Origin of the sequence: Seongchinamella unica (assembly GCF_004354085.1) — a bacterium.
In the GTDB taxonomy this organism is placed as follows: Bacteria; Pseudomonadota; Gammaproteobacteria; order Pseudomonadales; family Halieaceae; genus Halioglobus; species Halioglobus unicus.
Window position 1 is genome coordinate 1538947 of sequence record NZ_SMSE01000001.1, and the last position, 57149, is coordinate 1596095.

General features: G+C 60.4%; 49 protein-coding genes (2 of these 49 only partly in view). 16 read left to right on the forward strand and 33 right to left on the reverse strand.

Translation table 11 applies throughout. The annotated features are described in order from the left end of the window. From nirB to E2F43_RS06835, 8 genes are all read right to left on the reverse strand, one after another. A protein-coding gene (gene nirB, locus E2F43_RS06800) for a nitrite reductase large subunit NirB (protein ID WP_133210862.1) crosses the window boundary here: on the reverse strand, positions 1 to 970 show its beginning. It extends 1553 nt beyond the left edge of the window; only the first 970 of its 2523 coding nucleotides appear in the window; it begins with the start codon at positions 968 to 970; its stop codon lies off the left edge, out of view. A 12-nt stretch (positions 971 to 982) separates the two neighbouring features. Beyond that, positions 983 to 2200 carry an NAD(P)/FAD-dependent oxidoreductase gene (locus E2F43_RS06805; RefSeq protein ID WP_133210864.1) on the reverse strand — a complete coding sequence of 406 codons (1218 nt, stop codon included), beginning with the start codon at positions 2198 to 2200 and terminating at the stop codon, positions 983 to 985. A gap of 5 nt (positions 2201 to 2205) precedes the next feature. Further along, on the reverse strand, positions 2206 to 3111 hold the full coding sequence (locus E2F43_RS06810; RefSeq protein ID WP_133210866.1) for an ABC transporter ATP-binding protein: 906 nt from the start codon (positions 3109 to 3111) through the stop codon (positions 2206 to 2208). A gap of 18 nt (positions 3112 to 3129) precedes the next feature. Next, complete coding sequence (locus E2F43_RS06815) at positions 3130 to 4119, reverse strand: ABC transporter permease (protein WP_238946767.1); 990 nt, start codon at positions 4117 to 4119, stop codon at positions 3130 to 3132. Positions 4120 to 4247: 128 nt separating this feature from the next. After that, positions 4248 to 5639 carry a CmpA/NrtA family ABC transporter substrate-binding protein gene (locus tag E2F43_RS06820; RefSeq protein WP_133210870.1) on the reverse strand — a complete coding sequence of 464 codons (1392 nt, stop codon included), beginning with the start codon at positions 5637 to 5639 and terminating at the stop codon, positions 4248 to 4250. Positions 5640 to 5916: 277 nt separating this feature from the next. Further along, positions 5917 to 7098: a CmpA/NrtA family ABC transporter substrate-binding protein gene (locus E2F43_RS06825; protein WP_133210872.1), complete on the reverse strand. Its 1182-nt coding sequence runs from the start codon at positions 7096 to 7098 to the stop codon at positions 5917 to 5919. Further along, positions 7095 to 7715: an ANTAR domain-containing response regulator gene (locus tag E2F43_RS06830; RefSeq protein ID WP_238946768.1), complete on the reverse strand. Its 621-nt coding sequence runs from the start codon at positions 7713 to 7715 to the stop codon at positions 7095 to 7097. The genes E2F43_RS06825 and E2F43_RS06830 overlap by 4 nt, the downstream gene beginning before the upstream one ends. A 54-nt stretch (positions 7716 to 7769) precedes the next feature. After that, positions 7770 to 9008 carry an alginate export family protein gene (locus E2F43_RS06835; RefSeq protein WP_165954211.1) on the reverse strand — a complete coding sequence of 413 codons (1239 nt, stop codon included), beginning with the start codon at positions 9006 to 9008 and terminating at the stop codon, positions 7770 to 7772. Positions 9009 to 9297: 289 nt separating this feature from the next. On the opposite strand from E2F43_RS06835, the gene E2F43_RS06840 reads away from it, so the two are divergent. Then, positions 9298 to 10506: an NnrS family protein gene (locus tag E2F43_RS06840; protein ID WP_133210876.1), complete on the forward strand. Its 1209-nt coding sequence runs from the start codon at positions 9298 to 9300 to the stop codon at positions 10504 to 10506. Here the strand turns inward: E2F43_RS06840 and E2F43_RS06845 are convergent. The 6 genes from E2F43_RS06845 to E2F43_RS06870 all read right to left on the reverse strand — a co-directional run bounded on the left by E2F43_RS06845 (position 10503) and on the right by E2F43_RS06870 (position 14106). Next, on the reverse strand, positions 10503 to 11048 hold the full coding sequence (locus E2F43_RS06845) for a DUF4252 domain-containing protein (protein ID WP_133210878.1): 546 nt from the start codon (positions 11046 to 11048) through the stop codon (positions 10503 to 10505). The two genes, E2F43_RS06840 and E2F43_RS06845, sit on opposite strands and share 4 nt — an antisense overlap. Positions 11049 to 11052: 4 nt before the next feature. Then, positions 11053 to 11580: a DUF4252 domain-containing protein gene (locus tag E2F43_RS06850; RefSeq protein WP_133210880.1), complete on the reverse strand. Its 528-nt coding sequence runs from the start codon at positions 11578 to 11580 to the stop codon at positions 11053 to 11055. Next, positions 11577 to 12104, reverse strand: a complete 528-nt coding sequence (locus tag E2F43_RS06855; protein ID WP_133210882.1) for an anti-sigma factor — start codon at positions 12102 to 12104, stop codon at positions 11577 to 11579. The genes E2F43_RS06850 and E2F43_RS06855 overlap by 4 nt, the downstream gene beginning before the upstream one ends. Next, positions 12097 to 12585: an RNA polymerase sigma factor gene (locus E2F43_RS06860; RefSeq protein ID WP_133210884.1), complete on the reverse strand. Its 489-nt coding sequence runs from the start codon at positions 12583 to 12585 to the stop codon at positions 12097 to 12099. The genes E2F43_RS06855 and E2F43_RS06860 overlap by 8 nt, the downstream gene beginning before the upstream one ends. A gap of 130 nt (positions 12586 to 12715) precedes the next feature. Then, positions 12716 to 13327 carry a hypothetical protein gene (locus E2F43_RS06865; RefSeq protein WP_133210886.1) on the reverse strand — a complete coding sequence of 204 codons (612 nt, stop codon included), beginning with the start codon at positions 13325 to 13327 and terminating at the stop codon, positions 12716 to 12718. A gap of 116 nt (positions 13328 to 13443) precedes the next feature. Continuing rightward, positions 13444 to 14106 (reverse strand): class II aldolase/adducin family protein, encoded by a 663-nt coding sequence (locus E2F43_RS06870; RefSeq protein ID WP_133210888.1) that lies wholly within the window; start codon positions 14104 to 14106, stop codon positions 13444 to 13446. A 166-nt stretch (positions 14107 to 14272) separates the two neighbouring features. Here E2F43_RS06870 and E2F43_RS06875 point away from each other — a divergent pair, with 166 nt between their 5' ends. Then, positions 14273 to 15322 carry a hypothetical protein gene (locus E2F43_RS06875; RefSeq protein ID WP_133210890.1) on the forward strand — a complete coding sequence of 350 codons (1050 nt, stop codon included), beginning with the start codon at positions 14273 to 14275 and terminating at the stop codon, positions 15320 to 15322. Here the strand turns inward: E2F43_RS06875 and E2F43_RS06880 are convergent. After that, complete coding sequence (locus E2F43_RS06880) at positions 15309 to 16067, reverse strand: DUF4956 domain-containing protein (RefSeq protein WP_133210892.1); 759 nt, start codon at positions 16065 to 16067, stop codon at positions 15309 to 15311. The genes E2F43_RS06875 and E2F43_RS06880 overlap by 14 nt on opposite strands. A gap of 278 nt (positions 16068 to 16345) precedes the next feature. Between E2F43_RS06880 and E2F43_RS06885 the strand changes: the two genes are divergently transcribed. Both E2F43_RS06885 and E2F43_RS06890 read left to right on the forward strand, forming a co-directional pair. Further along, positions 16346 to 17383: a CNNM domain-containing protein gene (locus E2F43_RS06885; RefSeq protein ID WP_133210894.1), complete on the forward strand. Its 1038-nt coding sequence runs from the start codon at positions 16346 to 16348 to the stop codon at positions 17381 to 17383. A gap of 155 nt (positions 17384 to 17538) precedes the next feature. Beyond that, positions 17539 to 19209, forward strand: coding sequence for an ATP-binding protein (locus E2F43_RS06890; RefSeq protein WP_133210896.1), 1671 nt, complete (start codon positions 17539 to 17541; stop codon positions 19207 to 19209). A 67-nt stretch (positions 19210 to 19276) separates the two neighbouring features. Here E2F43_RS06890 and E2F43_RS06895 read toward each other — a convergent pair whose 3' ends face one another. From E2F43_RS06895 to E2F43_RS06905, 3 genes are all read right to left on the reverse strand, one after another. Beyond that, on the reverse strand, positions 19277 to 19507 hold the full coding sequence (locus E2F43_RS06895; RefSeq protein ID WP_133210898.1) for a DUF2789 domain-containing protein: 231 nt from the start codon (positions 19505 to 19507) through the stop codon (positions 19277 to 19279). A gap of 139 nt (positions 19508 to 19646) precedes the next feature. Next, entirely contained in the window at positions 19647 to 20468 is an 822-nt protein-coding gene (locus E2F43_RS06900) for a formylglycine-generating enzyme family protein (protein WP_165954213.1), read from the reverse strand. A gap of 126 nt (positions 20469 to 20594) precedes the next feature. Continuing rightward, positions 20595 to 22040, reverse strand: a complete 1446-nt coding sequence (locus E2F43_RS06905; RefSeq protein WP_133210902.1) for a pyridoxal phosphate-dependent decarboxylase family protein — start codon at positions 22038 to 22040, stop codon at positions 20595 to 20597. Between the two features lie 478 nt (positions 22041 to 22518). Between E2F43_RS06905 and katG the strand changes: the two genes are divergently transcribed. Together katG and E2F43_RS06915 are read left to right on the forward strand one after the other, a co-directional pair. Beyond that, a complete protein-coding gene (katG, locus tag E2F43_RS06910; RefSeq protein ID WP_133210904.1) occupies positions 22519 to 24798 on the forward strand; it encodes a catalase/peroxidase HPI in 2280 nt (759 codons plus the stop codon). A gap of 173 nt (positions 24799 to 24971) precedes the next feature. Beyond that, complete coding sequence (locus tag E2F43_RS06915) at positions 24972 to 25214, forward strand: HP1242/YdcH family protein (RefSeq protein ID WP_133210906.1); 243 nt, start codon at positions 24972 to 24974, stop codon at positions 25212 to 25214. Between the two features lie 40 nt (positions 25215 to 25254). Here E2F43_RS06915 and E2F43_RS06920 read toward each other — a convergent pair whose 3' ends face one another. Then, positions 25255 to 25563, reverse strand: a complete 309-nt coding sequence (locus E2F43_RS06920; protein WP_133210908.1) for a hypothetical protein — start codon at positions 25561 to 25563, stop codon at positions 25255 to 25257. Positions 25564 to 25918: 355 nt separating this feature from the next. On the opposite strand from E2F43_RS06920, the gene E2F43_RS06925 reads away from it, so the two are divergent. After that, positions 25919 to 26278, forward strand: coding sequence for a YMGG-like glycine zipper-containing protein (locus tag E2F43_RS06925; protein WP_133210910.1), 360 nt, complete (start codon positions 25919 to 25921; stop codon positions 26276 to 26278). A gap of 5 nt (positions 26279 to 26283) precedes the next feature. Here E2F43_RS06925 and nei read toward each other — a convergent pair whose 3' ends face one another. Next, a complete protein-coding gene (nei, locus tag E2F43_RS06930) occupies positions 26284 to 27108 on the reverse strand; it encodes an endonuclease VIII (RefSeq protein WP_133210912.1) in 825 nt (274 codons plus the stop codon). A gap of 136 nt (positions 27109 to 27244) precedes the next feature. On the opposite strand from nei, the gene E2F43_RS06935 reads away from it, so the two are divergent. Next, positions 27245 to 28126, forward strand: a complete 882-nt coding sequence (locus tag E2F43_RS06935) for a TIGR03619 family F420-dependent LLM class oxidoreductase (protein ID WP_133210914.1) — start codon at positions 27245 to 27247, stop codon at positions 28124 to 28126. Between the two features lie 5 nt (positions 28127 to 28131). Here the strand turns inward: E2F43_RS06935 and E2F43_RS06940 are convergent, their stop codons facing one another. Further along, complete coding sequence (locus E2F43_RS06940) at positions 28132 to 29208, reverse strand: endonuclease/exonuclease/phosphatase family protein (RefSeq protein ID WP_133210916.1); 1077 nt, start codon at positions 29206 to 29208, stop codon at positions 28132 to 28134. Positions 29209 to 29347: 139 nt separating this feature from the next. Here E2F43_RS06940 and E2F43_RS06945 point away from each other — a divergent pair, with 139 nt between their 5' ends. Then, on the forward strand, positions 29348 to 30667 hold the full coding sequence (locus E2F43_RS06945; RefSeq protein ID WP_133210918.1) for an MFS transporter: 1320 nt from the start codon (positions 29348 to 29350) through the stop codon (positions 30665 to 30667). Between the two features lie 23 nt (positions 30668 to 30690). On the opposite strand, the gene gdhA is transcribed toward E2F43_RS06945, so the two are convergent. Both gdhA and E2F43_RS06955 read right to left on the reverse strand, forming a co-directional pair. Continuing rightward, on the reverse strand, positions 30691 to 32034 hold the full coding sequence (gdhA, locus tag E2F43_RS06950) for an NADP-specific glutamate dehydrogenase (protein WP_133210920.1): 1344 nt from the start codon (positions 32032 to 32034) through the stop codon (positions 30691 to 30693). A 42-nt stretch (positions 32035 to 32076) separates the two neighbouring features. Further along, a complete protein-coding gene (locus E2F43_RS06955; RefSeq protein WP_133210922.1) occupies positions 32077 to 33717 on the reverse strand; it encodes an acetolactate synthase large subunit in 1641 nt (546 codons plus the stop codon). 225 nt (positions 33718 to 33942) lie between these two features. On the opposite strand from E2F43_RS06955, the gene E2F43_RS06960 reads away from it, so the two are divergent. Continuing rightward, positions 33943 to 35475: a cryptochrome/photolyase family protein gene (locus tag E2F43_RS06960; RefSeq protein ID WP_133210924.1), complete on the forward strand. Its 1533-nt coding sequence runs from the start codon at positions 33943 to 33945 to the stop codon at positions 35473 to 35475. A gap of 12 nt (positions 35476 to 35487) precedes the next feature. Here E2F43_RS06960 and E2F43_RS06965 read toward each other — a convergent pair whose 3' ends face one another. Continuing rightward, positions 35488 to 36786 (reverse strand): DASH family cryptochrome, encoded by a 1299-nt coding sequence (locus E2F43_RS06965; protein ID WP_133210926.1) that lies wholly within the window; start codon positions 36784 to 36786, stop codon positions 35488 to 35490. 227 nt (positions 36787 to 37013) lie between these two features. On the opposite strand from E2F43_RS06965, the gene E2F43_RS06970 reads away from it, so the two are divergent. Beyond that, positions 37014 to 39248: a TonB-dependent receptor gene (locus E2F43_RS06970; protein ID WP_133210928.1), complete on the forward strand. Its 2235-nt coding sequence runs from the start codon at positions 37014 to 37016 to the stop codon at positions 39246 to 39248. Positions 39249 to 39267: 19 nt separating this feature from the next. On the opposite strand, the gene E2F43_RS06975 is transcribed toward E2F43_RS06970, so the two are convergent. The 4 genes from E2F43_RS06975 to E2F43_RS06990 all read right to left on the reverse strand — a co-directional run bounded on the left by E2F43_RS06975 (position 39268) and on the right by E2F43_RS06990 (position 45089). Continuing rightward, positions 39268 to 42390 carry a TIR domain-containing protein gene (locus E2F43_RS06975; protein ID WP_133210930.1) on the reverse strand — a complete coding sequence of 1041 codons (3123 nt, stop codon included), beginning with the start codon at positions 42388 to 42390 and terminating at the stop codon, positions 39268 to 39270. Between the two features lie 89 nt (positions 42391 to 42479). Next, positions 42480 to 43634 (reverse strand): TfuA-like protein, encoded by a 1155-nt coding sequence (locus E2F43_RS06980; protein WP_238946769.1) that lies wholly within the window; start codon positions 43632 to 43634, stop codon positions 42480 to 42482. Next, a complete protein-coding gene (locus tag E2F43_RS06985) occupies positions 43631 to 44860 on the reverse strand; it encodes a YcaO-like family protein (protein WP_133210934.1) in 1230 nt (409 codons plus the stop codon). Before E2F43_RS06985 ends, E2F43_RS06980 begins: the two co-directional genes overlap by 4 nt. 19 nt (positions 44861 to 44879) lie before the next feature. Beyond that, complete coding sequence (locus E2F43_RS06990) at positions 44880 to 45089, reverse strand: hypothetical protein (RefSeq protein WP_133210936.1); 210 nt, start codon at positions 45087 to 45089, stop codon at positions 44880 to 44882. Between the two features lie 178 nt (positions 45090 to 45267). On the opposite strand from E2F43_RS06990, the gene E2F43_RS06995 reads away from it, so the two are divergent. Together E2F43_RS06995 and E2F43_RS07000 are read left to right on the forward strand one after the other, a co-directional pair. Continuing rightward, positions 45268 to 45957: an iron-containing redox enzyme family protein gene (locus E2F43_RS06995; RefSeq protein ID WP_165954215.1), complete on the forward strand. Its 690-nt coding sequence runs from the start codon at positions 45268 to 45270 to the stop codon at positions 45955 to 45957. Between the two features lie 5 nt (positions 45958 to 45962). Continuing rightward, entirely contained in the window at positions 45963 to 48323 is a 2361-nt protein-coding gene (locus tag E2F43_RS07000) for a DUF4332 domain-containing protein (RefSeq protein ID WP_133210940.1), read from the forward strand. A gap of 27 nt (positions 48324 to 48350) precedes the next feature. Here the strand turns inward: E2F43_RS07000 and E2F43_RS07005 are convergent, their stop codons facing one another. After that, positions 48351 to 49151 carry a GNAT family N-acetyltransferase gene (locus tag E2F43_RS07005; RefSeq protein WP_133210942.1) on the reverse strand — a complete coding sequence of 267 codons (801 nt, stop codon included), beginning with the start codon at positions 49149 to 49151 and terminating at the stop codon, positions 48351 to 48353. Positions 49152 to 49376: 225 nt separating this feature from the next. Here E2F43_RS07005 and E2F43_RS07010 point away from each other — a divergent pair, with 225 nt between their 5' ends. Beyond that, positions 49377 to 50372 carry an amidoligase family protein gene (locus E2F43_RS07010; RefSeq protein WP_165954216.1) on the forward strand — a complete coding sequence of 332 codons (996 nt, stop codon included), beginning with the start codon at positions 49377 to 49379 and terminating at the stop codon, positions 50370 to 50372. Beyond that, positions 50324 to 51007, forward strand: coding sequence for a gamma-glutamyl-gamma-aminobutyrate hydrolase family protein (locus tag E2F43_RS07015; protein ID WP_133210946.1), 684 nt, complete (start codon positions 50324 to 50326; stop codon positions 51005 to 51007). The genes E2F43_RS07010 and E2F43_RS07015 overlap by 49 nt, the downstream gene beginning before the upstream one ends. Before the next feature lie 18 nt (positions 51008 to 51025). Here E2F43_RS07015 and E2F43_RS19200 read toward each other — a convergent pair whose 3' ends face one another. Both E2F43_RS19200 and acnA read right to left on the reverse strand, forming a co-directional pair. Then, positions 51026 to 51787 carry a GNAT family N-acetyltransferase gene (locus tag E2F43_RS19200; RefSeq protein WP_238946771.1) on the reverse strand — a complete coding sequence of 254 codons (762 nt, stop codon included), beginning with the start codon at positions 51785 to 51787 and terminating at the stop codon, positions 51026 to 51028. Positions 51788 to 51813: 26 nt separating this feature from the next. Next, positions 51814 to 54537: an aconitate hydratase AcnA gene (gene acnA / locus E2F43_RS07025; RefSeq protein WP_133210948.1), complete on the reverse strand. Its 2724-nt coding sequence runs from the start codon at positions 54535 to 54537 to the stop codon at positions 51814 to 51816. A gap of 86 nt (positions 54538 to 54623) precedes the next feature. On the opposite strand from acnA, the gene E2F43_RS07030 reads away from it, so the two are divergent. Next, positions 54624 to 56000 (forward strand): class II fumarate hydratase, encoded by a 1377-nt coding sequence (locus E2F43_RS07030; RefSeq protein WP_133210950.1) that lies wholly within the window; start codon positions 54624 to 54626, stop codon positions 55998 to 56000. A gap of 16 nt (positions 56001 to 56016) precedes the next feature. Here the strand turns inward: E2F43_RS07030 and E2F43_RS07035 are convergent, their stop codons facing one another. After that, on the reverse strand, positions 56017 to 56466 hold the full coding sequence (locus tag E2F43_RS07035) for a DUF3429 domain-containing protein (protein ID WP_133210952.1): 450 nt from the start codon (positions 56464 to 56466) through the stop codon (positions 56017 to 56019). Further along, positions 56435 to 57149 carry the 3' portion of an SDR family NAD(P)-dependent oxidoreductase gene (locus tag E2F43_RS07040; RefSeq protein ID WP_133210954.1) on the reverse strand. The gene runs 80 nt beyond the window's last position, so only the last 715 of its 795 coding nucleotides appear in the window; its start codon lies off the right edge, out of view; its stop codon occupies positions 56435 to 56437. The genes E2F43_RS07035 and E2F43_RS07040 overlap by 32 nt, the downstream gene beginning before the upstream one ends.

Genomic DNA, 57149 nt, shown 5'->3' on the forward strand with positions numbered 1-57149 from the left:
CCAGCAACTTGAGCTTGGTACTCATATCGGCGCCGGTAAACGAGGCAACGCCGCCGGCAATCTGGCTGGCCACGGCCTCCGCCATCCGGTAACCGGGAGCTACCAGGCCGTAAATGCGGCCCTCGTAAAGTGCGCTTTCACCGATACAGTAGATGTTCTGGTCTGTGGTCAGTAGCCGGGAGTCGACCACGATACCGCCGCGCTCTCCCACCGCCAGGTCAAAATCCCTGGCGAGATTGTCCCTGGGGCGAATACCCGCGGAAAATACAATCATGTCGGTTTCAAGCTCGCTGTCGTCCGCAAACTCCATCTTCAGGGCGCAGTTGTCGCCCTTGCCGATGTTTTTCGTATTCTTGCTGGTGTGGATCGTTACGCCCAGGGCTTCAATCTTGCGCCGCAGCATGCGCGATCCGCCCTCGTCCAGCTGCACGCCCATAAGACCCGGGGCAAATTCCACCACATGGGTTTCCAGGCCAAGGTTTTGCAGGGCATTGGCGCATTCCAGTCCCAGCAGGCCGCCGCCTACCACCACGCCAATGTTGCTGTCTTTTGCCCGGGCCTTGATTTCCCCCAGGTCGTCGATGGTTCGATAGGTGAGGCAGCGTTTGTGTTCGTGGCCTGGTACCGGCGGCACAAACGGATAGGAACCGGTGGCCAGTACCAGCTTGTCGTAGGCAAAGCGACGACCGAGTCCGGTCACGACTTCCTGCTTGTTGCGTTCGATAGTGACGACGGGGTCGCCGAAATGTGCTTCCACTCCCCAGCTCTTGTAGGTGTCCCGATCGGCCAGCGCCAACGCCTCCGGCGCGCGGCCGGCGAACACGTCCGAGAGGTGTACCCGGTCATAGGCGGGACGGGGCTCTTCGCCGATAACGGTGATATCGACCGCTGCCCCGCTGTTGGCCAGGGCCTCCACGAAGTGATGACCGACCATGCCGTTACCGACGACTACGATTTTCTGCCTGCTCATGACTACTCTCCTCTAGGCCGCTGTTGCGGGCGCCAGTGTTTGCGCCATCTCGGGGCCGAACATCAGCCCGTGGCGCAGTGCGGCGATGTTTCGCCTGTTATGAATCAGTTCGGCGTACCAGGTACCGCCGCGTTTATCCCCGACCAGTACAGCGCCGATCAGCTGGTCATCGCGAATGACCAGCCGGCGGTAGACGCCATGGTCCGGGTCGCGTAAAACCAGGTGTTCGGCATCGGTATCAAGGACACCGGCACGGTAGAGATCGATGCCGGAAATTTTCAGCTGGGTTGGCCAGTCATCGATCTCGAAATCGGTACCGGGTCGGTTTGTGAGCTGGCCCGCCAGCACCTTTGCCTGTTTGCGGATAGGCGCCACCAGGCCAAAACAGTGTTCACCCAGCTGGCTGCATTCCCCGAGGGCAAATACGTTGTTGATCGAGCAGCGCAGTTGACCGTCCACGACAATGCCCCGGTCCGTGGCGAGGCCGGCTGCGGCGGCCAACTGCCGGTTGGGCGCGATGCCCGTGGCTACCAGCAGCAACTGACAGTCCAGGTAATCGCCGTTGTCCAGCTCGACACCGATGATGTGGTTGTTCTCGCTGTGCACCCGGCTGGCGGAAGCGCCCAGTTGTATGTTCATCCCCTGGGACTCCAGCTCGCGCTGCAGCACCCTGCCTCCTTCTTCGTCCAGCTGACGGTTCATCAGCCACTGGTTGCGGTGCAGCACGGTTGTCCGGTGACCGCGCTGGTTGAGGCCGTGGGCAGCTTCCAGCCCCAGAAGTCCGCCGCCGATTACCACCACTTGCCGGTTTTCTCCCGGCACCTCCAGCAGCTTGCGGGTATCGTCCAGGGTCCTGAAAACACCGACACCGGCTACGTCAGCGCCGGCTATCTCCGGTTTCGCGACGGACGAGCCTGTGGCGAATACCAGCTGGTCATAGTGTTGCTCGTGGCCGTTGTCACAGCGCACCAGGCGGTTTTGGGTGTCCACTTTCTCTACACGGGTGCCGGCAATAAACCTGGTGGCCCTGCCCTGGTCTGCCGGCAACAGGCGCAGCGCCTCCTCGGCTGTCTCCCCGGCCAGCAGGCTGGAGAGCAGTACCCGGTTGTAGCAACAGTCCCGTTCATCACCAATCACGGTGATGTCACCGTCATGACCGCGATTTTCCAGTTCCTGCAACAGGTAGGCGGTGGCCATGCCGGCGCCGATTATCAGGGTTTCAGGGCTCACGGCGTTCAGGCAGCCTCTGAGTCCGGGCCACCGGTCTTTGCGCCGGAGTCTTCTTCGGCACTGAGGGCCTCAACCACTGCGGCAGATTCCCGCTCTGGCTGTGGCGTTTCCTGTGCCGCCTTTGCCGGCTGGCTGTGCTTGGCGTAAAGGAATTCGAGCACTTGCTGGCGCAGGTGGACAAATTCAGGATTTTCAGCCAGGTCCAGTCGATCTCTGGGTCTTGCCAGATTGACGTCAAGTATCTCGCCGATACTCGCCGCGGGGCCATTGGTCATCATCACGATACGGTCTGACAACAGCACCGCCTCGTCCACGTCGTGGGTAATCATGATCACTGTGTTGCCCAGTTCAGCCTGGATCTCCATCAGCGAGTCCTGCAACTGGGCGCGGGTCAGTGCGTCCAGGGCGCCAAAGGGCTCGTCCATCAGCAGCACCTTTGGTTGCATGGCGAGACAGCGGGCAATACCCACGCGCTGCTTCATTCCCCCGGAAATCTCGCCGGGTAGCTTGTCCAGGGCGTGATCCATGTTCACCAGTTGCAGGTTGTGTTCGATCCACTCCCGGCGTTCGGCCCTCGATTTGGTTTTGCGGAATACCTGGTTGACCGCCAGTTCCACATTTTCATACACCGACAGCCAGGGCATCAGCGAGTGATTCTGGAAAACGACTGCGCGGTCGGGGCCAGGTTCGGTAACCTCTTTGCCCTCCAGTACCACACCACCCTCGGTGGCTCGATGCAGGCCGGCGACAATGTTCAGTACCGTGGATTTACCGCAGCCAGAGTGTCCGATCAGCGAGACAAACTCGCCTTTTTTCATGCGCAGGTTGACGTTCTGCAGGGCGCGGAACTTGCTGCCGTTGGTGTCAAATTCAATGCCAACGCCGGTAATATCGAGATACTTGATGCCCATAAAACTGTTCTCCCTTGCCTAGCGCAGAACCGCGCTCTTGTCCCAGCTCACTCGCTTCTGCAGGGTGAGCATGAGTTTGTCCAACATGAATCCGATAAGGCCGATAGCAATCACGGCGACCATGATGCGGCCCAGAGAATTGGAGCTGCCATTCTGGAACTCGTCCCAGACAAACTTCCCCAGTCCCGGGTTCTGGGCCAGCATTTCCGCAGCGATGAGCACCATCCAGCCGGTGGCCAGCGACAGGCGCAGGCCGGTGAAAATCATCGGGATGGCCGCCGGAATAACGATCTTGCGTACGTGCACCATGGGCGACAGCGCCATTACCCGACTGACGTTGACCAGGTCGCGATCGATGCCGGTCACGCCCACGGTGGTGTTGATCAGGGTGGGCCAGAGGCAGCACAGGGCGACGGTAATCGCGGAATTGAGGAAGGCCTTGTCGAAGACCGGGTCCTCTGCGGTATAGGTTGCCGACACCACCATGGTCACCAACGGTAGCCACGCCAGCGGCGATACCGGCTTGAACACCTGGATTATGGGATTCATCGCCTTGTAGGTCGCGGCGCTCAGTCCGCAGACGATGCCCAAGGGTATGGCGATCAGGTTGGCGATAAAAAAGCCCGCCGCCACGGTAAGCAGGCTGGTAATAATCTGGTCGAAGAACGTGGGCTTGCCGGTGTAATTACGGATCTTGATAACGGCGTCCGGGTCCCTGGCCAGTTTCCTGGCATTGCGCTCTTCCTGGCGCTGGTAAAAGGCAGCTTCCTTGGCACGTTCCCGTTTGTGCTCTGCCCCCAGGTTTTCGATCTGCTCCCATACCTGCGTCGGCCCGGGAAACTTGCCCAGAGAGGTTTCAATGCGATTGGCAGAAAATTGCCAGGCCAGCAGGAATACGAGAATACCCAACGCCGGGAGGATGAGTCCTTCGATAAAGGACCTGGAGCCCAGGCGCGCGAGAAGCTGCTGGTAGCGGTCGTCGGGCTTGAGTGTTGCTGTGTCTGACATGTTGCTAACTCTCGTGTCGGTCATTCCGCCGAAAGGCGGAAGCGATTGGCTTTCTGCAGTGAATGGACCCCGGCCTTACCCGGGGTTGACGGTCGTGGCCACGTCCGTTGCTGGCGCGGGTGGTGATATCACTCCACCACCTCACTCCCTTTCAGGCCAATGGGGAACTGTTCCAGATAGGCATTGGGTTGGCTGCCATCAAACACCATGCCGTCGATGAACTCGGTCTGTGGAGGGCGGAAGCCTGATTCCTCGGCGAAGGCCGGAAATTCCTCTGTCTCCATTTCACCCTCATCGATCAGGGCCTCTGCCGCCGCCTGGTAGATATCCGGGCGATAGACGCTTTTGGCCACCTCGAGATACCAGTCATCGGACTTGGGTTCGGCAATCTGGCCCCAGCGACGCATCTGGGTCAGGTACCAGATGGCATCCGAGTAGTAGGGGTAGGTGGCGAAGTAGCGGAAGAACACGTTGAAGTCTGGGATGTCGCGCTTGTCACCCTTCTCATATTCGAAGGTGCCGGTCATGGAGTTGGCGATGACGTCGTAATCCGCCCCCACATATTCGGACCGCGAGAGAATCTCCACCGCTTGCGGACGGTTGGCGTTGTCATTCTCGTCCAGCCATCTGGCGGCGCGCAGCAGTGCCTTGACCACGCGCACCGTGGTGTTGGGATACTTCTCGGTGAATTCCTTGTTGAGGCCAAACACCTTTTCCGGGTTGTTCTTCCAGATTTCGTAGTCAGTGATCACGGGTACACCAATACCCTTGAATACCGCCTGCTGGTTCCAGGGCTCGCCCACGCAGTAGCCGTGGATGGTGCCGGCTTCCAGGGTGGCCGGCATCTGCGGTGGCGGGGTAACGGAGAGCAGGGCCTCGGCGTTGATCTGGCCGGAGATGTCGCCCTTGTGGGGCGCGTAGTAACCCGGGTGGATACCGCCGGCGGCCAGCCAGTAGCGCAGCTCGTAGTTGTGCGTTGACACCGGGAACACCATGCCCATGTTGAAGGGCTTGCCTTCGTTAATGTACTGGTCGACCACGGGCTTCAGATAGTCAGCCTTGATGGGGTGCACCGGTTTGCCGTTTTCGTGGGGGATGTGTTTTTTCATTTCGGCCCAGACGGCATTGGAAACGGTGATCCCGTTGCCGTTGAGGTCCATGGAGAAGGGAGTGACGATGTGCGCCCTGGTGCCGAAGCCGATAGTGGCGGCCAGCGGCTGGCCTGCCAGCATGTGGGCGCCATCCAGTTGTCCGTCAATCACTCCGTCCAGCAGCACCTTCCAGTTGGCCTGTGCTTCCAGGCTGACGTAGAGGCCCTCGTCCTCGAAGTAACCGTTCTCATAGGCGATGGCCAGTGGCGCCATATCCGTGAGCTTGATAAAGCCAAAGGTGAGCTCGTCTTTTTCCGGCTCGCCAAGTTCGGCGCTGGCCGAGAATGGCAGTGCGACCGATAGCAGTGATCCCAGTGCCAGAGTGCCGAAACGCCGGCGGGTGACAGATAACAGTGTTTTACCAAACATGCGATACCCCTTGTACATCGTGCATGAACACGCAGACGCTCCCCCTGCACACGGACCGATTGGCCGGAGTGTAAGAGCGTCGTTGCCCAAGAAGAGAATCTGTGTGGTGTGAGTTACGGGTATATGAGTAACAAGAGCCGCGCCAATATTTGCAATAGTTTTTAAAATCAGCGGCTTAGGGTGTAACGGTGTTCTCCGCTGTCGCGCCTGGACAGGTTATGGCTTCGGTGGTCGCACCACGGCGGTGCAATCTCGCCCCATTTCGAACACCTGTCGGCTAGCTTTCCAGCAGTCGGTCCGGCCCCAGCTCGATCCCGGGCTCCAGTTCCCAGGGCTGGTCATGTTGATTGACCGGTTTGTAGTCCTGGCTCGGGGAGGGCAGGTGGAGGTAGCGTGCCGCCTCCCGGTACAGGTCGGTGCGGAAGCAGCGCTGCACCTGGGATTTGATATCGTCTGTGCTGAACGTCTTGCCCAGCAGCACACCGATTTGCTGTAGCAGACGTTCACCCTCTGAGCGCCAGGGAAAGCCGGCCTGGAAGCGACCGAAGACGTGGAAGTGTGGCAGGTCCTGAATGGGTCCGCCCTTGCTGAAGGCCAACTGGCCCCGTAGCGAGGGCGACAGGTTGTCCTCCGTCAGGTCCAGGTAGCGGGGAGCGGCCAGAATCGAGACTGCCTGCTCCCGATTGTAGGGATGGGACAGCCAGCTACAGGCCTCCATCAGGGCCAGCCGCAGGCGCAGATGACTGCCGGGGTGCGCACCGTGCCATGTCTCGGTGACCGCGAGCACCTTTTCCAGGCTGTTGTTCCAGATCTGGTGTCCTGTCGCCTGTATCGCACCAATACCGTATTGCACCGCAACGCTGTTCCAGGGTTCCCCAACACAATAACCGTCGATAATTCCCCGGGCCAGGCTGTCTACCATCTGCTCCGGCGGCAGTACGATAATGCGCACGTCACGCTCCGGATCGATGCCGCCACACTGCAGCCAGTGGCGCAGCTGGAGAATGTGACAGGAAAATGTGTGGGCTGCGGCCAGGGTGACTTGCCGCTTGTCTTCGCGCAGGTAGGCAGCGAAGGCGAGGGCGGTGCTGCGGGCGTCATGAGTCGGGTCGCCGCCGCGGGCGGCAATTTCCGTCGACAGGGCCTGGCTGAAGGTAATGGCGTTGCCGTTCAGGCTCAGGGCCAGCCCCGTCATTATGTCAGCTCGCATGCCGCCCACGCCAAGTGAGGTGGCCAGGGGTAATGGAGCCAGCATCTGCGCCGCATCCAGGTCACCGGTGACCAGCTTGTCGCGAACATTGGCCCAGGATACTTCCCGCTGCAGCTGAACCTGCAGTCCGTATTTTTCGTAGTGACCCAACTCCTGGGCGAGGATCAGCGGTGCGCTGTCGCTGAGCCTGAGAAAGCCGAGAGTCAGTTCATTACGCTCTGCCGGTGGCAATCGGGTGGCGTCGCTCATGGCTTTTTTCCTTTGACGGTCGTTCGCTCCAGGATCGCGATAACATCCCGGGAGGTTTCTCCCAGAGACCGATTCTTGTCCATGGCAAGTTTACGCAGGGTAGAGAAGGCTTCTTCCTCACCTGCACCATGGGTCTGCATCAGTAATCCCTTGGCTTTCTCAATCAGCTTCCGGTCTTCGAGTTGGCGCCGGGTATCGTCCAGCTGCTCGCGCAGCTCGTTGAAGGCGGAAAACTGGGCGACAGCGATGTCGATCGCAGCCCGGACTCGCTCCGGGCTGATGTCTTCCGCCTGGTAGGCGGTTACCCCTGCCCGGATGGCGTCAGTGATAAAGCGCTGGTCGCCTGATTCCGAGAACATCACCACCGGGCGCGGATTATGGCCGGAGGCAATGCTGAGGCTTTCGAGGACATCCCGATCCGGGGAATCCAGGGCAATGATGACGACATCCGGTTCCTGCTGTGCCATCTGGTACAGCAGCCCGGAGGCGGTGGGAATGACCGAAAGCACGTCAAAGCCAACGTCGCGCAGGCGTGACTCCACGGCAGTGGCGCGCGCCGCGTCATCGTCGACGAGAATGACCCGCAGCACGCGGGCGGAAGGAAAAGAATCTGGCACAACAAGTGCTCCGGCTCAATACCAGGGGGCGTGAACCGGAGCTTCGCTCCAGGATCAAATCTTGAAGTTGACCGTCACCCAGGCCTTGTCGGAATCGGTGTAGGCATCAGAGTCGCTGGAAAAGCTGGCGTACTTGAGCTGGAACATCCAGTTTTTGCTGTAATTCCAGGTCGCCACCAGGTCGATTTCCGTACCCCAGTCCTCGCTGGAATCCTCCGCGCTGAAGTCATGGTAGAAGCCGCCCAGGGCTACCGGCCCCAGTTTGCCGGTCAGGCCCACATAGAGATCCTCTATACCGTCTCCGGGGGTGACCAGGAACATGTCGGCCCAACCCTGGAACTTGTGCAGGGTGGCGTAGGGCGTTTTGAAGCCGACCCCGTCGCCAGCACCCAGTACCTCGTAGCCAAGGCTTGCCTTGAGACCGGAGAAGGCGAAACTGCCCTCGAGCAGGTAGTAGTCCGCGTCGTAGGACAGCGGGCTATCGCCTGCGTCCGACTGGGTGGCATAGGAAGCGTTAGCCCCTATCGGCCCGAACTTGCCATTGTACTCCACACCCACGGTGTCAGAGGAGTTGCCCACGGTTTTCCCGGGTGCGTAGGCCAGGTCATCGTCGATATCCAGGCCATAGTAGAAAGCGCTCACGGTGTGATTTTCGACGATTTTCCAGTCTGCGCGCAGGAAGTGGTTCTCGCCGTGGTGATTGGCGGGTTGCGCCGGTCCGTCATCCGGGCCAAAAATCCGGTTGATGTTGTAGACGTAGGCGTAATCCACGGTAAAGCCATGGTCGCCCTCGTACATGGCTCTGAAGCCATCGTAGGTCTGTTCATTCTGGCGCCAGCCGACACCGCCGACAAAGCGCTGGTTGCCGTGCAGGATTCGCTGCCGCCCGTAAGTGCCCGAGGCTCCGGCGGCGGCGTACTTGAGCCAGGCCTGGTTGACCTCGGTACCCTCAGGGTCGGCCACCACCGGGTACTGGACCTTGCCATTGGCCGTGGAGTTGTAATTGTCGCTGCCGATCGCGGTGACATCGTCGAATTCGGCGAGGAAGGATAGTCCCCTGTATTCGGCCGAGGTGAAGGTCAGCCTGGACCGCAGGGTGGACGCCTTGGCGTTGCGACTCAAGCCGTCCTGGTCGACATACTCGTAGCGATAGCGAAAGTTGAACGACGTTTTGCCATCGCTAAACATGTTGGTGAAACCGGGAGCCTGGCTCTCTTCGGCAACTGTCGGAACCGCACAGGTACCAAGTGCGGCGGCTGCGATAATGCTGAGGCTCTTGCTGGATACTGTCATTTTTCTCTCCTCTGAAACGACAAACGCCCGCGCCTCATCCGTGGTGATGGATGAAGCAGCAGGCGTCGTTGCCGTTGATCGAATTGTGGGGACTGTGTTCCCGGACGCAACTTTCGGGCCAATAGTTGAAAACACCTGTATACACTGCCCTTGGGGCAATTTTGGCTGCTTCATTCGTCGCTCGCAGTGCACAACGACAAGGCCCGGTGCACTGAAATGGATGGATTTGTGCACCCTGATCGCGCATATTCCCTATAAATATAAATAGTTGAACGCAGGAAGACCAAACATGGCCGTTTTATTGAGCGACGGTAGCATTTCCGAACCTCCGCGGGAAGAGGGCCCGGGCCTGTTTCGGCTCGCTTTCCGGCCGTTTTTTCTCGGTGGTGCGCTGTTCAGCGTACTGGCGGTACTGTTGTGGAGCAGTATCGTCAGCGGAGGCACCGGCCTGAATGTTTATGGAGGTGGCCTATGGTGGCATGGCCATGAGATGTTATTCGGCTTCGTGGCTGCGATTGTTGTCGGTTTCCTTCTGACTGCGGTGCAGACCTGGACCGGTATCACTGGCATAAAAGGCCGGCCCCTGGCGGCCCTGTTCCTGCTGTGGTTGTGTGCCCGGCTGGCGCTGGTGTTGCCGGCCCTGGTGCCGCTCTGGCTCACGATATCGCTGGATTTGCTGTTTCTGCCCCTGGCGGCCGTGCTGCTCTCCCTACCCGTTATCCGTATCAGGCAATGGCGCAACATTGTTTTTGTGCCGGTGCTGCTGGCGATGGCAGCTGCCAACGGAGCTTCCCATGTGTCGGTAGTTCGGCAGGATCCCGCACTGCAAGCTGTCGCCTTCAACTTCATGGTGATGCTGGTTTCGCTGTTGATAACAGTGGTTGCGGGCAGGGTCGTGCCCATGTTCACCGCCAATGGCACCGGCACTGAGCGCGTGCCACCCCTGCCCTGGCTCGAGCGCCTGTGTCTGCTCAGTATGCTACTGGCGATCCCGGCGGCAGTGTGGATGCCTGACTCCCCGGCGATTGCGTCGCTCGCGCTGTTTTTTGCCGCGGCCTGCCACGGTTTGAGAGTGTTGCGCTGGCGCACCTGGGTGACACTGGCCACGCCACTGGTCTGGTCGCTGCACCTGAGTTACTGGGCACTGGTCCTGGGACTGGGCCTGCTCGGGGTGTCTCGCTTGAGCGACAGTGTCAGCCTCAGCCAGGCCCTGCATGTGTTGACGGTGGGTGGCATGGGCTTGATGATTCTGGCGATGATTTCCCGGGTGTCGCTGGGACACACGGGGCGGACCTTACAGGTGGGTCCAGTGATGGTCGTCGCCTATCTCTCGCTGCTGGCGGCGCTGATTCTGCGGGTGTCGGGGCAGTGGTGGCTGGCAGACTACCGCGACGTGATTATCGGCTCGGCCCTGTTGTGGGCAGTGGCTTACGGTTTGTTTTTTGTTCGCTATCTGCCGATTCTGGCCAGCCCCCGGCCGGATGGACGCCCGGGCTAGTCAGGCTGGTGCCCGCTGAGCTCGACCTCGGGAATCGGGATATCCAGTGCCGCGACTGTTCGGGCAAACATCTCCGGTTGCAGGTCGCCCATGATGTTAACGATAACCGCCTCGGTTCCATCACTGTTCAGAACAACGATCCCCTGGATCTCTTCGCCGTCCATTTTTACCAGCATGTAGGTGGTTTCCGTGTTTTCCCGTACCACCACGACCGGCTCCCAGGACTGCTTCACCAGGGATTGGCGCATATCTTCCAGCCCCAGGCTAACCGCGTCTGCCTCCCCCGGTTCCACCTCATACACTTTAACCCTCACACCCTGCAGGTTGCGAAGAATCTGCCGGGCATGTGGATCGTCCTCGACGAAGCGTGCCGCGAGGGACAGCAGTCCGGGGCCGATGGACAGGCTCACCCGCTGGTCGGTATGGCGCCAGTCCAGCGTCTGGACATCGGCGAAGCCGGCATTCCCGTCGGGCGCGGTGATGCCGCAGCCCGCCAGGCAAAGACAGGCGGTAAGCACCAGTATCAAAAGCGGCCTGGCCATTACCTTACTCCGTGTCCAGTTCAACGTCGACGTTGAGGCTGTTCATGACTTTCCCGATCTGTTTTGGGTCGATAACGCCGAGTATATTGAGGAAAACGGCCTCCTCCCCGTTAACAGCCATCACCGTCAGGCCCTCTATGGTATCGCCCCCGGATTTCATGAATATCTGCACCTCTTCATCAGCTTCATAGACCTGCACCACGGGTTCCCAGTGGGCGGCCGCCAGTGAGGCGCGGGCCTCGTTAACCTTTTCCAGTGCCGGTTTCAAATTGCCAGCGGTGGGGTAGACCTTGATTCGCACCCCTTCCAGTCCGCTAATCATGACAGCGGTTTCCGGGTCATCGACGGCGGTCGCGGCAGACAGCAGTTTCAGTAAGTTGCCTCCTATGTTGATCATCACCCTGGGCTCGCCATAAATGGCATCCAGGTCGGCAAAATCCACGTAGCCGGGCAGTGATTCCAGCTGGGCTTCCTGTGCGGTTACCGGCAGACTGAAAAGTGCTGCCATTAACACGGTGATAAGTGCTTTCATAATTCAAACTCCTGTCGCAGTTGTAGCTGGTCCTGCAGTGTTCGGGCAGTGATACGGGCAACCGGTTCACTGGTTACTTCGCTCACCGTCGAGTGAATCCGGTTACGGGTTTTAAGATTGACCTTTTCCAGGTAGGCCAGCACCAGTTCCAGGTCTGCTTTGGCCTGGGCAAGTTCTGCCTCCTGCTGCTGGTGCTGGTACAGCGCACCGCCACCGACCAGAGCGAGCACCAGTGCAGCCGTCGCTATTAGCCAGTGGGGTCGCAGCAACCAGCCGCGAGGTGGACCAGGCTCAGGATGCTTGTCGGGGATTGTCCGCAGCCTGCGCTGCAGGCCTGTTGGGGCTTTTTCGGCGGGCAGGCCAGCCAGCGCGCGCTGCAGCTCCATGGCCGAAGCGAGTTTCGAGCCCAGCGCAGGGTCCTCGGCCGCCCCGCAGAGCAGTAGCTGCCGTTCACCGGTGGTCACTTCGCCGTCGATAAAGCGATCGAGCAGCTCCGGGTAGTCAGGTTGTCCTTTTTCACTCATCGTCATGTTCCGACCATTGCTTGCGTAAGGCGTGTCTCGCCCGGTGCAAATACGTTTTGACCTGAGGCTGGCTGAGCCCTGTTATCTCGGCCACCTGCCGATAACTGTGTTGCTGGATGTCCCGGAGTACCACCAGCGATCGATAAGGCTCTTTCAGTGCCGCAACCAGCTCCTGCAGGCGTTGCGTCCGATTCCCCTGTTCAAAAACCGATTCGGGGTTTAACTCATCGAAGAGATCGTTTTCTCCGGCTGCGATTTCATCCCTTCGTCCACGCAGTCTGTCCAGGCATAAATTGCGGGTGACCCGTTTAAGCCAGGGGCCTGCCTTGCCGTCGTTCATGGTGTCCCGATGCTGCCAGAGCCGGGTGAACGCCTCCTGGCAGATGTCCTCGGCCTCGGCCCTGTCCCGCATCAGGTACAGCGCCAGGGACCAGACCTGGTCCTGATGCTTGTCTATCCACTGGCGGTACAATTTTTCCATGCTTGGAGACTACACGGGTGAGCGACAAAAAAGTTACAGGGGAAGTGAAAGAATGTGTCGGACGGCAGGGTGAGCAGCGACCCTGAGAGAACTAGTTTAAGCCAGGCGCGAGGGTTGGGCTGCCGCCGTTCTACCCGGCGCAATCACCTGTGGCGACCCGCATGAGAGAGGGGTTGCGGACACGGATGCTGCCGTCCGCCTGATGAATAAAACCCAGTCGGACTGACGGCACCTGTTTCGGCAGCTCCAGCACGACCTGCACCGGTTGCCAGTCTGTTTTGCCCATATGGGGTTCGTGTTCCATCACCGAACTCACCACCGGTTTTCCGTTTGCCCTGGCAGAGACCGTCAGACCGCCACCCTGTTTAAAGGCATGCGGAATCGCCGGAGGACGCAGGTCCAGCTTGATGTCGGCGCTGAAAACCACCCGCCTGCCCGGGATATCTTCACGGTCGATGTGCTGGGTGATGATGAACCAGGGTTCGCTGCCCGTTTTTTCAATCAACAGTTCGCCGTCGCTGGCGCTGTACTGGAATGACGGTGTCCCGCCGTGCTGGGAGCTGGACCATTTGCGCTCCCGCCTGGGGGCATCGATGGTTGTGAAGCCCGGATCCTGCAGCAGGTTCTTTCCTCGACCCTCGCACTGGGTGCTGCCCGGGGCAGGCGTTTCTGCCGTGTCACTGCTGCATGCCGCCAGGGCCGCCGTCAATGCGCCGGCAAGGAAGAGCCTGGAAATATCCATGGCCTGTTGAATCCTCGTACTTGAGTAAGCGCTAAACTCTAGCATAACGGGGGGCCGGCTGTAGAGAGGAGGGTCACCTGTGGCTCGAAGCCAGTCAGCGCCCCTGTCCAGCCGCGCTAGTCCCGCTCGCGCTGTTGCCCGTAGGTTCTGAAGGCGGTTAAAACCTCGTCCATCTGCGCGCTATCCAGGATCACCGGGCCGCCGATGGCCAGTGTGCCCCAGTAACAGTGGGCCTGTTCTTCGACCACCTCCGCCAGCTTCAGTGCGCTTTGCAGGTTCCGGCCGGTCGCGATTTGTCCATGGTTGGATAACAGGCAGGCCAGTGAGTCGTCCAGCGCCCCCAGGTTGGCAAGAGACAGTTCCCTGCTGCCGAAAGTGGCATATTCCGCCAGTGGTATGCCGTGTCCACCTGCCGCAGCAACCATGTAGTGCATGGCCGGTATCGCCTTGCGAGCGCAGGCGAGAATCGTTGCGTAGGGTGAGTGACAATGGACCACAGCCGCGGTGTCCGGCTTGCCACGATAGACGTCTGCGTGCATCCGCCACTCGCTGGATGGGATCAGCTGGCCGGCATCGACGTCACCGTCCAGAGTCATGTGAACGATATGCTCCGCGGAGAGCGCCTGGGGTGAGATACCTGTCGGCGTGATCAGCATGCCGTCGCCGGTGCGGACAGAAACATTGCCCGAGGTGCCCTTGTTCAGGCCTTTTTTGACGAGGGCATCCATGGCCTCTACCACGGCCTGCCGGCTGTTATTGTCGTTGCTGTATTTTTTCATGCCTGCTCGTTTCCGGGTCGGCCCTGCTGAAAGCGGCCCTTGTGTCAGGTTTTGCCAGTGAGCTTAACACTGGCGAGTACAAACTGCGGCGTCCATGTTGACGAGTGCTGATTGTAACCCGGGTCGACTGGTCTACAATGCTGGCATGCCCCGATTGCAAAAGTCGATGCCCACAGCACTGTTAATGATGATTGCCCTGTTGCCGGTCTGTGCCCTGGCCGCGGACGAGAACCCTTTGTTTTCTTCCAAAGACTCCTTCAAGGCGGTACTGAACGCACCGGTGATGCAGGCCTACAGGGACAAGATGAAGTCGGATCGCCTGTACCTGGAAGGCACCTGGACACAAAAGCGTGGCGAGGAAACCGAACGTCTCAGCCTGAAGATTCGCGCCCGCGGAAATTATCGCCGCCAGGTTTGTGACCGGCCGCCGCTGCAGCTTAACTTCAAGAAAAAGCAGGTAGCAGGCACACTGATGTCAGGCCAGGACAAACTGAAGTTGGTGAGTCCCTGTGAACGTGGCGACAAGTACCAACAGCTTGTCTATCTGGAGTACCTGGTATACCAGCTGTTTGCGCTATACAGCGATTATCACTTCCGAACCCGTCTGGTGGACGTCGCCTACGTCGACAGCGATAGTGAGGGAGCCCTCTGGAGCAGCCATAATTTCCTCATTGAAGATGCGGATCATATGGCTGCCCGTTACGGTCTGCAGGAACTGGACGTACCCTACACAATGCGGGTGCAAATGGATCTTGCCCAGACAGCCCTGGTGGAAGTGTTTCAGTTCATGATCGGCAACGTCGATTACTCCACCCTGAAATCCCCGCCCGGGGAGGAATGTTGCCACAACATCGTGCTGTTGGCAGAGAAAGGCGCGGAGCGGGATATCATCCCGGTTGCCTATGATTTTGACTCGGCGGGCATTATTAATGCGCCCTATGCCACAGTTCCGGCCAGTCTGCCGATCAACAAGGTCACCAGCCGCTACTTTCTTGGCTGGTGCAAGCAGGAATCCCGCTATCGCGACGCGGTAGCCAGGATCAACGAGCGCAAGGAGGCGGCCATTGCCCTGTTCGAAGCTTCGCCGTTACTGAGCAGGACTTATCGGAAGCGGGCGGTGAAATACCTGCACGACTCCTACGATTACCTCAACGACGAGGCTTTCTTCGAACGCCATATACTGGGCAAGTGCCGTGGCGAGGTTATTGAGGGTTAGGTTCGTCCGGCGGCTGACTCAGCAGGCGTTCCGCTTCCTTGCGTGCGCGTCTCTCTCTTTTGCGCTGCGCCTCGTGATGTGATTCCAGACCGTCGCCGAAAATACAGACCACCAGTGTGGCGATATTGAAAAACACGGTGAGGACCAGGGCGATGTCCAGTGCCTTGATGCCGGCCGCAATGCCCACGGCAATCGCGACGAAAATAAACAGGGTATCAAACGTATCGCTCAGGGCCCGGCGAAACTGGACACCGGCGACAATGCCGGCCAGGCTGAAAGCGAGGGCGAGACTGTGCTGGACCACCATGACGATGCCGGCAACGACCGCGGGCAGTATCAGGGTGGTTTCATCCAGTGATTCGTCATGATCGCCGTCCCGGTGAATGCCTTTGTAAATCCATGATACCGGGAGCATCAGCAGCACCGCGCCCAGCATCGAGAAAAACAGGTTGCGGGCATCCTTGAAGCGAAAAACGCTGGAGAGATTCTTTTCCTTCGCCTGGGGTTCTTCCACGTCTTCAAGATCGTCGTTGAGGAAGGCATCCTCGAATTCCCGCAGTCCAGGGTCGTGGGAGCCCGACAGCTCACTCACACCGCCAACCGGTGCCAGTTCCAGGAACGAGGGAAACGCGGCCACCAGACCCACCAGGATTGCCGCCAGCGCCAGGTAGTACACCAATACCCGTGCCAGCAGCTTGAATAGCAGGGTCTTGCTGGGAATAGGCGGCGGTGCTTCGCTGCTCACGCTGTGTGCGCCAACTTCCGGGCAGTGCCAGCTGCTGCTGGATTTCTTTTGATATTCAAGACCTTAATTCCATTTATGCCTAGCTGCAGTGTAGCCTCGTTTCATCGGCTGGCAAGTCAGCGTCTGTGCTCGGTGAAGGCAGGGGACATCGTGGTCATCTCATGCTCCTGGGTCTGTAGGCGGCAGCTGAGGCAGAGCCTGCAGAGCGCCTTGGTTTATCCGGTGCAGGGTGTACAATCAGCGGCTCCGCTTGTCGTCCTGTAGGCATACCCTCTTTCATGACCCTGTTGGTCCTATACCTGTTACTCGCTATTGGCGTTTCTTTTCTGTGTTCCGTACTGGAAGCGGTGCTGCTGTCAGTGACTTCCGGTTACGTGGTTACCCAGGTCGAGAAATACCCAAAACGGGGAGTGGTGCTCAAGGGGGTGAAAGATGACCTGGATCGTTCCCTGTCCAGCATCCTGATTCTCAATACCTTCGCTCACACCATGGGTGCGGCGGGCGTGGGAGCCCAGGCGGTGAAGATCTACGGCGAACGCTGGGAAGGGCTGATTGCCTTCCTGCTGACCCTGGCCATCCTCTACCTGTCGGAGATTATTCCCAAGACCCTGGGAGCCACGTTCTGGAAGCAACTGGCGTTGCCGGCAGCTTTTGTGATCGCCCTGCTGGTCAAGTTGCTCTTTCCCTTTGTCTGGCTCTCGGCGCTGGTGACCCGGTTGTTTTCCTCCGCCGACAACGACATCATCAGCCGCGAGGAGCTAACGGCGATGGCCGAACTCGGAGCGCGGCACGGTTCCCTGCGAAATCAGGAGAGCGAACTGTTACAGAATATCCTGAGCCTGCGCGGTGTCCGCACAGAAGATATTCTGACTCCGCGCACCGTGGTAGCGGCGCTGCCTGAGGTTCTGACGGTCGAGCAGGGGCTGGCGGAGTTGGGTGAACGACCGTTCAATCGCATTCCGATCTATCGCAGCACACTCGACTCGGTGACTGGCGTGGTCTACCGCCCGGCCCTGCTGGAGGAAGCTCTCGCCGGCCGGGGAGAGCAGAAGCTGGTGGAACTCGCCAACCCGGTATTCAGGGTGTCAGAGGAGTTGCCGGTGCTGGCCCTGCAGGACCTTTTCCTGAAACGCAAGGAGCACCTGTTCCTGGTCGAGGACGAGTATGGGCAGACCGCCGGTATCGTCACTCTCGAGGACGCCATAGAAACCCTGCTGGGCCGGGAAATCATGGACGAGAGCGACAAGGTCGAGGATATGCAGCAGCTGGCCCGCAGTACCTACCGGCAACGACTCAGGAACAAGGGAGCCTCCTGATGTCGGCACGCCCGGTGTCGGTGCGATAGCCTGTCCATCGGCCTCCTCTGCGGCCCTGTGCAGGGGATAAACCTCACGAAAACCGCATTTTGCCTTTACTAATTGTAGGGATATGCCGTAATTTCCGTTGAAAAAGACCGCAGGCAGGGGGATGTATGCTGGATGAGGCTGGCGCTAGCGAACAACAGGCAACCGGGGAGAGTCCGCAACGGTCCCGGGTGGGTTTACTGATCGACGTCACCGGCGACCACTTCACTGCCAGGCTGGATTCGGTCAAGGACAGTGACGCCCCCGCCAGTCACCAGCGCTCCCTCGGCCAGGTCGGGTCCTATTTCCTGGTCAGGGAAGGCGACGCCAATATCCTGGTGATGGTAGAGCGCAGCTATCGGATCGCCGACAAACAGGGCCGCGCCGCGCATATGGTGCACCTCACCCCGCTGGGTGAAATGGGCAGCAAGGGTGATTTCAGCCGGGGTGTTTCCCGTTATCCCATCAGTGGTGCCGAGTTGCACCGCATGGATGAAGACGGCCTCAGGGCGATTTTCTCCGGTTATGGCGATAAAGACTTCAAGGTGGGTAACCTTACCTCGTTCGAGTCCATCGGCGTGCACCTGGACGCCTCCGCCTTTTTTGGTCGCCACGCCGCGATCCTGGGCCAGTCCGGCGCCGGTAAATCCTGGACCGTGACCAGCCTGGTTCAGGCCGCGGTAAGAGCCATGCCCAATGCCCATATTATTCTCCTGGATATGCACGGGGAATATGGCGACAAGGACGTCGACGGTGTGGTTGCCCACTCCCCCTTTCCCGCCGACAAGGTGCGCTGCTTTCGCGCCGATCAGCTGGAATTTCCCTATTGGCTGCTGGCGTTCTCAGAGCTGTGCGAACTGGTCGTCAACTCCGGCGACGAGCATGCATCGATCCAGATATCCTTCCTCCGTTCGACGATGATCCGGTTGCGGGAAGAAGCCAACAAACACCTGGACCTCGGGCATATTACCGTGGACTCGCCGCTGTACTACTCCATGGACGACCTGATCAAGGCGGTGAAGGAGGCCAACCGTGAGACCAGCGATTTCGGCAAGAAGAAATCGGCGCTATACGGCAAGTTCGACCAGGTGCTGGTTCGCCTGAACAGCCTGCTGAATGACAACCGCTATGACTTCCTGATGCGGCCGAAGACACGGACTTCGACCGAGTCGCTGCCGGGGCTGATGCAGGATCTGGTCGGCCTGGGCAGCCCCCGGGCCAGTGTCACCGTGCTGGACCTGAGTTCGGTGCCCTTCGACGTGGTGCCGCTGGTAGCGGCGCAAATTGGCCGCCTGACCTATGAATTCAATTACTGGAACCCGCGCTGTCGCGAGTTTCCCCTGTTCCTTATCTGTGAAGAGGCCCATGAATATATTCCCCGAGAGGATATTCCGCGCTTCCGCGAAGCGCGCCGCTCGATGGAACGGATCTCCAAGAACGGTCGTAAGTACGGGGTGGGCTTGTGCGTCGTCAGCCAGCGGCCGCACGATGTATCGGAAACCGTTCTGGCCCAGTGCAGCTCCTACGTCTGTCTGCGTATCTCCAACCCGGATGACCAGGATTACGTGCGGGCCATGGTGCCCGACGCCGCCCGCGGTACCTTCGCCGCACTGACCTCCTTGTCCAAGGGGGAGGCGGTTGCCCTGGGTGAGGCGGTGCCGATGCCGGTGCGCTTCAGGGTGGATCTGCCTGATCCGCCCCCCAACTCCACTGACATTAACTACTCTGAAAAGTGGCGTACGGACGCGACGGTGGACGTTGCCAGGCTGGTCCACAACTGGCACAAGCAGGAGCGCTAGCGACCTGGCGTTTTGGCGCGCCCGGCTCTTTTGGGTTGCCCGCTGCCGCTACCCATTGGGGGATGGCTCAGTGGCGCAGCATTGCATCCAGCTGGTCCACGACCTCCGACCAGTCTGAATCCTCATCCAGGGATTCGCGAATAAACTGCGCCTGGGCCGCATTCCAGAATGCGGCGTGATCCAGCGGAATCTCCTTTGGCAGGTGGTTGTTTTTCACAAAGTTTTCCATGGCTGTGTCGCTGCTGGGCAGTCCCAGCTGCCTGAACAGGCAGGACAGGGTGTGACTGGATGTGTCCATAGTGCGTTCCCCAAGGCTGAGTTCTTAGTATAGGCTCGGTTGAAATCGGGTGCCCAATTTTGGCTGGTAAGCTTATAAACTTCCGGCGGCATCTCCCTGAAAAAACCCGCCGGGGCGATGAACACTGCCGCGTAGCCGGTTACCGCGGAAACATCATCACCACCCGCATGCCCACGTCCAGACTGCGGAGCTGGCGCCTGGCGGACGCCCTGGCGTTGAGACGGATTGACCAGGCATCCGATTGCGCGGAGCCCCCGCGCAGCTCCCGGTTGTCGCAGTTGCCAAACAATTGCGGCATACCGTTGAGGGGGGGTTTGCTGTTGGCATCCACGCAGTCCTTGGTCCACTCCCAGACATTGCCGTGTACATCGTACAGGCCCCATGCATTGGGTTTGAAGCTCGCCACCGGTGCCAGGGTACCCTCATAGTCCACGCCGCAACCCAGGCAGTTGGCGTTGCTTTCACCGGCGCTATCGCCCCAGGTGTAGCTTCTGGTTGAACCGGCACGGGCGGCGTATTCCCACTGGGTGGAACTGGGCAGGCGGTAGTTGTATCCGGTCTGGTGGCTGAGCCAGCTGACAAAGGCCTCAGCCTCGTCCCAGGTGATACCGGAAACGGGCAGGTCATCGGCGGCGCCCTGCAGGGAATCCAGGTCTCCGGACTGAGTGGCTTTCAGGAACCGGCGATACATGGCATTGGTGATCTCGGTTTTGCTGATAGCGAAGGGGTGGGCGATTTCGACGACCAGTGCCTCCGGGTTGTCGCCCGGACGCCCTCCGCCCATGACGAACTCGCCCTCCCTGACCACCACCATCTCCGGTCCTTTGCCGCCATCGGGCAAATCATGGGCAAAGGTGTCCCCCGGGAGATAATCGTCTGCGACCGCGCTGGCGTTAAACAGCAGGGCACAGAGGAGGGTGTTGGCGCCGATTGCAACGCGGAGGGGAATGCTGAGGCTCATAATCATCGTCCTTATCCCGCGGCAGTGGGGATGCGTGTGAAAGGCCATACAACAGAGTTAAATGTAGCAAGGAATGGGCAGCTGGCAAGTTCGCTGTAGGCGCTGCCGGCGGTACACCCGATCCCTTTACCGGCGGCCAGCGGCGCGTTCGGCAGACGTCCGCAGCAACTGCCACAGCGCTTCAACATGGGCGCGGGTGGTGCTTTCCACTCCGATGGAGACCCGCACCATCCAGCGTCCGTCCAGTATCGACGGCGACAGGAACGCCTGCCCGGACTGGTTGATTTCATTGACCCAGGCCAGCGTGTGTTTATCCAGCGCCCCGCCAGAGAGTTCGCCTCCCCGGGAATCCCTGGGTACATGACGCAGGCACACGGTCTGGAGAGCCACGGGTGCCAGCACCTGCCAGTCAGGGGCGGCCGCAGCCTGTTCCGCCAGCCAGCGGGCATTATCCAGGTCCCTGCGCAGTCGCGCGCGAATACTGTCGATACCATCCAGGTGCAGATGAAACCACAGCTTGAGCGCGCGGAAGCGGCGACCCAGGGGAATGCCCCAGTCACGGTACTGGGTGACCTGCCCATCGGCTGTGGATTGCAGGTAGGCAGGATTGGTGGACATGACCCGTTCCAGGTGGGTCGTGTCGCGGACATAGAACAGCGCCGTGTCCAGTATTGTTCCCATCCATTTGTGCGGATTCCAGGCAATGGAGTCGGCAGCTTCCACTCCCTGCCACAGGTGCCGGCACTCGGGCAGTAACATGGCGGAGCCGGCCATCGCCGCATCCACGTGCAGCCAGATATTGTGGCGGGCCGCGATGGCGGCGATGTCGGCAACCGGGTCCATGGCGGTGGTGCCGGTAGCGCCGACAGAGCAGACAATGCCTGCCGGCACACGGCCGTTGGCGATGTCGGATTCAATCGCGGCGGCGAGAGCTTCCGGGAGCATCGCCCGGGTGTAAGCGTCCTCCTCGATGTAGCTGAGGTTGTCCTGGCCAAAGCCGGCCAGTTGTACCGCCTTGGCAATCGATGAGTGGGCCTGGCTGGTGCTGTAGACTACCAGTGGACGCGGCACCGCCTGCAGTCCCTGGTGGTTCTTGCTGAAGTCGCTGGCCCGCTCCCTGGCCAGAATCATCGCGGTCACGCAGGCGGTGGAAGCCGTGTCGTGAATGGTGCCCTGCCAGGCCTCGCTGAGACCGGTTAACTGGCGCATCCAGTCGCAGACGACCTCCTCAACCTCGGTCAGGGCCGGACAGCTCTCCCAGGATATCCCCAGGGTGCCCAGGCCGGAGCTGGCAATATCTCCGAGCACCGAAGCCAGAGAGGCATTGGAGGGAAACCAGCCGAAATGCATGGGATGCTGCACCTGGGTAATGCCGGGGACCACCCGCGACTCCAGTTGGCGTAACAACGCAGCGAAGTTGCCGGCCTCAGTTGGCGCCTGCCCGGGGAAGGATTGCCTGACTTCACCGGGTGACACCTGGGCTCGTACCGGCTGCTGTGGTATCTGCTGGCGATAGTCTGCGATCCAGTCGATCAGGGCGTGGCCCGCCTCGCGGAATTCTTCCGGTGTCATGGCCAGGCTTGCTGGCGGCCATCGCTGTCGCTGACGGATATTTGCCCAGCCATGCTTTATCTCCCTGCCGTGTGAGTGTTTGCCCTGCCACTATAGTGGGCTGGGCCCGGTTGTCCAGACTGCTGTTGACTCACCCTGAAAGTGCCAGGATGTCAGCCCGGGGCCTCCACCGGCGGTTAAGGAATTCGCCGCGGGAGGAGGGGCCGGCCGGGCCCTGGATAGGGCTGAAACCTGTCTTCCCGGGTTGTTCGAAGCTCCTCGTGTCCGGACTTAACCGGTTGTTTTATAGGGAAATTATGGGTTTTGGGTGAAAGCTATCAACGCCATAGGGAGATACGATTGTGCAAGCCCCTGATCGCCGACTAGAGTGAAGGGAGCAATTGCGGGGCAGGCAGTGTCAGGCTTTGCCTCCACGCGATGACCTAACGAGAGTCGAGTAAGGTGCTGTGATAGCACGTTTTGATAAGGGAGCTACACAATGAGCAATATCCGCAAGAGGATCCTGTCAACCGCCGTAGCCAGTGCGCTGGCCCTGTCGTCCGCCGCCTTTGCCGCTGAAATGAGCAAGCCGGCGGGAGCCAAGGGCTCGGGCGCTACCGCTGTCGGCCAGCCCCGCAGCAACCAGTTCTGGTGGCCCGACCAGCTGGATCTCACCCCTTTGCGCGACCAGGACGCGCGCTCCAATCCGCTGGGCGAGGATTTCGACTACGCCGAGGCCTACAGCAAGCTGGATCTGGATGACGTCAAGAAAGATATCGACCAACTGCTGACCACGTCCCAGGACTGGTGGCCGGCGGACTTTGGTAACTATGGCCCGTTCTTTATCCGTATGGCCTGGCACAGTGCGGGCACCTATCGCACCCTGGATGGCCGTGGCGGCGGCGATGGCGGCCAGCAGCGTTTCGACCCGCTGAACAGCTGGCCGGACAACGGCAACCTCGACAAGGCCCGGCGGCTGCTGTGGCCGGTGAAGCAGAAGTACGGCGCCAGCCTGTCCTGGGGTGACCTGATGATCCTCGCCGGTAACGTGGCCCTGGAGAATATGGGCTTTGAGACTTACGGTTTTGCCGGTGGTCGTACCGATGACTGGGAACCCGACCTGGTGTACTGGGGGCCAGAGGTGGAGATGCTTGCCAGCGATCGCGAGGAGAAAGATGGCCAGCTGCAGCGTCCCCTGGGGGCGACCCACATGGGACTCATATACGTCAATCCGGAAGGGCCCAGGGGCAAACCTGATCCTGCAGGATCGGCCAGGAACATCCGCATCGCCTTCGGTCGCATGGCCATGAACGATGAGGAAACCGTCGCCCTGATCGCCGGTGGCCACACCTTTGGCAAGATGCATGGTGCCCACAAGCCCGGTGACTGCATGGGCGCGGAGCCTGGCGCCGCCTCGCTGGAAGAGCAGGGCCTGGGCTGGAAGAACAAGTGTGGCAAGGGCCATTCAGAAGACACTATTACCAGCGGACTCGAGGGAGCCTGGACCCAGGCGCCCACCCAGTGGACCACGCTGTACCTGTCCAACCTGCTGAACAACGAGTGGGAGCAGACGCGCAGCCCGGCAGGGGCTATCCAGTGGGTCCCCAAAGACAAGTCGCTGCACGATTCGGTGCCTGATGCGCATGTCGAGGGCAAGTTCAATGCGCCGGTGATGACCACGGCCGACCTGGCGGTGAAAGCGGATCCCAAGTACCGGGAGATCGCCGAACGCTTCCTGGCCAACCCGGATGAGTACCAGCAGGCCTTTGCCAGGGCCTGGTACAAGCTGACCCACCGCGATATGGGGCCACGCTCACGCTACCTGGGTGATGATGTTCCCGGGGAGGCTTTGAGCTGGCAGGACCCGATCCCGGAAGTCGAGCACAAACTGATTGACGCCAGCGAGATTCGCGCTCTGAAGAAGGACATCAGTAAGTCCGGGCTGACGGTGGCCGAGCTTGTCGGTACTGCCTGGGCATCGGCCTCCAGCTTCCGTGCCGCTGACATGCGCGGTGGCGCCAACGGCGCCCGCATTGCGCTGGAGCCGCAGAAGTCATGGGCGGCGAACAATCCGCAGGACCTGGCGAAGGTGCTCAATACCCTGGGCGAAATCAAGGCCGATTTCAACAGCTCCAGGTCCGCTCGCAGCAGCAAGGTGTCACTGGCGGACCTGATCGTACTGGGCGGTGCGGTGGGTATCGAGATAGCGGCGAAGGACGCCGGTGTCAAGGTTGAGGTCCCCTTTGTGCCTGGCCGTGCTGACGCGACCCAGGCGCAAACTGACGTTGCGTCCTTTGCCCTGCTGGAGCCGCAGGCCGATGCCTTCCGCAACTACTACGATGCCGATCGGGCCTATCGGTCCCCGGCAGAGATGTTGGTGGACAGGGCGGACCAGTTGAACCTGACAGTGCCGCAGATGACGGTGCTGGTGGGCGGCCTGCGGGTGCTCGGTGTAAATTCCGGTGGCTCGAGCCACGGGGTGTTCACCGACAGGCCCGGAACCCTGAGCAACGACTTCTTTGTCAACCTGCTGGACATGTCGACCCAGTGGCAGAAAGCCGATGCTGACGGCATCTACCAGGGGCTGGATCGGGAGTCAGGTGAGGTCAAGTACACCGCGACCCCGGTGGACCTGCTGTTCGGCTCCAACTCCGAGTTGCGTGCGGTCGCCGAGGCCTATGCCTACCATGATGCCCAGCAGCGCTTTGCCGACGACTTTGTCGCCGCCTGGACCAAGGTGATGCAGCTGGATCGCTTTGACCTGCGCCACGACTTGTAACTGGGCTGGTGGCTGCGCGGCATATGCCCGCAGCCGCTTTTTCCGTTCGCGGAGCGCCCCCGCATCTTCCTCACTGGCGGGAACAGGGGAATGTGACTACCCTTTTCCCTGCCAGTCCCAGCCAAATTCGTATCTGGCCTGGCAACGATGACCTTACGCATCAGGGGGTAGCAATGCTTGGAGAAAACCATTCGCTGTATCACGATTTTCCGGAGATGGTCGAGGTGACCGACAGGCTGATAGAGAGCGACCCGGACTTCGCCGCCGATGCCAAGCGGTATCATGCGCTGGACAAGGAAATAAGGACCCTGGAGCTGCGCAATTCGCCGATCGACGACCAGGCCATGCAACAACTGAAACTCAACCGCGCCGAAATGAAGGATTCGCTGTACCAGCGGTTACTGGCAGCAGCCTGAGAAGATACCCACCCCCCGGAGGAGGCGGGCAAGAGCCGGGTTAATTGCTGGCCAGCGCATCCCGCTGCTGGTACTCACGAAGCATGTCGTTATACGTCTGGGCGGCGGAGTAGGCCGCCTCGACGAAATAGTTGTACTCCACATCGTGCATGGCGTAATTGCGGCAGTTCAGGAAGTCGACGACGCTGTCTACGTAGGTTTGGGTAGCAGCCTGGGCAGCGGCCATGTCGGCCTTGCTGGCAGTGGCCACGGCGGGCATTTCAGGTGCTTCGGTGGGCCGCTTGGCAGGACAGTCTGCGGCGGCATTCATGGCGATCAACATCGCCGGTACGGCTAAAAGTGCCTTCATGGGAAATTCCCCTGTAATGAGTAACGTTCACTGTGGACCCGTGGTAACACAGGTGTTACTGATACTCCCTCCACGCCCAACTGGATCACAGCTTGTACAGGGCAAAAGCTGTGCAATATTCTGAATATCTGAGAAAAATAAGATGTCACCGGTGATTCGGAATCGCTCAAGGCTTGGACCAAAAGTAACATTTTGCACCGCAACAGGGCCCGGTCCGGCCTCCCCAGGTCTCACAGCGGGCCAGCGGGACTGCCGACGGTCAATTGCACCGGTCTTATCCGGGCTAAAAATCGATATCGGAGCCGCCGGCTGATCATGCTAATCTCGGGCTGAAGCCATCCGCAGGGAGAGCGTAATGAAAAAGCCGGCATTATTCGGGGTGATTGCCATCCTGGCATCTGCCTGTACCACCACCGATGAAATCATCATCGACAATAAAGGCGTCGATATGAGTCGCTATGAAGTCGATCTGGCCGAGTGCAGGGCATACGCCACGGAAGTAAAAACGGGTCAGAAAGCCGCCAAAGGCGCGGCATCCGGTGCCTTGATTGGTGGCGCCATCGGCGCCATAACCGGCGACAGCCGTAAGGCAGCGGAAGGCGCCGGCGTCGGAGCGGTGACCGGCGGTGCCCGCGGCGCCAGCCAGGGGCAACAGGGCGAGATACAGGTGGTGAAAACCTGCCTGCGAGGGCGGGGCTACCGGATACTTAACTGACGCATTCAGTGTTCGCCCTGGCATACGGGGCAGAAATAAAGACGGCGACTGCCTACTTCCTGTCGCCGAATGGGATGGCTGCAGTGGTAGCAGGGCGAATCTTCCCGCCCGAACACGTAGAAGCGCCGCCATTCCCGCGCCAGTCCCTGGCGCTGCAGTGACCTGGACAGGCGGGGAGCCAGTGTAATCCCGCCGGAATCGTAACTGCGCCTGCTGATAGTGAGAGTGCTTCGCGCTAGCTTTCCCAGCTCCCCCCGGGTGAGTTCCCTGGGCCGCTGGCGGTGGTGCAGACGGGCGTCGTGGAGGATTTCCGATCGCAGGTAGTTGCCGTTACCCGCGAGGAAGGCCTGGTCCAGGTACAGGGCCGCCAGTTCCTTTGCCGCAAATTGGGGTAGACCCAGGCGGTCGGCGACATCCCGCCAGCCCAGACACGGATCCATGATATCCGGGCCTATCTTGGCCAGGAATGGATGATGGACAAGTTCTGCAGTGGGCCATACGCTGATATCGGAGGCGCTGTACAAAATCGCGCTGTGGTCCCTGGTTTGCAGTAACAGGCGCATTGATCGCGTGCTCTTTGGCAGCGTATGGCCAGCGATAACTTTCCAGACCCCGTAGAGCTGGTTGTGCGAATAAATGCTCAGACCGTGCTCGAAATGCGTGAGCAGCGCCTTGCCCCGGGTCTCTATGGCCACGACTTTGTGACCTTTGAGGCGGGATGCCTCGCGTCGCAACCGGGGCAGGCCGAATGTAATTGAGGTAATCGTCCGGCCTTCCAGCACGTCTGCCAGGGTGTCTGCAGCTCGCCGTATTTCTGGGCCCTCGGGCATGTCGGTCCTGCTCTGTCGTGGTTTTGGGTGCGGGTTTTTATACCATGCTGAATATACGTGGCAGCTGCTGAGGAAAGATCAATCTGTCTTTCGAGGCAGCACGTAAACTGGGGACAAACTGAACAGGAGATCGTCGATGAAATTTGCCTACCACGCCACCATGTGTGATCCCGATATGTATCTGCCCCTGGCCATTGCCGCCGAGGAGGCCGGGTTCGATAGCTTTACCTTCCCCGACAGTATCTGTTACCCGAAAGAAGGCTCGGACGTGTATCCCTACAACGACGATGGCACCCGCGAGTTTCTCGATGGTGTGCCTTTTCTCGAGCCCTTTGTTGCGATTCCCTACCTCGCGGCGCGCACCGAGAAACTGCGTTTTACCACATCAGTGATTAAACTGGCCGTTCGCCAGCCCGCCGTCGTCGCCAAGCAGTTGGCCACCCTGGGAGTGATGATCGGGGACCGCTTCGGCTTTGGCGTCGGCATCAGCCCCTGGCCGGAGGATTTCCTCGCCTGCCAGGTGCCCTGGGAAAAGCGCGGCAAGCGCATGGACGAAATGATGGAAATCGTGAATGGCCTGCTGACCGGCGAGTATTTCAGCTACGACGGCGAAATTTTCCAGCTGGACGCCATCAAGCTTTGCCCGGTACCGGACCATAAGATTCCCCTGCTCGTCGGTGGCCACGCCAAACCCGCCCTGCGCCGCGCCGCGCGTCTGGGCGACGGCTGGATATCAGCCGGTTCTTCGCTGGATGAGCTGAAGAGCATGATCGGGCAGATAGAGGAGTTCCGGGTTGAGTATGGTCGCACCGAAGGGGCGTTCGAGTACCACGCCATGACCGAGGCCGCCTACTCCAAAGAAGGCCTGGATGATCTCGCCGCCGCCGGTGTCACCGAGGTGATCATCGCCTTCCGCAATCCCTATGAGGCAGAACCCGACACCCAGACCCTGGAAGAAAAAATCGGGCTGATCAACTGGTATGCGGAAAATGTGATCAAGCCACACCGGGAGGGGTGACCGGCCTACCTCCCGGGGTCGGGGACGCTGTCCACTCGCACTTCACCCGCTGTTGTATCCTGCGCCTCGGCAATTTCACCGGGGCTGGCCCGGCTTGTGTTCGCCGCTGCCCCGGGCCTTGCCAGTACCAGTCGGGTGAACAGCGGAAAGTGGTCGGAGCCAATGTAGGGCAGACGGGTGATCGCGGCCAGCTGGAAATGGCGGCTGTGGTACAGGTGATCGAGAGGCCAGCGAAACACTGGAATACGGGCGTGGAAGGTATTGAGCATACACCTGCCCACCCGCGGGTCCAACAGGCCGCTGATCCGGCGAAACAGGGTTGCCGTTCTCGACCAGGGAATGTCGTTGAAGTCGCCGGCCACCAGTGTCGGTCCGGCGTCATCCTGCAGCGCCCTGGCGACCACAATCAGCTCCGCATCGCGCTCCTTTGACTCCGGGTTTTCCGTCGGGCTGGGCGGCGCGGGATGCAGCAGGTGCAGCCGGATGTCATCGCCGCTGTCGAGGACCACGGTGGCGTGAATGGAGGGCACATCGTCTTCCACCAGAAACTCGATGCCGGCGTCGACCAGCGGCAGTCGGGAGTAAAGGTGAATGCCGTAGCGGTTGTCCAGAGGGCACTTCACGCTGTGGGGCATGTCTTTTTCCAGCGCATCGAGCCGGTCCTGCCACCATTGGTCGGATTCCATGGCGACCAGCAGATCCGGTGTTTTTTCACGCACCAGCGACAGCAGGGTATCGGCATCCCGATTTTCCATCTGCACATTGGCGGATATTATTGACAGACTACTCTCCGGGCTGGGCTCACCGGCCTGGTCCACTTCACGGGGATACCAGGGGACAAAGCGCAGCAGGTGCCAGAGGTTCCATGCCAGGCACGTCAGGGTCAGCAGTAACAGGCCTGCCCCGGCTGTTGATGAGGCGGAGAACAGGGTTAACTGGACGGTCAGGCTGACAGCGAGCAGGCAGGCCAGCTGCTGCCGCGCAAATTCGGCAGATCTCACCAGCCAATGGGGGTTCTGCCACAGGGGAAGCACGGAGAGCAGGCAAAGTGGCAGGGTCAGTAGGGCGAGAGTGGTAATCAATGCGGGGTACCGTGCAGCTGCGCCGTGGCGGCGCGGACTAACGCCTAACAGTACACCAGGGCGGCAGCCTTGAGTAGGGTGCCGGGGAGCGCTGCTGGCAGACTAAACCAATGATCGGAGTATGGCGTAGAGAGTGGTCATGTTGAAACGCAAAGCACAAGACATTTACTCGCTGCTGGTGGAAGATGAAGACGCGCGCGTGTGTCGGGACATTCCCGATGACGCCTGCGACGAGCAGCCGCAGGCATTCCTGCGCCAGCTGCTGGCCCAGACCTTTACCAAGATAGGCGACGCACTGACCTCGAGCCGGCTGGTGCTGGCGTGGATGCTGGCCAGCATTGGCTCACCTGCCATCCTGATTTCCCTGCTGGTGCCACTGAGGGAGTCTCTGTCGCTTGTACCCCAACTGTTGATTGCCCGGTGGGTTCGCGAGCACGCCCTGCGCAAGTGGTTCTGGGTTGCGGGCAGTCTTGCCCAGGCCGCGGCCCTGCTGGCGATGATTCCCGCACTGGTGTTGCTTCCCGGTGAAACCGCATCGCTGCTGATTGTCATCCTGCTGGCCCTGTTCAGCCTGGCCCGCGGCGTGTGTTCGGTGGCAGCCAAGGATGTGCTGGGCAAGACCATTTCCAAGTCCCGACGGGGTCGCTTGACAGGGCTGGCCGCGTCCATTGCCGGTTTCGTTACCCTCGGGGTCGCGGCCCTGCTCTGGTTCGCCCCTGACCGTGCCGGGGATTCGGGCCCGGATATCGCCCTGTTTGCGTTGCTGCTGGCGGGTGCCGCCGGGTTGTGGCTTGCGGCCGCAGCGGTGTATGCGGGAATCCCGGAAGTTCCGGGCGCCACCGAGGGAGGCGGGAACGCAATTGCTGATGCACTGAAGAGCCTGTCATTGCTGTTCCGGGACCGGGAGTTTCTACGTTTCGTTCTCGCCCGCATGCTGCTGGTGGCTACTGCCTTTGCCATTCCCTACCTGGTGGTGCTTATCCAGAGAACGGGAGAGGGCGATATTGGCGGGCTGGCGGGATTGCTGTTGGCAGAGGGCGCTGCCGGCCTGTTGTCGGGCGCATTCTGGGGGCGCTGGTCGGACCGGGCATCACACCATGTGATGGCGGCTGCGGCCGCGCTCTCGGCGGCTGTTACGGCCGCTGCCCTTGCCAGTTATTTCCTGGCGCCGCAATTGCTGTCCCAGCTGCTGGTGCCGGCTTTGCTGGTATTTGTGGCAGCTGTGGCGCATCAGGGTGCCAGGGTTGGCCGCAAGACCTACCTTGTGGACCTGGCAACTGCCGATACGCGCTCCAGCTACACCGCGGTCAGCAATACGGTGCTGGGAATATTCCTGCTGAGCGGCTCAGGGCTGGGGGTGGTGGATGCCATGTACGGCACCCAGGCGGTACTGATGCTGTTGCTGGCGGTGTCGCTGCTGGCCAGTGTGTTCTGCCTGACTCTCAAGCGGGTTGACTAGCGCTTGTGGCCCCGGCCCCCGGCTCAGCTAACCCCGTAGGCGAGCATGGCATCGGCAACCTTGATGAAGCCGGCGATATTGGCACCCTTGACGTAGTCGACACGGTCGCCGTCCCTGCCGTGCTCAACGCACTTGTCGTGAATGTCGCGCATAATGATTTTGAGTCGGTTTTCGACTTCCTCGGCAGACCAGGACAGTCGCATCGAATTCTGGCTCATCTCCAGCCCTGAAATGGCGACACCGCCTGCGTTTGCCGCCTTGCCAGGGCCAAAGATCACTCCCGCGTCCTGCAGCCGATGCATGGCATCAACGGTGGTAGGCATATTGGCGCCCTCGGAAATGGCCATGCAGCCGTTTTTTATCAGCGCCTTGGCGTCTTTGACATCCAGTTCGTTCTGGGTGGCGCAGGGGAAGGCCAGGTCACAGTCGACGCTCCAGGGGCGTTTGTCCGGGTAATAGTCGCAGTCATACCTGTCTGCGTATTCGGAGATGCGTCCGCGTTTAACCGTTTTCAACTCGGTGACGTAGTCGAGCTTTTCCTCATTGATACCCTCTGGATCGTAAATAAAACCGGAGGAATCCGAGAGGGTGACAACCTTGCCACCCAGTGCGTTAATTTTCCGCGCGCAGTGCAGGGCAACATTGCCCGCACCGGAGACGGCACACACTTTTCCTTCCATTGATTCGTTGTGGTGTTTCAGCATTTCCTGCATGAAGTAGGCATTGCCGTAGCCGGTGGCCTCGCTGCGTATATGGCTGCCACCGTACTCGAGTGATTTGCCGGTGAGTACGCCGGTGAACTCGTGAGCCAGGCGCTTGTACTGGCCAAACATGTAACTGATTTCCCGGTTGCCTACACCGATATCCCCGGCCGGAATATCGGTGTGGGGGCCAATATGGTGGAACAGCTCGGTCATGAATGACTGGCAGAAGCGCATGACCTCCTGGTCCGACTTGCCCTTTGGGTTGAAGTCCGACCCGCCTTTACCCGAGCCGATGGGCAGGCCGGTCAGGCTGTTTTTAAAGGTCTGCTCAAACGCCAGAAATTTGAGCACGCTGAGCGTGACCGATGGATCGAAGCGCAGGCCGCCCTTGTAGGGGCCGATCGAATTGTTGAACTGGACACGAAAACCGCGGTTGACGCGGATGTTGCCCTCGTCATCCTCCCACACCACGCGAAAAATGATGGTGCGGTCGGGTTCCGTCATCCGTTGAATAATGCCCGCCTGGCGGTATCTGGGATTTTCAATGATATAGGGAATGACAGATTCTGCGACTTCTCTGACCGCCTGGTGGAATTCGGTTTCATGGGGATTGCGTTTGATCAATCCTTTCATGAAGTGTTCTATCGACAGATCGTCGTACATGGGTGCTTCTCCTTGATGCCGTAAGTCAGGCCGTTGGGCGGGCTACAGCGCCTGACTGAGTTCTTTCAGAGTTTTGTTGAGCGTTTCCTGGTTCATGCTGTAGTCAATCGGCACATCCACGACGTGGACCGCAGGCTCTTGCAGGCACTGCTCTATGGTGCCGGCGAAATCCTCATCTGACGCCACCCGCCAGCCACGTGCGCCGTAGCTTTCAGCGTATTTCACGAAGTCGGGATTGCCGTAGTCGAGGCCGAAATCGGCAAACTTCATGTCGCCCTGTTTCCATTTGATCATGCCGTAGGCGTCGTCGCGCAGGATAAGTACGACAAGGTGCAGACCCAGTCGCACGGCGGTCTCCAGCTCCTGGCTGTTCATCATGAATCCGCCGTCGCCGCAAATAGACAGTACTGCCCTCTCCGGATACACCAGTTTCGCCGCGATAGCGGAGGGCAGCCCCGCGCCCATGCTCGCCAGTGCATTGTCCAGCAGTATCGAGTTGCGATAGGCGGCGGGATAATTCCGGGCAAACCAGATTTTATACATGCCGTTGTCCAGGGTGATCATGCCGTCCCGGGGTAGGGCGTTATACACCTGTTTAACCAGGCGTTCCGGCAACAGCGGGAAGCGCAAATCAGATTCAGATTCGGTTTTTTGCGCCATGAACCGGGTGTGAACCTCAGCGAAGAACGAGAAATCCCATCCCGCTTGCCGGCTGACTTTTTCCTTGATCTGCCAGACGCTGTTGGCAATATCACCAACCACTTCCAGCTGCGGGAAGTAGACCGGATCAACGGCGGCGGATTCGAAATTGATATGAATCACCCGTGGTCCGTCCGGGTCCATCAGGAACGGCGGTTTTTCTACCACATCGTGACCGACGTTGATGATCAGGTCTGCGGCCTCGATGGCCCGGTGCACGAAATCACCGTCCGATAGCGCGGTAGTGCCGAGATAGAGTTCCCCGTTCTCATCGAGCACGCCCTTGCCCATCTGGGTGGTGACGAAGGGGATACCGGTTGCCCGGACAAATTCGCCAAGCATCATACTGGTCATTTTGCGATTGGCGCCGGCGCCGATCAACAGCAGTGGAGAACTTGCCTGTTCGATCAGCTCTGCGGCGCAGTCGATCGCCTTGTGCTCTGCGATGGGGCGTCGCACCTTGCTCTCGGGGATAAGCCTGGCGGTGGTTTGCTCCGCCGCGATGTCTTCAGGCAGCTCTATGTGGGTCGCCCCCGGGCGTTCCTCCTCGGCCAGTCGACAGGCCTCCCTGACTACCGAGGGAATTCGCTCACCGCCGACGACCTGGGTCGTGTACTTGGTGAGCGGGCGCATCATGTCCACCGTGTCGATCACCTGGAAGCGGCCCTGCTTGCTGGTACGGACAGGCTTCTGGCCGGTAATCATCAACATCGGCATGGCGCCAAGCTGGGCGTAGGCCGCAGCCGTCACCAGGTTGGTAGCACCCGGCCCCAGCGTTGACAGGCAGACGCCGACATGACCGGTCAGACGGCCATAGGTGGCGGCCATGAATCCTGCAGCCTGCTCATGTCGGGTGAGCACCAGTTCGATAGAGGACGTGCGCAGGGATTCAAGCAGGTCCAGGTTCTCTTCCCCCGGTATCCCGAATACATATTTGACGCCCTCTGCTTCCAGGGCTTTGACGAACAGGTCTGATGCTTTCATGGGGGTCTCTGGGCGTGGCTCCAATGGTTGCTCGTGCGGGGGCTTGTGCGCGGGCGCTTTCCAGTCGACAACACTGCGACAGGCTCAGGGTTAATAGTAGTACGGGTTTTCTGGGGCCGCAGATCAGCCCTGGCTCCGGAGGTCCGCCCGCTGGCTACGGCTCCGGCGCGACTGGTACTGAACGGGGGCGTCCATCCGCGCGGTGTTTTCGCGCGTATCAGGTGTATGTCTGACAATAAACTTATCCTTGTCCTGGGTGACCAGCTGACCCGTGATGCGGGCGCCCTCAAGGGCACGACGCCTGCGGATACCCACGTGTTGATGGCTGAAGTCGCCGATGAGGCCAGCTACGTTCGCCACAACCGGCACAAGATCGCCCTGGTCTTTTCTGCCATGCGTCACTTTCGTGACGAACTGCGTTCGCTGGGCTACCAGGTTATTTACTTTTCTTATGAGGACCGTGCAGCCTCATTGCCGGATGCCCTGGATCGCGCGCTAAAGCAGGGGACGTTTGACGGCATCAGCTGCTGTGAAGCCGGAGAGTACCGGGTTCAGCAGCTACTTGAGGACTGGTCCCGCCAGCGGGAAGTGCCGCTGCACTGGGTGCCCGATGACCGGTTTTTCTGCTCCATTGAGGAGTTTGGGGCCTGGGCCGATGGCCGCAAGGCGATGCGCATGGAGCACTTCTACCGGGTCATGCGTCGCCGCCATGGCATTTTGCTCGACGACGATGGGCAGCCCGAGGGCGGTCGCTGGAACTATGACCGCGAGAACCGCGCCGGTTGGCGGGGCAAAGACCCAGTGCCCCTGCGGCCTGAACTGGAGTCCGATGAGACCACTCGCGAGGTGCTTGAACTGGTATCGGCGAGGTTCCCGGATAATCCCGGTGATCTGGCACAGTTCAACCTGGCGGTCACCCGGGAGGCGGCCAGTGAGCAGCTGGACTTCTTCATCGAGCATTGCCTGGAGCGTTTCGGCCAGTACCAGGATGCCCTGGCCGAAGAGTCAGACTGGCTGTATCACAGCCTGGTGTCCATGTACCTCAACATTGGACTGCTGTCCCCGGTTGAGACCTGTCGGCGGGTTGAGGACGCCTGGCGGGAGGAGCGCTGCTCGCTGGCGGCGGCGGAGGGCTTCATCCGCCAGGTCCTGGGGTGGCGCGAGTTCGTGCGCGGCGTGTACTGGCTGGCCATGCCCGATTACGGCGAGCGCAATGCCCTGCAGGCTGAGCGGGACCTCCCGGACTGGTTCTGGAATGCAGAGGTCGATTTGCGCTGTCTGCAGCAGGCACTGGCCCAGTCGCTGGACCTCGGTTACGCCCATCACATCCAGCGCTTGATGGTTATCGGCAATTTTGCCCTGCTGGCCGGTCTCTCAGTGCGCGAGGTGTGTGAATGGTACCTCGCGGTCTATGTCGATGCGTTTGAGTGGGTTGAGTTGCCCAACACCCTCGGGATGGCGCTCTATGCTGATGACGGCCTGATGGCCAGCAAGCCCTATGCTGCCAGTGGCAAGTATATCCAGCGTCAGGGTAATCATTGTGCCCAGTGTCGCTACCGACCAGACCGTGTCACCGGGGAAAACGCATGTCCCTACAACAGTCTTTACTGGGCCTTCATCGACCGCCACCGCGACACCCTTGAGGGCAACCCGCGGATGACACTGGCCCTGAGGAACTGGGATAAAAAACCCGTCGCCGATCGCCGCAGTATTCTGCAGTGGGCCGAGCGCGAGCAGGATCGCTTGCTGGGTCAGTAGTCGCCGGGAGGGTCAGTCCTCGCTGATGGGCCAGTCGGCGGCGTCCGTCACAAACGCCGGCTGGGCTGCCCTGCGTCCGCCCCACTTCTCGATAAAAACGCCCTCGGGATCGTGTTCCCGGGTCTGGTTGTCCAGGTCGAAGTGGCGGCCACCCCGCGGGTCTGCGCCGACGCCGGCGAGGTACTGCCAGTTGCCGTAATTACTCGCTACGTCGTAATCTATCAGGTGTTTTTCGAAAAAGGCGGCACCGTAGCGCCAGTCCAGTTGCAACTCGTTGATCAGGCAGCTCGCGGCGATCTGCCGGCCACGGTTGCTGGCCCAGCCGGTAGCCACGAGCTGTCGCATCACGGCATTGACCAGCGGAAAGTCAGTGTCCCCGGCGCACCAGCGGGCGAAGGCTCGAGGCTCAAACGTGCAGTTGTACAGCCGTTTTTTCCGGGAGCCCTGCCTGAACAGCGTTACGTCGTCCTGGCGGGCGCGCCAGTGGAAAAACTCCCGCCACAGCAGTTCGAAATACAGCCAGTAGGTGGAGTCGTTGGCGCCGTGCTCCCGTTCGTGGCGCGCCACGGCGTGGGCCACTTCCCGCACCGAGATGCAGCCGTTGGCCAGCCAGGGCGAGAGGGTACTGGACCCGCTCAGTGCATCAAGGCAGTTCCTGGTTTCCTTGTATTGACGAATAGCCTGTTGCTCAAAGATAAACTGTCGCAGGCGCCTGTGCCCTGCCGTGCTGCCCCCGCGCAGCGGTAAGGCGGGAGGCGGTGCAGAGCCTGGCGCGGGCAGGGGATGAAAGCGGACAGCAGGGGGTGGCGGGAGCTTGGTTACCGTTGCAACGGGCGCGTTGGGCGCCAGTTCAGCCAGCCGCTTTCGAAACGGAGTGAATTGGCCGGGTAACTGCTCAAGCGGGAACGGCAGGTCTGCCGGGACAAACAGCGTGGCGCTCTCATGAAGCTCCAATGGCACCGACAGGCTCCGCTCAAGCCGCTCCGTGGTCTTGCGTTCGTAGTAACCGGGAGCATGGCTGGTTACCACCGCATCAATGCCATACTCGCGTACGAGGTCGGGAATGACGAGTTCCGGCGAACCCTGCAGGACCAGCAGGTCCTGGCCCAGCTGGTGCAGCATTTGCCGCAGCGCCTGCAGGCTTTCCAGCAGGAAGCGCTCACGCTGCGCCCCCATGCCGGTGACATTGCACCAGGGCCGGTTGATCGGCCAGCAGAACACCAGCAGTGCCCCGTCGGCACCGCCCAGGGCGTTCAGCCCCGGGTTGTCCTGTACTCGCAGGTCGTTTCTGAACCAGTAAAGCTTACGCATTGGATGTGCCTTTGAGGCCCGCTGACCAGAATGGGTGGTTGCCTGAAGAATACGGGTGAAGCCGGCTTCCGGTTCAGCGTGACAATGCCCGCTGATTCCTGTTCGGCATCCGCGCTCTTTTTCGGTAATATGCTTGCAACTGCTAATGATTTAGCCAAAAACAACAACGACGCAGAATTAGAATGCAGGCGAATAACCGCTTTTAGCGGTCACGGGGGAAAACAATCATGAATACTATGTTGCGACGGGGTGCCCTGGCGGCATCGATGCTGGCGGTGGCTTCTGCGGGGAGTGCCCAACCCGGTATTCTCGAAGAAGTGGTGGTCGTGGCCCAGAAGCGGCAGGAGAATCTCCAGGACGTTCCTATTTCGATCACTGCGCTCACCGGGCGGGATGTCAGGGTTCTGGGCTTGAGCAAGAATGTGGATATCGCCGCACAAACGCCGGGACTGATGTTTGCCGAGGGCAGTGAGCAGCTGATCAGCATATCCAGCATACGTGGTGTGTCGCAAAACGATGTGTCGTTCCACCAGGAGCCGCCCAATGCGGTTTACATGGACGGTGCCTACATCAGCGTATTGTCGGCATCCAACTTCCAGATGTTTGACCTGGAACGGGTTGAGGTATTGCGGGGCCCGCAGGGGACCTTATTCGGGCGTAATGCGACCGGCGGCCTGATGCACTTTATCAGCCGCAAGCCGACCGCCGAAGCGGGCGGCTATGCCGATCTGCAGGTGGGCGATCATTCGCAGGTCCGTTTCGAGGGAGCAATAAACGGCTCGCTCACTGACGGGATATCGGGCAGGCTGGCGGTGCTCGATGAATCCTATGATGGTTATGCCGATAACCTGACAACGGGCAAGGATTTTCGCGGCCGGGATGAGACCGGGGTACGCGGCCAGCTGTTGTTCGAGCCCACAGACGACCTGGACATCCGCCTTATCGGGTTTTATGCCGAGCAGGACACGGACCTGGGCTTCAAACATTCCGCCAACGGCTTCGACGAGGACGGTCTGATGTTTACCCTGCCCCGGGAGCTGAATTTCTGGGGCCGCTGCCCGGGCTGTGATCCCTCCGGGCACCGTGACCGCAGCGCCGATCCGTTCAAGAGTGATTTTGATACCGAGGGCTTCTTCAGTTCAGAGACCACCAATTTTACTGCCCTGGTGGACTGGGACTTCAACGGCATGAGCCTGGCTTCTGTGACCCAGTACATGGATTACGAGGCTTCTCACCTCGAGGATGGCGAACTGTCCCCGCGCCCGGGATTTGATCTCAACTCCGGACAGGACACGGACCATTTCAGCCAGGAATTTCGCCTCAGCGGGATTAGCGGCAGCATGAACTGGGTGGCCGGGATTTACTTCCTGGAGCGGGACGCCAGTGCCAGCCAGGACATCGATGTCAGCCTGGCTTACTTCGATGATGTGCTCTCCACCTTCGGTGCCATCCCGCCCGGGTTTATTGCCGGCCTGGGAACCACGGACAATATGCTCAGCCACTGGAGCATGGACACTTCCGCCACGGCCGTGTTTGGCCAGCTGGATTTCGATCTGGGTGACACCTGGACACTGGTCACGGGGCTCCGCTATACACGGGATGAACTGGACTACCGCTTCAGGTCCACCGAGTCGATTGACGGATTCCCGCTTGGGCCCGGCGGCTTGCTGGGCGAGACCGAGGCCTCGGATTCGAAAAGCGATGACGACTGGTCTGGCAATATCACCCTGGAATGGCGCCCGATGGAAAACTGGATGACCTACGCCAAACTGTCCCGCGGCAACAAGTCAGGGGGCTGGAATGCACCGTTTCTCGGTGGCGTGGTCACCGACTTTGACAGCGAGACCCTGGACGCTGGCGAGATTGGCGTCAAATCCCTGCTGATGGATGGCAGGGCCCGTTTTAACGCCGCCGCGTTTGTTTACGATTACCAGGACTACCAGGGATTCACCTTTGTCGACTTTGCCGCCCAGGTCAGTAATCTTGATGCCGAGGTCACCGGCCTGGAAGCAGAGTTTTCCATCTCTCCCGGCGCCGGTTGGGATATTTCCCTGGGCCTGAGCCTGCTGGATGCACAGATCAAGGACGTGGTGTTGCCGGCCGGTCGCGTCACTGACAGGGATATGCCGCTGGCGCCGGATACCTCCTTCAACGCCATGGTGCGCAAGGGCTGGGATGTCCTTGGCGGCGAATTGGCGGTGATGCTGGACTATGTCTGGGTGGACGACTTCTACTCGGAAACCCTGAATAATCCCTCTGGCCTCATCGAGTCCTACGATGTGAGCAATGCCCGGGTCAGCTTCAGGACCGGCAACGAGCGCTGGGAGTTTGGCCTGATCGTACGCAACCTGACCGATGAGGAAATCCTGGTTTACCGAACTCCGATCGACGTCGGGTTCAACCAGGATCATTACGCCAGGCCGCGCTGGGTCAGCGGTCAGGTGACTTATTTCTGGAACTGAGGGCGCTGACTTGGTTGCGTCAGTATTGCTGAGCTGCCGCTGATGTCGAGGGCTGTTCGTTGGCCGCCTGCTGTAGCGCATTCTGTGCGTCCAACTCCGTCCAGGCCTGACCCCGCTTGAATTCCTCTTCGTAATTGCCGGCGGCCAGGTGCTGTTTTGTCTGGTCGCTATAGGCCTCAAGGTACATGATTTCCAGGGGTTCAAGGGTCACGCCCAGGTGATCCAGCGAATGTGACAGGGCGCCGAGCATGCGCGCAGCCTCCGCATATTGTTCCCGGATCACCAGTACCCCGGCCATGGCCAGCAGCGCCAGGTTGGAAATCATGGGATAGTCGAAATTGCTGGCCAGGCCCTGGGCTTCAAGTATCAGTTTCGACGCAGCTTTCCAGTCACCCTCCTGCAAGCTGAAGTGTGCCAGGTTAATCAGTATCTGCGCCGGCCAGAAGCTGTTGCCGTACTCGCGGAATATGGCCAGAGCCTGTTGCCAGGACTCTGCAGCACCCGCCACGTCCTCCTCTGCGAGGTTGATAATGCCGTTTGAAATCAGCGAGAGCGCATAATAATAGCGGTCGTCGCTGTTTTTGAAGGTCTCCATGGCCAGATCGCAAAGCTCGCGGCCTCCGGGTATCTGCAACACTGCCCGGGTCAGACCCAGGGAAAGGCAGACCCTGCCGAGATCGCTCTCGTCCCCGTATGTGGTGTACATCTGGTGGCTGGTCTCGAGGTTGGGTACTGCGGCGGCATAGTCGCCGGCCAGCGCCTCCAGCCAGGCAATGGTTTCGTAGATCAGTGCCTTATCCCGGGAGGGGGGTGCGGTCGAGAAAACCTCCAGCGCGCGCTGGGTCCACTCCCGGCCTTCGGTGAATTTTCCGCGCTGGATCCAGAACCACCATTGCGACTGGAATGCCCGTGTCAGTTGTCCGGCGTCACCCTGCTCCAGGAACCAGTCCATGGCAGCGCGAACATTGTCGCCATCCGCCAGCATCCGGGTAACGCATACCCGCTGTCCCCTGGAGGTGATTCCCGGTGCCAGCGATTCAGCCATTTCCAGGAAGTGACCGGCGTGCCGCTCACGCACCAGCGCGTCCTCACCGGAGGCGGCCAGCTGACCCCGGCCATATTCGCGAATGGTTTCCAGCATCCAGAACCGCGGCTCCAGCTGTTCCGGATCGTGCTTGAGCAGGCTCTTCTTGGTCAGGGACTCGATACCATCCAGCAAATCCATCATGCTGCCGGATTCTTCGATAACGATCTCGGCGGAGGAAAGGGAAAACCCGCCTCTGAACACGCTGAGCAAACGAAACAGTGCCTGCTCTTCCGCATCCAGCAAGTCGTAGCTCCAGGCCACCGTGCTGCCCAGGGTTCTTTGTCTTTCCGGCAGATCGCGCGACCTGGCCTTGAGGATGTCCAGCGATTGGCTCAGGCTCTTGAGCAGCGCCTGCGGCGACAGGACGGTCAACCGCGCCGCGGCCAGTTCCAGCGCCAGGGGAAGTCCGTCCAGCTTGATACAGATGGCGGCGATGGCTTCTGCATTGTCGTCGGTCAGTTCAAAGTCCCGGCGATACTCACGCACCCTGTCGAGGAACAGCTTGATCGACTCGAATTCAGCCAGCGCCTGGTGTCGCTTCGAGGGTTCCCTGTCGGGTATCTCCAGGGGCTCCAACTGGTATTCCTGCTCCCCCCGAATGAGGAGTGGCTCGCGGCTGGAGACCAGGATTTTCAATTCAGGCACACCATCGAGTAGTGCCGGCAGGCTGGATGCCCCTTCAATGATCTGTTCAAAATTATCCATGACCAGCAGCACACGGCTGTGCTGCAGTCGATGGATTAATGAATCCAGGATGCTCTGGCCGGGCATTTCCTTGACGCCGAGGGTTTCTGCGATCGTTGGAATGACCAGGGTGTGGTCGGTGACCGCGCTCAGCTTTACCAGGTAGACCCCATCGTGAAAGTGGGCCTCCAGTTGACCCGCCGCTTCCAGGCTCAGCCGTGATTTGCCGGTGCCCCCTGGCCCGGTGAGGGTAAGCACGCGCACGGAGTCACCGCTCAGCATGTCGCAAATGTCGGACAACTCTCCAACACGGCCAACAAAGCTGGACAGTGCCCTGGGCAGGTTGGAGGGGCGGTTGGTCAGTGAGGCGATGGGTGGAAAGTGACAGTCCAGGCCCTGGATCTCGAGGTCGTGTAATACCTCGGGATAGGGCATGTTCTTCAGCCTGTGGCTGCCAAGCTTGCGATAGGCGACCCCCGGTGGCAGGGCGCTGTCGGCCACATGGGTCAAGACGTCTGCCGAGAGAATCACCTGGCCGCCACTGCCGATACTGGCAATTTGTGTCGCCCTTTGCACGTCGACCCCGAAATACTGGTCGCGTACCAGCGTGGGTTGCCCGGTGTGCAGTCCCATGCGCACCTGTATTGTGTTCCCCTGGGGCCTGGCCATCGCCGCGCAGCCTTTCTGGATATCGATGGCCGCCTTGACTGCCTGCACCGCATCGACAAAGGCGAACATGCAAATGTCGCCGCGAACCTCCACTTCAAAGCCATTGCGCTGTTGGCTGAGTCCACGAACCAGCGCCCTTAATTGTGATAGCGCCTCGTCAAATTCATCGCCCAGTCGCATGGCGAGTTCATGGGCGCCGACCACGTCCAGGCGCAGCAGGGTCACCATACCCATTGGCAGGTCGGGTAGTTTGCTGCTCTGTACCCGGGTATCGGTCATCAGGTCGCTGAGGGCAGCGCCGAGTTTGTCCTGGTAGCTCTGGGGCGTCAGTTCATGTTTGATAATGGCCTGCATGGAGCCGAGCTGCAGCCGTTGGCCCGGAGACAGGGTGGCGGGCGCAAGGTGCACCACCAGCATGGGCTTTTCGAGATCCAGGGCATAGTGAATTTCGTTGCCGCAATGGCGTGACAGGGCCGCGTTGGGGGTGACGTAGTAAATGACCAGCGAGCAATCAGACAAGCGCTGGGCAAGCTGGGCGGTCCAGTCCTTGCCCGCCTCCAGACCCTCGTCATACCAGACGTTATAACCGAGCTGCCTCAGCTGCTCGATTTCGGCGTAGACGAGTTCATCATCACTGTGTGCGTAGGAAACGAAAATGAAGGGCTCATTTCCGGAATACGCCTTGAACGGTTTTTCTGCCAAGGGAGTCTTCTTAACTTGCGAGTATCCACTAGTCTGACGCGATTTGCGCTGATTGTCAGCCTGCTAATCCACAGCCGCCGGAAAAATTTCTACCGGGTTTGTTTGTGGTCAAGTTTCCTGAAAGCGATCGCCTGGGCCAGATCCTGCCGCAGCGCCTGCAGCATGGGCCAGATTGGTGCGCCCGGTGTGAACCTGTGCCCGATTTCGCGCCAGTCGTCGAGGCCGTGACCCCGGGCGATAATCTGTTGTGCGTGTTGCAAACAGCGCTCGTCCGCGCTCAGGGAAATATCGCCAGCCCTGTCCCGGGCATAAGTCATAGCCCGATACCTGAAGACCAGGCCATCGATCGCAGGGTCTTTGAGCAGCGTTGGCCAGAGCTCATCCGGGCATGCCGGGTCGGGGTTGTGAATGTCGACTGCTCCCCGCAACGAGCTCAGTTGCCGGTAGCGTCCGCTGGCCAGCAGCCACTGCCACAGGTGGGTTTTCAGTGTCAGCGCATCGAGCCCGGCGGTGGCGTCGTGGCCTCTTTCCCGCGATTCACGCTCGGGGAGGGTGAGGCCGATGCCGGCCCCCGGCGCCTGCGACAGCGCTGGCGAATCCCGCAATAGACGCGCTGTGCGCCGCAGGGCGCGCGCCGCATCCAGTCGCTTGAGGTCACAGGCCGCCAGCGACCGGCGCAGCGCGCCGTCGCGGTCGTCGATGCCCGCCTGCTGCAGCAGCTCCCGCCAGTTGCGATCAGGGTAGTAGGTATTTCGGGCCGCTTCGATGATGTGGTGGGCGTGGTCAGGGCCCAATTGCCCCTGACGCAGGTGCCTGGAGACGGAATAACGTACATTCACCAACGGCACCGAGGCGACCCTGTAGCCTGCGTCTTCGATAAAGGTAAGCGCAACCTCGTCGTCTGATTCCAGTACTCCCCGCCGGTACAGTCGATAGATAGTGCCTACTCCGTGCATGCCAGCGGGCCAGCATTCGGCCGCTCTGATGGCGCCCATGCTGGAGGCCCCGAGCACACAGGCGCCATCTGCCAGCACGTCGAGTACCTCCCGCGGGGGAATGGCCAGTTGTTGTGAAAACACACCGTCGAGAATAACGAAAACGCTGAAACCCAGGGTTCGGTCCCGGTACAGGTCGCCGCGGGCCACAGGCGGCATCAACTGGGCTCCGGGCAGGTACTGCTGAATTTCCTCATGGCTAATGCTTGGGCCAGCGTACACAACGGGAGGGAAAAGCAGGGTGTTCACACCAGGTGCCGCAGGCATCGCCACCCCGCGCGCCGGCGATTGACGGCAAACGAGGTCAGCCCGGGCACCCGCACCCGAACCACGGCAAGAGCCATGTCCGGGTGGCTCACATCCGCTGCGACGACGCTGCCAAAGCCCGCATTGCGCAACTGTCGCAGCAGGTAATCCAGGTCGTGCAGCAGGTCGGTACTGGAAAATGAGCTGACGCTATCGAAGGGCAGCCCGGCAACGGACGCCGCGGATTTGTCATGGCTTGCGCGCCCCAGGCTCAGGCTGTTGTAGGAGTCCCGGGCTCCCTGGATGACCGCCAGCCGCGACTGCACGGCTTCGGTAATGGCCCGGTACAGCGCAATTTCCGCACAGGGACTGGCGCCAAAGCCGGGAAAAATGCGCCGTCGCGACCCCTGAGAGTGAGGAAACTCAGGGTCGATGATGCGACAGCGAATGACCGGAACATCGATGTCTGAGACGATCTGGCTGAGCTCCAGGGACTGTCCCGCCCGCTCTATTTGCGCTACCAGTGCCATTGCCCCCGGCGGCAAGGTGCTGCTGTCGATCGGCAAATCCATCGCCTGTTGCTGTTGTGGTTCGCCGAAGGCACTGACAAACAGCAGCTGGCCCAGGCAGTCGCGTTCGATCACTTCGCAAAGACCGTGAACCACTGCCTCCAGCAGGGTATTCCCCGCCGCCAGGCCGTTGGTGTCAACGTCAGTCAACAATCCCTCCGCCGGCGGGCTGCAGACCAGGTCCAGCGGTAAGAGCGTTGTGCTGTCCTGCAGCAGGTCCCAGCCCCGGAACCAGCGATATTCCCGTTGCGGTGTGTAGTTGGAATCGCTGGGAAGTTCCAGACTGGCCGGGTCGCAGGGATTGTCCCCTGCGGCTTGCAGTGAGTCAAAACTGCCGGTGAGCAGGGATGGAAAGTGCCTGGACTCTGCCGCGAATCGCTCCACCGCCTCACTCATGGCGCTAACCCGGGCTGATGTGCGGTCGCGGCCTTTACCCAGGTGCGTGGTAAGGTCAGTGGCCAGCGGGGTGGTGGCGCTGAAAACCGGCAGCTGCAGTCGGTCCAGGGGGGTCAGATCCGCGACCCGGGTAATCGGGACATGACGAGCCAGGCTGTCAAGGCGGGCTTCGGTGTCTTCGGGAGGGCAGGTCCGGTGAGAAAGAGGAGAGAGTTTTTGGCTGGGGGCCCGGTGCAGCGCCTCCCAGCCAGGTGTCAGAACCAAGACGCGGGTCTTGGACTAATCAGAACATACCGCCATTTTCTTCGTCGTCATCACTCAACGCCATGGCACCCATGGCCACATGCTCTTCACTGACCGTTTTATGGAAAGCGACGAGGCTGTCTACCATGTCCTGGGTGGTGCGTTTGTTTATGGCGTCTCGGACTTCATTAGAGAGGTTGGATGTATCGATCACGCCAGCTGCTTCTAATTGTTCTATCGGTGTAGCCATAACATTTCCTTGTCTTTCCTGGTTTGCCAGTGACCGTGGCCTTCCCGGTCGTTCTGGACGGGACTCTCGTTTATACTGCAGGGCCCCGGAAGCGTCAAGCTCCCGACAGTGCCCCAATGCCCCGGGACCAGGCGGGCCACTGCCCGCAGGGACACCTCTCTGACTATGGATGGATGGAATGACGGTTGATACCAATGCAGTAAGTCACAGCCAGCAGCTCAGGGCGGCCCTTGCAACCTCGGGCCTGCCTCTCACGCTGATGTATTCGGAATTCTGGGGTAATGATCGGGTGGGCGAGCTGGTCGTTCCGTTTCTGGTGCTGATGCACCAGGTGGTTCGCGCCAGCGTCCCGCTGATGGAGGCTGCCAGCGCAAAAGCCGCAGAAACCGCGCCCCGGGATCCCCTGGCAGCCAGATTACAGGCCTACATGGATGCTCACATCGAGGAGGAGCGGCACCACGACACCTGGATCATGGAGGACCTGGAGTCCGCCGGCCTGGACAGGGATTCTCTCCTGGCGCAAACGCCCGACAGCCAGGTGGCCGCCCTGGTGGGGGCCCAGTACTACTGGATATACCATCATCATCCGATCGCCCTGCTGGGCTACATACGACTGCTCGAGGGCAAGCCCCCGTCGGCAGGTCACATCGAACGACTGCGGCAGGTCAGTGGCCTGCCCGAATCGACATTTCGCACCTATCAGCTGCACGGTGAGCTGGACCCGGATCACCTGCAGGAGTTTGACACCTTGCTCGACGCCCTGGACCTCAATCAGGAGCAGTTTGAGCTGGTGCGCCAGAGTGCGGTCTATACGGCACACCAGCTGGCCAATTGCCTGGGTACGCTGATCAAGCGGAATAGCGAGTAACCCTTATGAAGACACCTTATACGCATCTGGACGCGGTAGAGGGCCTGGAAAATTGCGATGTTGGCCTCTTGCACGCGGCGGGTATCGACACCCTGCATGACCTGGCGGAATCCGATCCCGCGGAACTCACCAGGTTAGTGAACCACTTGCAGTGCACGCACGCGGGCGAGGAATCGGAGCTGTCGCAAGGGGAAGTGGAACGCTGGATCGACAGCGCTCGCGCCCGGGACCCGATCTCGGTGGCCCATACCGAGCTGGAGGGGCGCCTGAACGAAGTGGGCAGGCTGATGACCCTGGACCAGTGGCGGGATTTTGTTCTCAGTTTCGACCCGCTCAGCACCGAGCAGATGGAGTTCATTGTTGATCAGACCCGGCTGGTCATCGAACAGATGTATGTCCACCTCAGCCTCAAACGCATCCGTCGCGCGGTGGACCCGGTCCAGGCCCTGAGCCTGCTGCGGCAGCGAATCGAGGACGACCTGGACCACTGGCAGTTTCATAACGAGATGCTGAAAATCCTCAAATCCCTCGGTGACATCCATACGGCCTACAGATTGCCGCCGCCTTATCGGCATGCGGTTGCCTTTTTGCCATTTCTGCTGCAGAAGAGCTACACCCGGGAGGCAGAAGGCGATCAGTGGCAGTCGCGCTACCTGGTCACCCATACCCTGTGGCAAGGCCCGCAACTGGATATCCCCCTGCAAGCGGGCGATGAAATCATCAGTTGGAACGGTGTTCCGATGGCCGAGGCAGTGGCCTTCCACGCTGAAGAGGTCGAGGGCAGTAACCCGGCAGCGGCTCACGCTTTCGGGCTTCAGTTCATGACCCTGCGCTGGTTGGGCGCTGCCTTCCAGCCCACTTCACCCTGGGTGATCATCGAATACCGTAACAGGGAGGGGGTGACCAAGGAACTGCGGCTGTCATGGCGGATCATTTACCTCAATCCCGATATCGATGGCGACTACATGACCCGCGCCCAGTACCTGTGGTTCATGTTCAACCCGAACAACGAGCCCGCCGACGAGCCTGAGGGTTTCAACCCGGCGCTACAGATTGCCAACGCCACGGCCATGAAGCTGTTTGCCGGACACAAGGACGGTGATGCGCGGGAACAGCAGGAGGATGCCCGCAATCGTGACCAAACCAGAAGGACGGCCCGCAAGGGCGGTCGTCGCATCGAGCTCAAGCGGCAGCGCGCCAAATCACCGGCGGCGCCAGCGGCCGATGAGCACAATCCGCTGCAGGTGGAGAGCTTTCTCAAGGGCATTCTCGAGCCGGAAATCCTCGAGGTCGATGGCCAGCGGCTGGGCTATATCGGCATTCGCGCCTTTCCCTTCCGCAATAAAACCGTTGATGCCGGTCGCCGGGACTGGGAAACCGAGTTCGTGCTGGAGTTTCGTCGACTGTTGGCCCATATGCCCAGCGATGGGCTGATTATCGATATCCGTGGCAACCCCGGCGGCTCGATTACCAATGCAGAAATGTTGCTGCAATTGCTGTGCCCCCGGGAAATTGAGCCGCTGCCTTTCCAGTTTCTCGCCTCACCACTGACCCGCCAGATCAACAGGTCCAACCCCTGGGGCAGTTCCATCAGCACAGCGCTCAGGACCGGCGGTCTGTTCAGCCGCGGGCTGCCACTGAGCCAGCCCGGGGATCTCAACCATTGGGGGCAGGAGTATTTCGGCCCGGTGGCTCTGCTGACCAGTGCACTGTCATACAGTGCGGCCGATCACTTTGCCGCCAGCTTCGAGGACCACAAGGTCGGTATTGTCGTCGGCATCGATGAAACGACCGGTGGCGGTGGTGCCAATGTCTGGTTCTACGGCAGACACCTGCTGCCCAAGCTGCCCCCCGAGATGCAGCAGGCAGCGCGGGAAAAGTGGCCTGCGGACATCAACCTGCAGTTTGCGGCGCGTCGGGTCATGAGAATCCGCGAGCGCGCCGGTGAGCCCATTGAGGAGATCGGAGTGAGGACCCGCTCACGACTCCAGTATCGGATGACCCCCGACGACCTGGTGAACGGCGAGCGAGGGCTGCGGGAATTTGTCGCTGCCCGCCTGGCGCCCATGGATCACTACGACCTGCGGGTCACTCCCCATAAGGTGGAGGGGGCAGTGCGCATTGAAGTTATCGGGCAAAATATGAACTGGGTCGAACTGCGCAGTAACGGGCGCGGTATCGGCAGCCAGCCGCTGGTGAACGGCGCAGATGGCTGGAGCAAGCCCGTGTCATTCGATCTCGCGCAATTGAACGGGGATGAGGACATCATCGAAATTCACGGATTTGTGGAACACCATCGAGCAGGCAAGCTGGGATCGGAGCAGGTAGCCCGCTACAAGCATCGCCTGTCAGATTCCTCCCATTAGCGGCCAGCTGGCTCGATAGCGGGCAGGCTAGAACATGGTGGTGTAAATGGCGCCCGTGCAGCAACGCTCGAAACCGTGTTTCAGGGCGATGGGCGCGGAGGTTTGCTGCTTGGCCTGTATCAGCAGTTGCGAGCACCCCAGTTCCACAGCCAGGGCCCTGCGTACTTCCAGCATGTTGCCGTAGATGCCCCGGCCGCGGTACGCCGCCAGTGTGCCGGAACCACAGAGTAGTGCCGTTATCCCGTCTTCAAGCACGAGCAGGCAACTGAAAGCCACCGGTTTCTCGCTTTCGTAGGCAATGTAGGTATAGATTCGGTTGCCCGCGCGGCGAAACTGCCGGGTCAGCTCCATCATGGATTCGCCCATGCCGGAACCCAGCGCCCCATAAGCTTCGTCGATAAGGCCCGGGTACACCGGATCTGCCTCCCCGGCCTCGTCCAGTTCTTTTATCACCAGTCCTGTCAGCGGACTGACCGCGAGCTGGGTGTCAGTGGCCAGGCGCATGCCCCAGACGCCCCCGCCGTGGCTGGCGCCCAAGTGCTGTAATTTTTCGCCCAGATCGGCAGGTGTGGAGAGCTCGCTCACCAGCCAGTAAAACCCCCCGGCGCCGCGCTCGCGGAAGTAGTCTGAGCAGAATTCGTAGGCGCTTTCCAGCGTTTGCCCGTCCAGCCGTATGGCGCTCACTTTCTGGGTTTCAAAGAAAGGACTGTTGGCCAGCGACGACGTGGCGAAGCCCTCCAGATGCTGGACTTGCAGGCTTTCGATGTCTTGGCTGGGGTGAAATAAAAACGAGTTTTCGAACGCTTCAACGAAGCGAGGGTCTGCCATGGTCGTATCCTTTTCATTAAATGAAAACCATAACGCCGGCCCACGGAGCGGGCTTCCTTTTGCTGTAAGGAGTGTAGCCAATGCGGCTATTAATGCAACTGGGGCACACTGATCTCGCGCTGGCGAATTTACAGCCACGCCAATCTTCGCTACGCTGCGTAGTCATTCTACAGGCGGGTCGATTTGTGCAAGGCGCGCCTCCCCCAAAACCCTATCGTGGTGACTGTGAATAAGTATCTGCAAATCGAAAGGCCGGAAGTGACAGCGACTGGCGAAAGCCGCCGGGTCGGTTTTGAGCTGGAGTTTTCCGGATTAACACTGGACGAAATATCCGCGGCTGTAGCCGAGTCCATGCAGGGACAGGTAGAGCCCTTGAGCCGGATGGAGTCTATCGTCAAGGTCGAAGAACTCGGCGACTTCAAGGTAGAGCTCGACTGGCAGCTGGGTAAGGTCATGGCGCGGTATCGGCAGCAACACGCCGGGAGTCCCGATGATGAAGACCCCCTAATGGACTGGATCAGGGATGTTGCCAGTGAGGTGGTGCCGGCAGAAGTGGTCTGCCCGCCCGTTGCCGTGGACAAGCTGGATTGTCTGGACGTGATGACTGAGACGCTTCGCGAGGCGGGCGCTGTCGGTACCCACGGGGCTCCGCATTACGCCTTCGGCGTTCATATCAACCCGGAATTACCCGATCTTGAGCCGACTACGATCGCGGCTTACCTCAAGGCATTTTGTGTTGCCCAGAACTGGCTGGTCAAAACCCATGAGGTGGATCTGACGCGGCGTATTACACCCTATATAGACCTCTTTCCTGCGGCCTACGTGGCCACGGTACTGAACTATGACGAGAGTATCAGTCTGACGCAATTGATGGATGACTATCTGCGGCACAACCCGTCCAGGAACCGGGCGCTGGACCTGCTGCCGTTACTGCGGCATCTCGATGAAGACAGGCTTGTCGCCGTCATCGATGATGACCGGATAAAATCTCGTCCTACCTTTCATTACCGGCTGCCAAACTGCAGCATTGAGGAACAGGGCTGGTCACTGAGCGATAGCTGGAATCTGTGGTGCGTGATTGAGAGCCTGGCGCACTCACCGGATATCCTGCAATCGATGGAGCAGCAGTGGCTTGATCGTCACCACAAGCTTATCAAGCTCGATGAACCTTCATGGCACAAGCAACTGGACAAGATTCGAAAAGACCTGTTATCGGAGTAACCGGTAACAATCGATGGTGGTCACCTTCCTGGTACTGCATCCGCTTCTCGGTTTTTCTTGCGGGTGGAACTGCCAGGCGGATATCCACGTCCTGCCGTGTGCCTATAGATTCACTGGACGGTATCGTGATCAGTGGCGGAGACGATATCCATCCGACCATTTTCGGCGAGGAGCCGCTGCCCGAAACATTCTATGACCACGACCGTGACGAACTTGAGCAGGAGTACATCCGCGATGCCATGGAGCGAAACCTGCCCATGCTCGGCATCTGCAGGGGCCACCAACTGATTAATGCCTTGCTCGGTGGATCACTGCATCTGAATATTCGGACAATGCGCAAGAAGACGCTGAACCGGCGCGGTTTACTACCAACAAAAACCGTGAATATCGTTATACCCAGCCGCTTGCACGACATCGTCGGGCGCGAGCGAATCAGGGTTAACAGCCTGCACTACCAGGCGGTGAGAGAACTCGCCCCCGACCTCGACTGCATAGCCAGTGACCTCGATAATTTCTGCCAGTCGGCCACCATTGCTGACAAGAATATTCTCGGGGTCCAGTGGCATCCCGAATACCTGTTCTATCTGGCTACCCACAGAAAACTGTTCCGCTGGCTGGTTCAGGCTGCCAGCTGAATCGACTCCGGTAGCGGCTTATAACGCCAGTCGCATTTCCACCTCGCCACCCTCGACCTTGCCGGTTTCGGTAAATCCCTGTCGCCGGTAGAATTCCGCGGGACCTTGCGGATGATCGATGTAGCCCAGCAGGAGTTCCTTCGCTCCCGGGCGGGTCTGCACGTACTCGATCAGCAGCGCAATCGCCTGCGCACCGTAGCCGCGCTTCTGGAACTGGGGTGCGATCATGAAACGCCACAGGTAATACGCCTGTTTATCGGTGTCGTCTTCCAGCATGATGAATCCGACCGGCGCCTTGCCGGCGTAGATCGCACGGAACCAGGCCGCGTCGTTGAACATGGCCTCGGCCAATGAATAGGCATTGGGGGCGACAAAGCTGCTTTGCGGGTAGGTCATCAGTTCGCTGAGCAGGCAGATCCCGGTGACCGTTTTGGCGGAGATTTCACTCAGGGTAACGGACTCGTAGGGTCCCAGTTGGGCGGTCAATGCCGTGCCTAATTGCCCGAGCAGCGGGCCATACTCCGATTCCAGCGCGGGCTCGGCGGCGACACCCTGGCGAATAATGTGCAATCCGGTTTCCCACCAGTGGTTGTCGTGCTGGTCGGGCTCGAGTACTTCCCGCAGCAGCACCCGCTGGCCAAATTTCACGCGATAGCTGAACTCCGCCGGGTAGACCGGCAGTAGCGCCGTTGAGGCGGCAATGAACGCCTCCAGTGGCTGAACCAGGCCGGCGGGCAGGTCCGTGTCGCGTGCTTTGCGTATCAGCTCTTCGATTTCCAAGGTTCCGGCGATCCGTTTCGTCGCGACTACTGCGGTGCCAGCGTACGCAGCACGTAATGCAGAATGCCGCCATTGGCGTAGTAAGTGAATTCGTTAGGCGTATCGATCCGTAACACCGCGGAAAATTCAAGCGCTTCGCCGTTGCCGCGGGTGACCCTGACAACAACCTGTTCCTGACCGGGTTCGACCGGGTCGACGCTGAAGCTTTCGCTGCCGTCCAGGCCCAGCGATTCGGCGTTGTCCCCCGGCAGATACTGCAGGGGCAGTATACCCATGCCGATGAGGTTGGAGCGGTGAATGCGCTCGTAGCTCTGGGCAATGACAGCGCGCACTCCCAGCAGGGAGGGGCCCTTGGCGGCCCAGTCGCGGGAAGAGCCGGTGCCGTATTCCTTGCCGGCGAGAACGATCAGGGGCACACCGGCATCCCGGTACAGTTCGGCGGCTGCGAAAATCGACACCACTTCGCCGTTGGTAAAACAGGTGGTCCAGCTGCCTTCCGTGCCGGGGGCGAGCTCATTGCGCAGTCGCACGTTGGCGAAGGTGCCGCGCATCATCACTTCATGGTTGCCGCGGCGTGAGCCGTAGGAGTTGAAATCCTTGACCTCGACACCGTTGCCTAGCAGGTACTCGCCCGCCGGGCTGTCGATGGCAATGGCGCCAGCCGGGGAGATATGGTCGGTGGTAACGCTGTCGCCAACCTTGACCAGGCAGCGCGCCTGTTCGATAGCGGTGGTTGCCTGGGCCCTGGCCGGCATGCCATCGAAGAAGGTCGGTTTGCGCACGTAGGTTGAATCCGGCCAGTCGAACTGCTGGCTGTCTGCCACCGGGAGTTCATTCCACAGCTTGTTGCCGGTGTATACGTCTGCGTAGCGTTCCCTGAACATCGCCGGCTCCACATTGGCCGCCACGACCTTGCGTATTTCCTCGCTGCCGGGCCAGATGTCTGCGAGCTTCACGGTGCGGCCTTCGCTGTCTTCGCCCAATCCGTCCTGGTACAGGTCGATGCCCATATTTCCGGCAAGGGCATAAGCAACCACCAGTGGCGGAGATGCCAGATAGTTGGCGCGGACGTCCTGGTGGATCCGGCCCTCGAAGTTACGGTTACCCGACAGCACGGAGGTCACCAACAGGTCGCCGCTGCGGATCGCGTCGGTAATGTCGTCCGGTAACGGACCGGAGTTGCCGATACAGGTGGTGCAGCCGTAGCCCACCAGGTAGAAGCCCAGCGCCTCCAGGTCCTCCATCAGGCCCATTTTCTGCAGGTACTCGGTGACGACCTTGGAGCCCGGGGCGAAGCTGGTCTTGACCCAGGGCTTGGTGAGCAGGCCGCGTTCCCGTGCCTTGCGGGCCAGTAACCCGGCTGCCACCAGCACCTCCGGATTGGAAGTATTGGTACAGCTGGTAATTGCCGCGATCACCACGGCCCCGTGCTCGAGACGGAAACTCCCCTCATCGCGTTTCACTTCTACTCCCACGGTAGCCTCGACGGCCTGATCGATGGCACCGCCCTCATCAGACCACTCGCTCTCTTCCCGGGGCACGGCGCGCAGGTCCTGGAACTCCTGTAGGGCCGTCTGGAAGCTGGTGCTGGCGGCGGTCAGCGGGATGCGGTCCTGTGGCCGTTTGGGGCCGGCCAGTGAGGGCACCACGTCGCCAAGGTCCAGGCCCAGCTCCGAGCTGTAGCGCGCCGGCGGCGTGGATGCGTCGTGCCACAGTCCCATGGATTTCATGTACTGCTCCACCAGCGCCAGCTGGTCCTCGTCGCGGCCGGTGAGGCGCAGGTAGTTGATCGTTTCCTCATCCACCGGGAATATGCCGCAGGTGGCGCCATACTCTGGCGCCATGTTGGCCAGGGTGGCCCTGTCTGCCAGGCTCAGGCTGGCGAGACCCGGTCCAAAAAATTCGACAAATTTGCCGACCACCCCGTGAGCCCGCAGGGCTTCGGTGACGGTAAGCACCAGGTCGGTAGCAGTGGCCCCTTCCGCCAATGCGCCGTCGAGGCGGAAACCCACCACCTGGGGGATGAGCATGGTCACCGGCTGACCCAGCATGGCCGCCTCTGCCTCGATGCCGCCCACGCCCCAGCCGAGCACGCCCAGACCATTGATCATGGTGGTGTGTGAGTCAGTACCCACTAATGTATCGGGGTAGGCCAGTCGGCGTCCGTCCGCCTCCAGGGTGAATACACCCCGGGCCAGGTATTCCAGGTTCACCTGGTGAACAATGCCGGTACCCGGGGGAACTACCTTGAAATTATCGAATGCCTGTTGGCCCCAGCGCAGGAAGCGGTAGCGTTCGAGGTTGCGCTGGATCTCCACATCGGTGTTCAGCTGCAGGGCCTGCGCACTGCCGAAGTGGTCGACCATCACCGAGTGGTCTATGACCAGCTCCACCGGCGATAGCGGATTGATTTTCTCCGGTTTTCCGCCGAGGTCGAGAATGGCATCACGCATCGCCGCCAGGTCGACGATGGCCGGGACCCCGGTAAAATCCTGCAGCAGCACCCGCGCCGGGACGAAGGCAATTTCCTGGGAGGGCTCGGCGTCCGGGTTCCAGTTGACCAGCGCCTCAACATCGTCATCGGTCACGAAGTCATGCTCACCGTGACGTAGCAGGTTTTCCAGCAATATCTTCAGGGAATAGGGCAGGGTAACGGGGTCGCCTGCGCTGTCCAGGTGGTCAAAGGGGAAGGTGGTGTAGTCGCCCTGCGGGGTTTTCAGGGTCTTTGCTCGGCTGTATCGCGTACTCATGGGCTACATCTCCACTGGTGTCGGCAATGTTAAGACAGTCTATGCTGTTAGGACTTGAACCATTAACTATAGCAGCGGGAGACGTGATGAGTGACAGAATCGAACGCGATAGCATGGGTGAGGTTAAAGTACCCGCCACCGCGCTCTATGGCGCGCAGACGCAACGCGCCCTGAACAACTTCGGCCTTCACCGGCGCACCATGCCCCCGGGGTTTATCAATAACCTGGCCATGATCAAGTCCGCAGCGGCGCTCGCCAATGCTGAATGCGGCGCCTTGCCAGAGGACATCGCGGGCGCGATCCAGCAGGCTGCTGCACAAGTCATGGCCGGCGGGCTGAGTGACCAGTTCCCGGTCTCGCTGTTCCAGACCGGGTCTGGCACCAGCAGCAATATGAACATGAACGAAGTGTTGGCGCGGCTGGCCAGCGACGCCAGTGGCGAAGCGGTCCACCCCAATGATCACGTCAATTGCAGCCAAAGCAGCAACGATGTGATACCCAGCTGCATACTGGTGACCGCCGCCCGGGACCTGCACGACAACCTGCTGCCGGCCCTCGGTGAACTGATCGCCACAGTGCAACAGCGCAGCGAGGAGCTTGTCTCGACGACCAAGACCGGGCGGACCCATCTGATGGACGCCATGCCCTTGACCTTTGGCCAGGAAATCGGCGCCTGGGCCTGCCAGTTAAAGGAGTGTGAGCAGCGCTTCGCCGGCCTGCTGCCGCGCCTCTGCCAGTTGCCGGTGGGCGGATCTGCGGTCGGTACCGGCGTCAATGTGCCGGCGGGATTTGCCCCCCGGCTGGTGCGCCAGCTCAAGCAACTCAGTGGCATTGATTTCGAGGTCGCCGCCAATGCCTATTCGCGGATGGCGGGGCAGGATGTGCCGCTGGAGTGTTCCGCGGCGCTGCGCAGCCTTGCCGTGGTGCTGTCGAAGATCAATAACGACCTGCGCTGGATGGCATCGGGTCCGTTATCGGGGCTTGCTGAAATTGAACTGGAAGCCTTACAGCCGGGGTCTTCCATCATGCCCGGAAAAGTGAACCCGGTATTGCCCGAAGCGGTGTTGATGATCGCCGCCGAAGTCGTTGGCAGTGATACCAGCGTCGCACTGGCGGCACAATCGGGCAGTTTCCAGCTCAACGTGATGTTGCCGCTGATCGCCGAGAAACTGTCCTCCGGCTGTGAGTCCCTGTCATGGGCCTGTCGCGCCTCCGCTGAGACCGTAGCAGGCTTTTCGGTCAACGAGCAGCGCATAGCGGCGTCGCTGGCCGCCAACCCGATTCTGGTGACAGCGCTGAATACCACGATTGGTTACGAGGCGGCGGCCAACATTGCCAAGCGCAGCTATGCAGAGCAGCGGCCGGTGATTGACGTTGCAGTGGAGGAAACGGGTATGGGGCGTGAGGAACTGGCGAGGCTGCTGGACCCCTACCGGCTCACGCTCGGCGCTGTGACTGAATGAGACCCAAGTGCCGGCGTCAAGCCGCAACCGCGGCAGATAGCAGCAGGGCCAGGGCCGCAGTAAGGCTAAGCTGGACGCGCATCCGGGCGTAATAGGCCGGCTGCGGGCGAAACATCGGGTGCCTGTGTTCCACCACCAGCAGCACCAGGAACATCAGGGCGCTGGTGGCCAGGTAAGCCCGGGTCGTCAGCAGGAAGTAACTGAAAAATACCACCAGGAAGATAACGTTGCTGATAAGCAGGGTAGACGCGTGTCGTTTTATCAGCGCCAGTCCCCACCATGCCCCCAGCAGAAAGCTGAGGATGCCGAAGCTGTAGGCGGCAAGTGCAGTTTCGAACAGATCCCGGTGCCTGGCACATAGCACAGCACCTGCCGTCAGCGCGATAAACGGGATCAGCCCCAGTCGTCCCAGGCCGCTGGCGGCAGCCGGGAACTTACCAGGGCACTGGTTTGCCCTGCCAGTCATAGAATTCTCCCGTGCGGCCGGGACGCAGCTGCGCAATCACCTCGAGCAGGGCGGTCGCGCTTTGTTCCGGCGTGAGTACCCGCTTGCGATAGTTTTTGCCGATGAAGGGCGCGGACAAACGGGATTCCACGGTACCTGGATGCAGGGCCACGACAGACACATTGCGGTGGCTGATTTTCCACTCGCAGGACAGGGTACGCAGCAGCATGTTCTGGGCCGCCTTGGCGGCCCGGTAGCTGTACCAGCCGCCAAGCCCGTTGTCTTCAATGCTGCCGACCCGCGCCGAAAGCGATGCCAGTACGGCCGGCTGCTGGTGCCTCATCAGAGACCCGAACGCCTGGCAGAGCAGAGGCAGAAAGGTGGCGTTGATGGCAAATGACCGTTGCAGTTGTTCGGGGTCAATATCCCGCAACCGCTTTTCAGGGGAGTGGCCCTCACTGTGCAGCATGCCAATCGTGTTGATCAGCAGATGGATGCGCCCGACCTGCTGGCCGATGGATTCGGCGGCATTCGTGATCGATGCCGGTTCCCTGGCGTCCACATACACAGGGGTGACCCGGCTGTCCTCCAGCACGGTTTCCGGTCTGCGGGCAAGCAGGAAAGCTCGCCCCAGCCCGGGTTGGTGCAGGAGTTGCGCGAGGATCGCCGAGCCGATGGCGCCGTTACCCGCTACCACCACGTTG

What these genes read in the sequence shown, in the direction of transcription:
- E2F43_RS06855 (WP_133210882.1), bottom strand. Translation starts at nt 12,104, where the DNA reads ATGAGTGAAAAAGGACAACCTGACTACCCGGAGCTGCTCGATCGCTTT.
- E2F43_RS06810 (WP_133210866.1), bottom strand. Translation starts at nt 3,111, where the DNA reads ATGGGCATCAAGTATCTCGATATTACCGGCGTTGGCATTGAATTTGAC.
- E2F43_RS06905 (WP_133210902.1), bottom strand. Translation starts at nt 22,040, where the DNA reads ATGACACCGGAAGAATTCCGCGAGGCGGGCCACGCCCTGATCGACTGG.
- E2F43_RS06995 (WP_165954215.1), top strand. Translation starts at nt 45,268, where the DNA reads ATGACGGTTGATACCAATGCAGTAAGTCACAGCCAGCAGCTCAGGGCG.
- E2F43_RS07015 (WP_133210946.1), top strand. Translation starts at nt 50,324, where the DNA reads ATGGCACAAGCAACTGGACAAGATTCGAAAAGACCTGTTATCGGAGTA.
- E2F43_RS06965 (WP_133210926.1), bottom strand. Translation starts at nt 36,786, where the DNA reads ATGCGTAAGCTTTACTGGTTCAGAAACGACCTGCGAGTACAGGACAAC.
- E2F43_RS06955 (WP_133210922.1), bottom strand. Translation starts at nt 33,717, where the DNA reads ATGAAAGCATCAGACCTGTTCGTCAAAGCCCTGGAAGCAGAGGGCGTC.
- E2F43_RS06885 (WP_133210894.1), top strand. Translation starts at nt 16,346, where the DNA reads ATGACCCTGTTGGTCCTATACCTGTTACTCGCTATTGGCGTTTCTTTT.
- E2F43_RS06890 (WP_133210896.1), top strand. Translation starts at nt 17,539, where the DNA reads ATGCTGGATGAGGCTGGCGCTAGCGAACAACAGGCAACCGGGGAGAGT.
- E2F43_RS06900 (WP_165954213.1), bottom strand. Translation starts at nt 20,468, where the DNA reads ATGAGCCTCAGCATTCCCCTCCGCGTTGCAATCGGCGCCAACACCCTC.
- E2F43_RS06850 (WP_133210880.1), bottom strand. Translation starts at nt 11,580, where the DNA reads ATGAAAGCACTTATCACCGTGTTAATGGCAGCACTTTTCAGTCTGCCG.
- acnA (WP_133210948.1), bottom strand. Translation starts at nt 54,537, where the DNA reads ATGAGTACGCGATACAGCCGAGCAAAGACCCTGAAAACCCCGCAGGGC.
- E2F43_RS06920 (WP_133210908.1), bottom strand. Translation starts at nt 25,563, where the DNA reads ATGAAGGCACTTTTAGCCGTACCGGCGATGTTGATCGCCATGAATGCC.
- nei (WP_133210912.1), bottom strand. Translation starts at nt 27,108, where the DNA reads ATGCCCGAGGGCCCAGAAATACGGCGAGCTGCAGACACCCTGGCAGAC.
- E2F43_RS06915 (WP_133210906.1), top strand. Translation starts at nt 24,972, where the DNA reads ATGCTTGGAGAAAACCATTCGCTGTATCACGATTTTCCGGAGATGGTC.
- katG (WP_133210904.1), top strand. Translation starts at nt 22,519, where the DNA reads ATGAGCAATATCCGCAAGAGGATCCTGTCAACCGCCGTAGCCAGTGCG.
- E2F43_RS06970 (WP_133210928.1), top strand. Translation starts at nt 37,014, where the DNA reads ATGAATACTATGTTGCGACGGGGTGCCCTGGCGGCATCGATGCTGGCG.
- E2F43_RS06960 (WP_133210924.1), top strand. Translation starts at nt 33,943, where the DNA reads ATGTCTGACAATAAACTTATCCTTGTCCTGGGTGACCAGCTGACCCGT.
- E2F43_RS06895 (WP_133210898.1), bottom strand. Translation starts at nt 19,507, where the DNA reads ATGGACACATCCAGTCACACCCTGTCCTGCCTGTTCAGGCAGCTGGGA.
- E2F43_RS06825 (WP_133210872.1), bottom strand. Translation starts at nt 7,098, where the DNA reads ATGAGCGACGCCACCCGATTGCCACCGGCAGAGCGTAATGAACTGACT.
- E2F43_RS06820 (WP_133210870.1), bottom strand. Translation starts at nt 5,639, where the DNA reads ATGTTTGGTAAAACACTGTTATCTGTCACCCGCCGGCGTTTCGGCACT.
- E2F43_RS06860 (WP_133210884.1), bottom strand. Translation starts at nt 12,585, where the DNA reads ATGGAAAAATTGTACCGCCAGTGGATAGACAAGCATCAGGACCAGGTC.
- E2F43_RS07030 (WP_133210950.1), top strand. Translation starts at nt 54,624, where the DNA reads ATGAGTGACAGAATCGAACGCGATAGCATGGGTGAGGTTAAAGTACCC.
- E2F43_RS07005 (WP_133210942.1), bottom strand. Translation starts at nt 49,151, where the DNA reads ATGGCAGACCCTCGCTTCGTTGAAGCGTTCGAAAACTCGTTTTTATTT.
- E2F43_RS06840 (WP_133210876.1), top strand. Translation starts at nt 9,298, where the DNA reads ATGGCCGTTTTATTGAGCGACGGTAGCATTTCCGAACCTCCGCGGGAA.
- E2F43_RS06935 (WP_133210914.1), top strand. Translation starts at nt 27,245, where the DNA reads ATGAAATTTGCCTACCACGCCACCATGTGTGATCCCGATATGTATCTG.
- E2F43_RS06815 (WP_238946767.1), bottom strand. Translation starts at nt 4,119, where the DNA reads ATGTCAGACACAGCAACACTCAAGCCCGACGACCGCTACCAGCAGCTT.
- E2F43_RS06865 (WP_133210886.1), bottom strand. Translation starts at nt 13,327, where the DNA reads ATGGATATTTCCAGGCTCTTCCTTGCCGGCGCATTGACGGCGGCCCTG.
- gdhA (WP_133210920.1), bottom strand. Translation starts at nt 32,034, where the DNA reads ATGTACGACGATCTGTCGATAGAACACTTCATGAAAGGATTGATCAAA.
- E2F43_RS06925 (WP_133210910.1), top strand. Translation starts at nt 25,919, where the DNA reads ATGAAAAAGCCGGCATTATTCGGGGTGATTGCCATCCTGGCATCTGCC.
- E2F43_RS06945 (WP_133210918.1), top strand. Translation starts at nt 29,348, where the DNA reads ATGTTGAAACGCAAAGCACAAGACATTTACTCGCTGCTGGTGGAAGAT.
- E2F43_RS06875 (WP_133210890.1), top strand. Translation starts at nt 14,273, where the DNA reads ATGCCCACAGCACTGTTAATGATGATTGCCCTGTTGCCGGTCTGTGCC.
- E2F43_RS06870 (WP_133210888.1), bottom strand. Translation starts at nt 14,106, where the DNA reads ATGAAAAAATACAGCAACGACAATAACAGCCGGCAGGCCGTGGTAGAG.
- E2F43_RS07000 (WP_133210940.1), top strand. Translation starts at nt 45,963, where the DNA reads ATGAAGACACCTTATACGCATCTGGACGCGGTAGAGGGCCTGGAAAAT.
- E2F43_RS06845 (WP_133210878.1), bottom strand. Translation starts at nt 11,048, where the DNA reads ATGGCCAGGCCGCTTTTGATACTGGTGCTTACCGCCTGTCTTTGCCTG.
- E2F43_RS07035 (WP_133210952.1), bottom strand. Translation starts at nt 56,466, where the DNA reads ATGACTGGCAGGGCAAACCAGTGCCCTGGTAAGTTCCCGGCTGCCGCC.
- E2F43_RS06990 (WP_133210936.1), bottom strand. Translation starts at nt 45,089, where the DNA reads ATGGCTACACCGATAGAACAATTAGAAGCAGCTGGCGTGATCGATACA.
- E2F43_RS06835 (WP_165954211.1), bottom strand. Translation starts at nt 9,008, where the DNA reads ATGACAGTATCCAGCAAGAGCCTCAGCATTATCGCAGCCGCCGCACTT.